The sequence below is a fragment of the Haloactinopolyspora alba genome (assembly GCF_003014555.1).
Taxonomy (GTDB): Bacteria; Actinomycetota; Actinomycetes; order Jiangellales; family Jiangellaceae; genus Haloactinopolyspora; species Haloactinopolyspora alba.
In genome coordinates, this window is record NZ_PYGE01000004.1 from 113,571 (window position 1) to 170,463 (window position 56,893).

The window sequence follows — 56,893 nt, forward strand, 5'->3', positions numbered from 1 at the left end:
GGGACGGCCGAAGTCAGCGTCGACGTCACGAACACCGGCGACGTCGACAGCGACGAGGTGGTGCAGCTCTACAGCCGGGCGCTGGACTCACCGGTCGAGCAGCCGAACCGGGAACTTCGCGCGTTCGAGCGGGTGCACGTGCCGGCCGGCGCGACGCACACCGTGACGTTCGACGTGTCCGGCGCGGACCTGCGGCACTGGGACGTGGTGTCGGACCGGCTCGTGCCCACGGCCGGGCGGCACGAACTGCTGGTGGGAAGCGCGTCCGACGACATCCGCGGCACGGCGAGCGTGCGGGTGCCGGGATCGGTGCAGCAGCCGACGCGGCACCTGGCCCGTGAGGCCGAGAACGTCGCCGACTTCGACGACTACCAGGGCGTGGAGATCGTCGACCGGTCGAAGACCGCCGGCGACTCCGTCGGCGCCCACGCGGGCGACTGGGTGGCGTTCGAGCAGGTGGCGCTCAGCCGCAGCATCCGTGAGCTGCGCCTCGAGGTCGCGCGCGAGGCGAGCGGCACGGCTCGGGTCCAGGTGCGGCTCGGCTCCGCCGACGGGCGCTTGCTCGGTTCGGCGGACGTCGCGAGCACCGGCGACCGCTACGCCTACGAGACGGTGCCGGTGCCGCTGGACGAGGTTCCCGGCGGCCGGCACGACCTGGTGCTCGTGTTCGGCGGCGAGATGCGCGCGTCGACGGTGCGGCTGTCGCGCTGAGCCGTGTTCGTCAGGGTCCTGCTGCCGCCAGAGCGACAGCAGGACCCTGACGGACGGTTCACAGACCCTCGGCGAGGCGGTAGTAGGCCTGGTTCCAGCGGATCTCGTTGGCGAAGTCCCGGGTTGTCGTGCGGTCGTCGATCACCAGCAACTCGGTGCGCAGCATCTCCGCGAGCGCATTCAGCTCGTCGACGCCCACGGCGGCCGACAGCACGGTGTGGTGCGGCCCGCCCGCGGTCAGCCAGGACTCCGCCGAGGTCGACAGGTCCGGGCGCGGCTGCCACACCGCCCGCGCCACGGGCAGGTTCGGCAGCGGCTGGTCCGGCTCGACGACGTCGATCTCGTTGGCGACCAGCCGGAACCGGTCGCCCATGTCGGCGATGCCGACGACCACCGCAGGGCCGGGTGCGGCGTCGAACACGAGCCGCACCGGGTCCTCGCGGTCGCCGATGCCGAGCGGATGGATCTCGCACGACGGGGTGCCACCGGCGATGGTGGGACAGACCTCCAGCATGTGCGCGCCCAGGATCTTCGGCTCGCCGGGACCGAAGTGGTACGTGTAGTCCTCCATGAACGACGTGCCGCCCGGCAGCCCGGCGGCCATCGCCTTGACGGTGCGCAGCATGACCGACGTCTTCCAGTCGCCCTCGCCGCCGAAGCCGTAGCCGTCGGCCATCAGCCGCTGCACGGCCAGGCCCGGCAGCTGGCGCAGCCCGCCGAGGTCCTCGAAGTTCGTGGTGAACGCCCCGTACCCGCCCTCGGTGAGGAAGCTGCGCAGCCCCGCCTCGATCCGGGCCGCGTAGCGCAGCGACTCGCGCCGGTCGCCGTCCTTGCGCAGCGCCGGCGCCAGGTCGTAGACGTCGTCGTACTCCGCCACCAGGGTGTCGACGTCGGCGTCGGGCACGGTGTCGACCACCCGGACGAGGTCGTTGACGCCGTACGTGTTCACCGACACGCCGAAGCGGCGCTGCGCGTCGACCTTGTCGCCCTCGGTCACGGCGACGCCGCGCATGTTGTCGCCGAACCGGACCACGCGCAGCGAGCCGAGCTCGGCGCGGCCGGCGGCGGCCCGCACCCACGACGCGACCCTGCCGGCCACCGCCGGATCGTCGACGTGGCCGGCCACCGTGGTGCGGGCGACACCGAGCCGCGACTGGATGTAGCCGAACTCGCGGTCGCCGTGCGCCGCCTGGTTCAGGTTCATGAAGTCCATGTCCAGCTCGGACCACGGCAGCGACATGTTGGCCTGGGTGTGCAGGTGCAGCAGCGGGGTGCGCAGCTCCTCGAGCCCGCTGATCCACATCTTCGCCGGTGAGAACGTGTGCATCCACGCGATCAGCCCGACACAGGTGTTCGCCGCGTTTGCTTCCAAACAAACGCGGCGGATGGCGTCCGCGTCCGTCAGCACCGACTTCCACACGATCCGTACCGGGATCTCCGGGCGTTGGTCGAGCGACGCGGCGATCTCGCGCGCCTGCGCGGCCACCTGCTGCAGCGTGTCGTCGCCGTAGAGCCCCTGGCTCCCGGTCAGGAACCAGATCTCGCGGTCACCGAACACGGACTCCATCGTTTCCTCCTCAGCGGGCACGGGCCGTGGCCTGGCCGTAGGCGTTCTGATAGCGGTCGTACAGGCTGTCGACGTCGGCCGGCTCGATCGGCTCGGGCTCGCCGAGCTGGCGCGCGACGTGCACGGTCTTGGCGACGTCCTCGCACATCACCGCGGCCTTCACCGCCGCGCGCGCGTCCTTGCCGATGCTGAACACGCCGTGGTTGCGCATCAGCACCGCCGGCGAGCGGTGCCCGTCGAGGGTGCCGACGATGCCGCGGCCGATGGAGTCGTCGCCGATCAGGGCGAACGGTCCCACCGGGATCTCGCCGCCGAACTCGTCGGCCATCGCGGTCAGCACGCACGGGATCGCCTCGCCGCGGGCCGCCCATGCGGTGGCGTACGTCGAGTGGGTGTGCACGACGCCGCCGACGCCGGGCATGTTCCGGTAGACGTAGGCGTGCGCGTCGGTGTCGCTGGACGGCGCGTGCCGGCCGTCCACCAGCGTGCCGTCCAGGTCGCAGACCACCATCGACTCCGGCGTCAGGTCGTCGTAGGAGACGCCGCTGGGTTTGATGACGAACAGGTCGGCGCCGGGCACCCGGCCGGACACGTTCCCCGACGTCCAGGCCACCAGGTCGTTGCGCACCAGTTCGGCATGCAGGTCACAGACCGCGCGGCGCAGCTCGTCCACGGCGTCGGTCATCGCGCTCTCCCGTCTCGTCGTCGCTGTGCTCATGCGCCACCCGCCGCGTGGCTGATGCGCCGCAGCCGGTGCATGACGTCGTTGCCGTCGGGGGTGGTGCGGGCGCGGCCGAAGTGGTCGTGCAGCGCGAGGTACTCGGCGTAGAGCGCGTCGTAGGCCTTCGACCGGTCCGGGTCCGGTACGTACACCGCACGTTCCACCCGGCCCATGGCTGCTGCGGCGGTGTGGATGTCCGGGTACGCGCCGGCGGCGACGGCCGCGTGCAGCGCGGAACCGAGCGCCGGGCCCTGCTCGGAGGTGATGGTGCTCAACGCCATCCCGGTGACGTCGGCGTAGATCTGCATGAGCAGCCGGTTCTTGAGCAGCCCTCCGGCGACGATCAGCTCGGTGACCGGGACCCCGGCGCCCGTGAACGCCTCGATGATCCTCCTGGTGCCGAACGCCGTCGCCTCGATCAGCGCGCGGTAGGTGTCCTCGGGCCTGGTGGCGAGCGTCTGGCCGACGATCACGCCGGACAGCTGGTGGTCGACGAGGACGGAACGGTTGCCGTTGTGCCAGTCGAGCGCGACCAGCCCGTGCTGACCGACCTCCTGCTCGGCGGCGAGCTCGGTGAGGTACTCGTGGATCGAGACGCCACGGCGCGCGGCCTCGTCGGTGTAGGCGGCCGGGACACTGGTGTCGGCGAACCACCCGAAGATGTCGCCGACCCCGCTCTGCCCGGCCTCGTATCCCCACAGCCCGGGGACGATGCCGCCGTCGACCACGCCGCACATCCCGGGGACGTCACGGACGACGTCGCTGCTCATGACGTGGCAGGTGGAGGTGCCCATGATCGCGACCATCTGGCCGGGGTCGACCGCGCGGGCCGCCGGCGCGGTGACGTGGGCGTCGACGTTGCCGACGGCGACGGCGATGCCCTCCGGCAGCCCGGTCCACGCGGCCGCCTCCGCGGTGAGCCCGGCGGCACGGGAGCCCAGCTCGCCGATCGGCTGCTCCACCTTGTCGGTGACGAACCCGGCGAAGTCCGGGTTCAGTGCGGCGAGGTAGTCGCGGGACGGGTACTCGCCGTCCTGCCGCAGCGCCTTGTACCCCGCGGTGCAGGCGTTGCGGACGTAGGTGCCGCTGAGCCGCCAGACGATCCAGTCGGCGGCTTCGACCCAGCGGTCCATCGCGGCGTAGAGCTCCGGGTCCTCCTCGAGGATCTGCAGCCCTTTGGCGAACTCCCACTCCGAGGAGATCAGCCCGCCGTAGCGCGGCAGCCACGTCTCGTTCCGGTCGGCGGCGAGCTGGTTGATGCGGTCGGCGTGCGGCTGTGCGGCGTGGTGCTTCCACAGCTTCACGTAGGCGTGCTTGCGACCGGCGTACTCGGGGAGGTCGCACAGCGGGGTGCCGTCGGCGAGCGTCGGCACCATCGTGCACGCGGTGAAGTCGGTGGCGACGCCGACGACCGAGCCGGGGTCCACCCCCGCGGCGGCCACGGCCTCCGGGACGGCGGTCTTCAGCACGTCGATGTAGTCCGCCGGCACCTGCAGCGCCCAGTCCGGCGGCAGCGCCTCGCCGGTGGCCGGAAGGGTGGAGTCCACCACGCCGTGCCGGAAGTCGTGCACCGCGCTGCCGAGCTCGGCGCCGTCCGAGGCGCGGACGACGACGGCACGTCCCGACAGGGTGCCGAAGTCCACGCCGACGACCACGGGTCCGTCGTTGTGATCGCTCACATTTGTCTCCTCGTTCGTTTCCGGTCTCGACTGCGAAAGTGCGTTCAGGACGCCGGTGCGGTGCTGGCGCGCCGGATCAGCTCCGGCTCGACGACGTGGCGGGCTTCGTCGGGTGCTCGCTGGCTTCCGTGTTCCACGAGGTCGAGCAGCATCCGGATGCTCGCGCGCCCGACCTCGGCGAAGTCCTGCCGCACCGTCGTCAGCGGAGGCGAGAAGAACTCCGCCTCGGGGACGTCGTCGAATCCGACCAGGCTGACGTCGTCGGGGACACGCAGGCCGGCCTCTGCCAGCGCCCGCATCAGCCCGAGCGTCATCTGGTCGTTGGCGACGAAGATCGCGTCGGGACGGTGCCGGCGGGCCAGCACGGCGCGTCCGGCCGCGTAGCCGGACCGCGGGCTCCAGTCACCGCGGATGATCTCGGGGACCGGCGCGCCGGCGTCCTCGATCGTGTCGCGCCAGCCGCGCAGCCGGCCCTCGGCCTCGAGCCATTCGGCCGGCCCGGCGACGTGCTGGACCGTCGTGTGCCCCAGTTCGAGCAGGTGCCGGGTGGCCTGTGCCGCACCGGCGGACTGGTCGACGGCGACGACCGGCGTGGTGCCGGCCTCGCCGCCCTCGACCGCGACGATCGGCAGCCCGCTCGGGAGCTCGGCCACCGCCTCGGCCGCGGTGCGCTGCGGCGCGATGGCGATGATGCCGTCGACGGACTGTTCGACCAGATACGACAGCGCCTCGCCGACGGAGCTGCGGGTGATGGTCTTCAGGCTGACGATGCTGATGAAGTAGCCCGCCTCGCGTGCCGCGTGCTCGATGCTGAACAGCGTGCTCGCCGGACCGTACAGCGTGGTGTCGAACGCGACCACGCCGAGCGTGTTGGTCCGCCGGGTGACCAGTGCCCGCGCCGACAGGTTGCGCCGGTACCCGAGCTGGCCGATGGCGTCGAGCACGCGTTCGCGGGTGGCTGGCCGGACGTTGGGGTGGTCGTTGAGGACGCGGGAGACGGTCTGGTGGGAGACCCCGGCGAGTTCGGCCACGTCGGCCATGACGGGGCTACGTGCGGCTACGTCGGACGTCATGCCACCTCGCCTCCCGTGTGTGGGCACGATTGTGAGCGCTAACAGGCACCCTCGTCAAGTACGGGCCGCCGGCGTGTCATCCGCTCAGCTGGTCCAGCTGGGCCATCTCGTCGTCGGTCAGCGAGAACCCGAACACGTCGGCGTTGGCGGTGATGCGCTCGGGGGTGGCGGACTTCGGGATCACGACGACACCGTGCTCGACGTGCCAGCGCACGACCACCTGTGCCGGCGAGACGCCGTGATCGTGCGCGATCTGCACGAGAACCGGGTCGGCCAGGTCGCCGGCCCGGAACGGGCTGTACCCCTCCGGGGTGACCCCGCGCTCGTGTAGCTGCGCCAGCCGCTGCGCGTCGTACCTGGCGGGGCTCCACCGGATCTGGTTCACCACCGGGGTCACTCCGGAGCGTTCGCTGAGCTCGTCGATCTGCGGCGTGCTGTAGTTGCTGACGCCGATGCTGCGCGCGAGCCCGTCCTCGCGGGCCGCGACGAACTCCGTCCAGGTCGCCGGCCCGGCCTGCCCGTCGGGCGGCCAGTGCACCAGCCAGAGATCGACGTAGTCGAGACCGGTCTCGCGGAGGCTGGACGTGATGGCGCGACGCTCGTGCCCGGCGTCGCGCGGCTGCAGCTTGGTCGTGACGAACACCTGCTCACGGGGCACGCCGCTGTCGCGCACCGCCCGGCCCACCTCGGCCTCGTTGCGGTACATCGTCGCCGTGTCGACGTGGCGGTAGCCGGCGTCGAGGGCGTGCCGTACGGCCCGGTACGCGGTGTCGCCGGTCATCTGCCAGGTGCCGAGCCCGACGATCGGGATCCGCCGTCCGTCCGACAGGTCGACCTCGGGAATGGTGTCACGCGACGTCATGGCACCTGTCTACCCGGTCGGCGCCGGTTTCACGCCGGATTCGGCGTGCTCGCTCGAACGCCGACGCACCCGCAACGGCGCGTCGGGGCGTCACCCCAGCTGGTCACGGCGGCGGGTCAGGTAGGCGATCTCGGCGGTGTTGCCCGCCAGCTCGATGGCCCTGTCGTACGCCGCGCGTGATTCCTGGCCGCGGCCCAGCCGGCGCAGCAGGTCGGCGCGGGTCACGTGGTAGGCGTGGTAGCCCGCCAGCGTGTCCTCCAGCCGGTCGACCGCGGCCAGGGCCACCTCCGGGCCGTCGATCTCGGCGACCGCGACGGCCCGGTTGAGGGCGACGACCGGCGAGCCGTCGAGGCGGACGAGCTGGTCGTAGAGGGCGAGAATCTGCGACCAGTCGGTGTCGCGCACGTCTCGGGCGGAAGTGTGCACGGCGTTGATCGCGGCGAGGATCTGGTAGCGACCCGGGGCCATACCGGAGGCCAGGCGCTCGCGCACCAGCCGATGGCCCTCGGCGATCAGTGCCGCGTCCCAGGCGCCGCGGTCCTGCTCGTCGAGCGAGACCAGCTCGCCACTCGCCGAGACCCGGGCGGGACGGCGGGCCTCGGTGAGCAGCATCAGTGCGAGCAGTCCGGCCACCTCGCCGTCCTCCGGCATCAGGGAACGGATCAGCCGGGTGAGCCGGATCGCCTCGGCGGTCAGGTCGTGCCGCACCGGGTCGGTGGCTGGGCCGCTCGCCAGGTAGCCCTCGTTGAAGACCAGGTACAGGACGGCGAGCACGCCGGACACGCGCGCCGGCAACTCCTCCGCGGCTGGCACACGGTACGGGATGCCGGCCGCCTTGATCTTGGTCTTCGCGCGGGTGATCCGCCGGCCCATGGTGTTCTCCTGCACCAGGAAGGCACGGGCGATCTCCGGCACCGTCAGACCGCCGACCATGCGCAGCGTCAGCGCCACGCGGGACTCCGTCGCCAGCGCCGGGTGACAGCAGGTGAAGATCAGCCGGAGCCGTTCGTCGTCGATCGCGCCGCCAGCGCCGTGGGGCTCGGACCGGTCGTACAGCATCCGGGCCTCCTGCTGCTTGTCGTCGCGCTTGTTCTCGCGCCGGATCCGGTCGATGGCCTTGCGGTTGGCGGTGGTGGTCAGCCAGGCGCCCGGGTTCGGGGGTACGCCGTCGGACGGCCACCGCTCGACCGCGGCCGCGAACGCCTCGGCAGCCGCCTCTTCGGCGATGTCGAGATCACCGAACCGCCTGGCCAGCGCGGCGACCACCCGAGCCCACTCCTCGTGGTGGGCACGGGTGATCGCTTCCCGGACGTCCGCCACGCGTCCCTCACCCTGCGTTCGGGTCGGGTACGACCTCGAACACCTGCTGCGCGCAGCGGCAGGCCGCAGCGATCTTGGCGGCCCACTCCAGGGCCGCGTCGTGCGAGGGCACGTCTACTACCACGAAACCGCCGAGGTGCTCCTTGCTCTCCGGGTAGGGGCCGTCGGTGACGGTTCCGTCGGGAGCCACCACGCTCACCACGTCGTGGTGTGCCAGCCCGGCGCTGAAGACCCAGACACCAGCTTCGTCGGCCTCCCGGACCATCGCTCGGGCGGCCTCGGCCACGTCCGACCAGTCTTCGTCGGGGATGTGGCTCATGTCGCCGTCGCCGAACGCGATCAGGTACTCCGTCTGTTCCGATGGTGGTCCGGCGCCTCCGTCACGGGGTCGCGGCCCCACTTCGAAGACCTGCTGCGCGCAGCGGCAGGCCGCGGCGATCTTGGCGGCCCACTCCAGGGCCGCGTCGTGCGAGGGCACCTCGACGACAGCGAGACCGCCGAGATGTTCCTTGGTCCGCGGGTAGGGGCCGTCGGTGACGGTTCCGTCGGGGGCCACCACGCTCACCACGTCGTGGTGTGCCAGCCCGCCGCCGAACACCCACACCCCCGCTTCCCGCGCCTCGCGGCACGCTGCCGACGCGGCCGTGCCGACCTCGGGCAGGTCCTTCTCGGGGATGTGGTTCATGTCGCCGTCGTCGAACGCGATCAGGTACTGCGTCATCTCGGATCGTCTCCTGTCTCCGTGTAACCGTCCTCCGGCCCGCCGGCCTTCCGCCTCCGTCGAGCCGCCGGGCCTCCGGGCCGCCTCTCACCCCTCCTACGAACGCCGCCGCTCCGATCCGACAGCTCACCCTCCCAGGAACGGCCGCACTTCGACTTTCCGATGACAGTGCTTCGACCCTTCGGCGGCGAGCTCGAGCGCCACGTCGAGGTCCGGCGCCTCGATGACCCAGAAGCCGGCCATGAACTCCTTCGACTCCACGAACGGCCCGTCGGTGACCAACGCCTCCGCACTCCGGTTGTCGATGACGGTGGCCGTGCCGGGCGAGGCGAGGCCGCCGGCGAAGACCCAGTGACCCGCTGCTTCGAGCCGGTCGTTGAACGCGTTGATCGCAGCCATCTCGGACGCGGTGGCCGAGCCGGTCTTGTCGTCGATCACGGAAACCAGATACTGCATCTGACGATCATCTCCTGTGGTTCCAGGGCGCGCGGTCGTCTGCGGGTTCCCGAGCGTCGCGCCGCATCGGTGTCACGCGCTTCAGTCGATTGCATACCGCGGGCGCCCGGTCGGCCGGAACACCTGGGCCGTGATGCCGTTCGGGAACGATCGCGATTCGACGAGGTCGAGTGCGATGTCCGGTCCGCGGTCGCCGAACAGCCGTGTGCCCTGGCCGACGACCACGGGAAAGGTGAGCAGGGTGATCTCGTCCACGAGCCGGTCGTCCAGCAGCCCGCGGACCAGCTCGCCACTGCCGTGCACCTGCAGCTCACCTCCCTGCCTGGCCTTCAGTTCGCCGACCGCGGCCGCGACGTCTCCGGACAGGACCGTCGTGTCCGCCCATCGGGGATTGGTGAGCGTGGTCGATGCCACGTACTTGGGCCGCGTGTTCAACGCCGTCCAGAAGGGACTGTCGCCCGGATCGGCCCACGTGCCCCAGGAGCCGGCGAAGATCTCGTAGGTCCGCCGGCCGAACAGGAACGCATCGGTGCGCTGGTAGATCCCGCCGAGGAAGGCCGCGGCCTCTTCTTCGAACAACGGCATCGCCCATCCGCCGCGCTCGAACCCGCCGCTGCGGTCCTCGTCCGGCCCGCCGAGTCCCTGCATCACTCCGTCGACGGAGACGTTCGTGACGGTCGTCAGTTTCATGGTCGCGTTTCCCTTCGTCGGGGTGCCTCTCGTCGGTGGCTTTCACCCTTGCTACGAACGCCGCCGCCCCGATCCGACAGCGCGTGCGGGACTTGTTCACGGACTTCTCTCGGCAGCGCTGGTGGGCAGCGATCCGGCAGCGCGAGATCTTGCCGCGGCTGCGCTCCACGGCCGCGTTGCTCGATGGTCCCGGTGCTGACGCTCAAGATGCGCAGCCGTACGTCGTGGGGGTGTCACTCGACCCGACATTGTCGGTGGGATCGGATATTGTCGTTCGTATGTTCGAGAACTGCGGTGGTGGTGCGGTGTCGCGGACAGCCGTGTCCGCTGGCGTCGGCCGTGGGCCGGTGGTGGGCGACGGTGTCGCGTACGGCCGGGTGGAGGTGTTGGCGCCGGGCGCGGTGGATCCGGTGTTGCTGGCCGCTTACGACGAGGGCGTGGCGCACGGATGGGTGAACCCGCACGATCCTGCCGACGCAGCGGTGTCCACGCCGCTGGATGGTGTGGATCTGCGTGCGGAGTTCCCGCGGCTGTTCGCCGACGACGGCGACCCGAATCTCGGGGCCGACAGCTGTGGTGCCGCTGCCGCCGATCCGCCTGTCGCCTCGCTACCCGCCGCCGCGCGACCCGCCGTCGATCCGCCCGGCACCCGTCCGGTTGCCGTCGATTCCCCCGCCGCCGCGCCGCTCGCCGCGGCTGAGGCGGCGGTGGTCGAGGTGCCGCGGGTGTTACCGGCCGCGGTGGCGGACATGGCGCCGGGTCCGGAGCTGGCGGGCGTCCTCGACGGTGTCGACGTCGCGGAGTTGGGGGCGTTCGAGCTGGTCGAGGCCGCCGCGGCGTGGCAGCGCCTCACCTCGTGGGCACTGGCCGCGCAGGCGGGCGTGCTGGCGGAGTTGACCCGTCGGACGGCGATGCGCCCGGCCGGCGATACCGGCTACCGGTCGGTGAACCCGGTCACGAACACCGCGATGGATGTCGCAGGGCGCACCCACACCACGACCCGGCAGGCCGAGAACGCCGTCGGGCACGCTGTGCAACTGGTCGAGGACTTTCCCGCCACCCACGCCGCGTTGGCCGCCGGCATGATCGACGAGCGCCGTGCCCGGGTGATCACGGCCGAGCTGGGCGGGCAGGACCCGGCGATCCGGCGCCGGGTCGAGGCCTCGGTCTTGCCCGAGGCCGGCGACCTCGACTCCGTCCTGCTGCGGCGGAAGGTGAAACACCTGCTGCAGCAGCTCGCCCCGGTCGAGGCCGAGCAGCGCTGCCAGCAGGCCAGGCAGCGCCGCTACGTGCGCGACAGCCCTGCCGAGGACGGCATGGCCCACCTCGAGGCGTTCATGCCCGCCGAGGACGTCGCCGCTGTCATGGCCACCCTCAACGCCGCCGCCGAGACCGCGAAACGCCGCGACCGGGAATCCAGCCGCGAGCCGCGCACGCTCGACCAGCGACGAGCCGATGCCCTGGCCGAACTCGTCTGGAACTCGCTGACCACCGGCCATCTCGGTGCTCGCCCCGACGTCAGCCACGGCAACAACGGCGACAGTGGGCATGACGGACACGACGACGGACACGACGACGGACACGGCGACGGAAGCGGCGGTGGGCGTCGCGATGCCGACGGCCACGACCGTCACGGTCATGCAGGCGGCACCGCGTCGCCGGGTGGTGCGCCGGTGGGTACGGCGCTGGCCCATGCACACGGCCGTCCGGTCACCGTGCACGTGACCATACCGCTGACCACGCTCCTCGGACTCGACGAACACCCGGCCCACCTGGACGGCTACGGCCCCGTCCCGGGCCAGATCGGCCGCCACCTCGCCGCCGGTGGCCTGTGGCAATGGGTCGGCACCCATCCCGCCACCGGGCAGGTGCTCGACCACGGCCTCACCCGCTACCGTCCACCCCAGGCCCTCATTGATCACGTCGTGCTCCGTGACCGCGAATGCCGCTCACCCGGCTGTCACCGCCCCGCTATGGCCTGCGAGATCGACCACCGCGACCCGCACAGTCGCGGTGGCCCCACCTCCGCCTGCAACTGTCTCCCGCTGTGCAAGACCCACCACCTGCTGAAACATCACGGTCGATGGCGCCTTGTCCGGCTCCAGTCCGGGGCGTACGAATGGATCTCACCCTCGGGACACCGCTACACCAAGCCCCCCGAGTCCATCGGCCCGATCACCGGAACGCACCCGGACGTCGAGCCAACCGGTGTCGGGCCGCCCCGGTTGAAACCACCACCCAGCCCTGTTGATCCGACGGTCCGGGCCGACCCGCCCGGTCCGTGCGACGACGTCCCGCCGTTCTAGGAACCCCGGGTGCCTTTTCCGCCGACGTCCTCGCCGACCAGGGCGGTGACGGCGGTGTCGATGGCCGCGAGCGCACGATCGGCGTCCTGCTCGGCCACGACCGCGTGCAGGTGCTCGGCCGACAGCGGCGCCAGCACGACATGGGCCAGGGCGTCGGCGTCGTCGCCGGGACGTGCCGCGGCGAGCAGCAGGGCCGTGTGGCGATGCCAGAAGCGATACGCGCCGATGCGGTAGCGCGCGCCGGGTGCGGCGGTCTCGGACATCCGCACCAGGTCGAGGTGGGCAAGGACGTAGTGCGCGTACGCGTCGACGAAGGCCCTCAGCCGCTCCCGCGGGTCGGGCTTATCGGTGCTGGTGACCGGGCCGAGCGGAGCCGGTCCGGACAGGATCGTCTCCTGGAGCTCGCGCTCACGTTCGTCGAGCAGGGCGACGGCGAGCCCGGCCTTGTCGCCGAACCGGCGGAACAACGTGCCTTTGCCGACTCCGGCCGCCGCGGCGATCGCGTCCATGGAGACGTGCTCGACGCCGTCCCGCGCGAACAGCTCCGCGGCGGCCGCGAGGACGGCCACGCGGTTGCGTGCCGCGTCGGAGCGCTCCTTCGGCGGTGACGAGCGCAACGTCACCAGCGACGTCTCGTGAATGGCGTAACCGGACCGTGGTCCGGTAGTGTCGAAGGACATAACCGGACTGTAGTCCAGAACGGTCCGGGTCAGGCAACTCACCGGCCGCGCACCGGTCACCGGACGCGCATCGGGGAAGGGATCTCACATGAGCACGTTGTTGCACGTCTCGGCGTCGCCACGCGGCGCGGAGTCGGAGTCGCTCGCACTGGCGGAGGCGTTCGTCACGACCTATCAGCAGACGCACCCGGGCGATCCGGTCGAGCACTGGGACCTGTGGGACGGATCGCTGCCGGAGTTCGGCCCCGCGGCCGCGACGGCGAAGATGGCGGTGTTCGGGGGGACGGGGTTCGACGAGACCCAGGCCGTCGCGTGGCGCAGTGTCGAGGCGGCGTTCGCCAGGTTCGACAGCGCGTCGCGCTACCTGTTCAGCGTCCCGATGTGGAACGCCGGCGTGCCGTACGTGCTCAAGCAGTTCATCGACGTCGTCAGCCAGCCCGGGATGATCTTCGGCTTCGACCCGCACGACGGCTACACCGGGCTGCTCGCGGACAAGAAGGCCGCCGTCATCTACACCGGCGGCGTCTACGGCCCCGACCGCGGACCCGGCTTCGGTGCCGACTTCCAGACCAGCTTCTTCGAGGACTGGCTGCGCTGGGCCGGCGTCACCGAGATCGAGCCGATACATTTCCGGCCGAACCTGGTCACGGCCGACCCCGCTGCGGGCCGCCGGGCCGCGGCGGAGCAGGCTCGCGACGTCGCGACGAAGTTCTGACCGGCCGGCTGCGGCCTACTTGAGCAGCTTCGACATCCGCCGGTCCGCCAGCGGCTTGCCGCCGGTCTGGCAGGTCGCGCAGTACTGCAGGCTGGAGTCCGCGAACGACACCTCGCGGACGGTGTCGCCGCAGACGGGGCACGCCTCGCCGGTGCGGCCGTGCACGCGCATGGACGAGCGTTTCGAGTCCTTCAGCTCGCGCGCGGCGAGACCCTCGGCGCGGCCCAGGGCACCGGACAGCTCGTCGACGATGACGGCGTGCAGCGAGGCCACCTCGTCGTCGGTCAGCGTCGAGCACGGGTGGAACGGCGAGAGCTTCGCGGCGTGCAGGACCTCGTCAGAGTAGGCGTTGCCGATGCCGGCGATGATCGACTGGTCGCGTAGCACGCCCTTGATCTGCGCGCGTTTCGCCGCGGTGAGGATCTCGTGCAGCCGCTCGACGGTGAACTCGTCGGACAGCGGGTCGACGCCGAGGCGGGCCACCCCCGGCACGTCGGCGGGGTCACGGACGACGTGGACGGCGAGCCGTTTGCGGGTGCCCGCCTCGGTCAGGTCGAACCCGGAGCCGTCGGCCAGCCGTACCCGCATCGCCAGCGGACCGCGGCCGGGCTTCGGCGGTTTCGGTGACAGCTCGTCACTCCAGCGCAGCCACCCGGCGCGCGCCAGATGCAGCACGAGGTGCAGCCCGTCGCAGTCGAGGTCGAGGAACTTGCCGTGCCGGGTCACCCCGGTGATCGTCAGCCCGCCGAGCGCGGTGACCGGCGGGTCGAACGTCTTGAGGACGCTCACGTTCGCGACGTCGACCCGTGCGATCGGCTTTCCCACGGCGCGCTCGCGCAGGAACGCCACCAGCGCCTCCACCTCCGGCAGTTCCGGCATGAGGGCATTGTGCCCCGTGCCGTGCAGGTCAGGCCAGTGCGGCCGGTAGCGGGAGTTCCAGGGCACGCCGCAGCCGGGTCAGGTACTCGGTGCGCGGGATCTCGACGACGCCCAGGCCGGTCAGGTGCGGCGTGCCCCACTGCACGTCCAGCAACCGGCCCACGCCACCATCCGCCGCGAGCATCTCGACCAGGGCGACCAGGGCGACCTTGGACGCATCGCGGCCCCAGCGCTGCCGTGCGTGGAACATCGACTCACCGGCGAACAGCCCGCCGATCGCGACGCCGTACAGGCCGCCGGCGAGCCGGTCGTCGGGGGTCCATGCCTCGACGGAGTGTGCCCAGCCGAGACGGTGCAGCCGCTGGTATGCCGACTGGACCTCGTCGCTGATCCAGGCCCCCGGGCGGTCCGGATCGGCACAGGCGGCGACGACCTGGTCGAAGCTGGTGTCGACGCGGATCTCGAACCGGCGGCACGCCTGCCGCAGCGACCGGCTGACCCGCAGCCCGTTCAGCGGCAGCACACCACGCGGATCGGGCGACCACCAGGCGAGGTCGGCGGGCCGGCCCAGCAGCCGGTCGATGGGCATGGGGAACAGGCCGTTGCGGTACGCGGCGAGCAGGGTCCCGGGCTCCAGGTCGGCGCCGAACGCGACGAGGTCGTCGTCGCCGAGCTCGGACGGCGGCAGCGCCCATCGCGTCGGCGGTGGCTCGACGGGCACCCGGACCTCCCGATGCCGGTGGACGACTGCTGCCACTGCCAGCCTAGCCCCGCCACTTCCCGTCGCGGGCGTATCGTAGGGGCCATGGGAGTTCGGCGCGCCATCGGCACCTGGGCGGGCACGACTGCGGCGCGTAGGGCGGCGCCGGTCATGGCGGCCCGCGGAGCGAATCAGTTCATCGGCCGCGCCATCGACGGGTTTCCCGGGTTCCCCGGCGCGCTCGAGATCGCGCGGCGGCACCTGGACCGCACCGGAGACGTCGATCGCGCGGTGCGCGACGTCACCGAGCAGCACATCCGGCTCGCCGGCGTGCAGGGGTTCGTCACGAACATCGGTGGTGTCGTGACCATGCCGGTCTCGGTTCCGGCGAACATCGCGGGCATCGCGGTACTGCACCTGCGCATGGCCGCGGCCATCGCCCACCTGCGCGGATACGACATCACCGATCAGCGGGTGCGTGTCGCCGCGCTGCTGACGCTGCTCGGCAAGGACGGCGTCGAGACGGCGCAGCGCGGCCGCGACATACCCGGCACCCCGTTCGACGTCGCCACCGGCATCAACGTGCCGGAGCCCGCGGTCGCCGAGCGCGCGGTCACCGCGGTGTCGACGCAGCTGGTGGCACGTATCGGTGGCAAGCACGCCACGCTGACCGTCGCGCGGCGGGTACCGGTGCTGGGCGGCGCCGTCAGCGCCGGCGTCGACGCGTTCTCCACCTACGCCATCGGCCGTTTCGCCAACCGTGAGTTCCCGCCGAACGTGACCGTCGAACGGGCCTGAGGATCATCGCGGCGACCGCGGTAGACCGGCCAGGACCATCTCGATCAGCTGCGCGTACGTGTCGTCGAGCGACTCGGCCAGGCCGAAGCCTCCGCTGGTCTCGATCGCGGTGAAGCCGTGCACGACGGAGCGGAGGTTGCGTACGGCGTGCACGGCCGGTGCGTCCCGCAGCCCGTAGCCGTGCATGACCGCGAGGAACACGTCCAGCAGTTTCGACCCCGCGTCCGCGAGTGCCGGATCCCGGAGCGGATCCGGTGGGATCGCCGCGTACCGCCCCGGATGTGCGACGACGTAGCCGCGGTACGCGTGCATGAGCGCGGTGACGGCGTCGTCACGGCTACGGCCGAGCACTGCCGCGGACAACCGGTCGGTGACCTCCTCGATGACGCGGGCGCCGACCAGGGTCCGCAGCTCACCGAGCCCGGTGACGTGCTTGTACAGCGACGGTGCCGCGACCCCGGTGTGGGCGGCGACGGCGGCCAGGGTCAGACCGCCGGGCCCGGCGTCGTCGATCACCGCGACGGCGGCGTCGACGACGGCTGCGGTGGACAGTCCGGCTCGTGGCATCGTCGTCAGCCCGCCGCGACGGCGCCGAGGTGGCCGATGACGGCCGGGGCGACGAGGTCGGGGCGCTGGGAATGCGGGTAGTGCCCGGCATCGGGCACCATCGTCACCGTCGCCGGTCCGCCGAGCGCGCCGGCGACGAACTCCGCCTCGGCGCGCGGGTCGGCGAAGTCCGGGTCCCGCTCGCCCATGACGATCAGCGCCGGCGCGGTGACCTCGCTGAGGCGGGGGGTGACCGGCTCGTGCGACGTCGCCGCGGTCCGCCGGAACGCCTGCCACGCGCCCGGCCGGCGCAGGCTCGCCTTGATGCGGGCGACGTGCTCGGCGAGATCGGGCGGGCGCGTCCCCTTGTGCAACGACGCGATGAAGGCGCCGGTCGCGGCGATGCCCCACGGCTTACGGAGCACGAGACCGGTGACCAGCCTGGCGGTCCAGCTGGCCGGCGGGTTGCGGACGTACGGCCCGAGCAGGACGGTGCCGCTGACCAGGTGTGGTTCCTCGGCGGCGGCCCACACGGCGGCGCCGGCGGCCATCGAGCTGCCGACGAGCGTCACCGGGCCGCCGCCGAGGTGGCGCACCAGGGCGATCAGGTCGCCGCCAGCGGCGACGTCGTCGTAGCTGGCGAACGTGGTGTCGCTGGCACCGTGCCCGCGCAGATCGACGGTGGCGACCCGGTAACCGGCTGCGACCAGTGCCGGTGCCAGGAACCGGTACGTGGAGCGCACGTCGCCCAAGCCCGGCATCAAGACCACGAGCGGACCCTCGCCGCTGACGTCGTACGCCAGCCGGCCGTCCGGCCGGTCCAAAAAGCTATCTCCCATAGCCACAAAGCTATGCGCATTAGCCAAGAATGTCAAGCCCGTCCATCGGGCGTCGTAGGGTCGGGCCATGAGCGGCGGATGGGAGTTCTGGATCGATCGCGGCGGTACCTTCACCGACGTCGTCGCCCACTCGCCGGACGGGCGGCTGGTCACCCACAAGCTGCTCTCCGAGGACACCGCCGACCCGCCGCGGTACCGCGACGCCGCGGTCGCGGCCATCCGGACACTGCTCGAGGTCCCGCCCGGCGAGCCCATCCCGGTCGAGTCCGTCGACGCGGTCCGGATGGGCACGACCGTCGCCACCAACGCGCTGCTCGAGCGCGCGGGCGAGCGGACCGCACTGGTGGTCACCAGGGGTTTCGCCGACGCCCTCCGCATCGGCTACCAGGACCGTCCGCGGATCTTCGACCGGCACATCGTCCTGCCGGAGCTGTTGCACGAGCGCGTGATCGACGTGGACGAGCGGGTCACCGCGGAGGGTGAGGTGCTGCGGGCCCCGGATCCGGACGCCCTGCGCGGCCCGCTCCGGCAGGCGTACGACGACGGCATCCGCGCGGTGGCCGTGGTGTGCATGCACAGCCACCTGTACCCGGAGCACGAGCGCCTCGTCGGTGCCCTGGCCGAACGGATCGGCTTCGACCAGGTCTCGCTGTCCAGCGAGGCCAGCCCGTTGATGAAGCTCGTCCCGCGGGGCGACACCACGGTCGTCGACGCGTACCTGTCGCCGATCCTGCGCCGCTACGTCGACCAGGTCACGACCGAACTGCCCGGGGTCTCGCTGATGTTCATGCAGTCCAACGGCGGTCTCGCCGAGGCACGCCACTTCCGCGGCAAGGACGCGATCCTGTCCGGGCCGGCGGGCGGCATCGTCGGGATGGCGCGGACGTCACAACTGGCCGGCTTCGACCGGGTGGTGGGCTTCGACATGGGCGGTACCTCCACCGACGTGTCCCACTACGTCGGCGCGTACGAGCGCGTGTTCGACACCACGATCGCGGGGGTGCGGCTGCGTGCGCCGATGCTCGACATCCACACCGTCGCGGCCGGCGGCGGATCGGTGCTGCACTTCGACGGTAGCCGCTACCGGGTCGGGCCCGACTCCGCGGGCGCCCGGCCCGGCCCGGCGTGCTACCGCAACGGGGGCCCGCTCACCGTCACCGACGCCAACGTCATGCTCGGGCGGATCCAGCCGTCCTCCTTCCCGTCGGTGTTCGGCCCGGACGGTGATCAGCCGCTCGACGTGACCGTGGTCCGTGAGCGTTTCGCCGCGCTGGCCGACGAGATCGCCGCCGCGACCGGCGACCGGCGCGCTCCGGAGCAGGTCGCCGAGGGGTTCCTCGCCGTCGCCGTGGCGAACATGGCGAACGCCGTCAAGAAGATCTCGGTCCTGAAGGGCCACGACATCACCCGGTACGCGCTGACGACGTTCGGCGGCGCCGGCGCTCAGCACGCCTGCGCGGTCGCCGGATCGCTCGGAATCTCGACCGTGCTCGTCCCGCCGCTGGCCGGCGTGCTGTCGGCCCTGGGCATCGGGCTCGCCGACACGACGGCGATGCGCGAACAGTCCGTCGAGGCCCGACTCGAACCGGAGATCGACGGGTGGCTGACTGGGCTCGCCGAGTCCCTGTCCGACCAGACCCGCTCCGAGCTCCTCGACCAGGGCGTCGACCCGGACCGGATCACCGTGTACCCGCGTGCCCACCTGCGTTACGACGGCACGGACACGTCGGTCTCGGTCGCCCTCGCCCCGATCGACGAGATGCGCGCCGAGTTCGAGGCAGCATACCGCCGGACCTACTCGTTCCTGATGGACCGCCCGCTGATCGTCGAAGCGCTGTCGATAGAGGCGGTCGGCGGTCAAGGCGATGGTGTGGGTGGGGGTCTCGTCCATGGTGCGGACGGGCATCGGCGAGCGAGGAACGAGCGAGCCGCGGGCGAGGACGAGATCCCCACCCACACCACGAACTCAGCCGCCACCGTCCGCCTCTATTCGGGTGCGAAGGGCTGGCGGGACGCCCCGCTGTACCGGCGGGAACAGCTGGCCGTCGGTGCCGACGTGGTGGGCCCGGCGATCATCGCGGAGGACGATGCGACGACTGTGGTGGACGACGGCTGGCGGGCGTCGGTCACCGAGCACGGGCACCTCCTGCTGGAGCGGGTCCGCGCCGAGACCGACGTGGAACGGATCTCCACGGCGGCCGACCCGGTGATGCTGGAGATCTTCAACAACCTGTTCATGTCGATCGCCGAGCAGATGGGCGCCCGGCTGGAATCGACGGCCCAGTCGGTGAACATCAAGGAGCGGCTGGACTTCTCGTGCGCCCTGTTCGACCCCGACGGGAACCTGATCGCGAACGCGCCGCACATGCCGGTGCATCTCGGGTCCATGGGCGCCAGCGTCCAGGAGGTGATCCGGCGCCGTGGCGCGCGGATGGCCAAGGGCGACGTCTACGCGGTGAACGATCCGTACCACGGCGGCACCCACCTGCCGGACGTCACCGTCGTCACCCCCGTGTACGACCACGCCGGCGAGCAGGTGCTGTTCTACGTGGCCTCACGCGGGCACCACGCCGAGATCGGCGGCCTCACCCCGGGGTCCATGCCCGCGTTCAGCAGGGAGATGCACGAGGAGGGGGTGCTGTTCGACAACTGGCTGCTGGTGGAGAACGGACGCTTCCGCGACGAGGAGACGCGGCGACTGCTCACCGAGGCGCCGTACCCGTCGCGGAACCCGGACACCAACCTCGCCGACCTGCGGGCGCAGATCGCGGCGAACCAGAAGGGCGTCGACGAGGTCGACCGGATGATCGCGCACTTCGGCCTCGACGTCGTGCAGGCCTACATGGGCCACGTGCAGGACAACGCCGAAGAGGCGGTGCGCAGGGTCGTCGACGCGATCGGCGACGGCGAGTACGTCTACGAGACGGACGACGGCGCACGCATCGCCGTGGCGGTGACGGTCGACCGCGCCGGCCGCCGCGCGACCGTGGATTTCACCGGCACGTCCGCGCAGCTCGAGACGAACTTCAACGCCCCGGCGTCGGTGGCGAAGGCGGCCGTGCTGTACGTGTTCCGCACCCTGGTGGCCGACGACATCCCGCTCAACGACGGCTGCCTGCGTCCGCTGTCGATCGTGGTCCCGGAACCGTCGATGCTGGCACCCGTGTACCCGGCGGCGGTGGTGGCGGGCAACGTCGAGACGTCCCAGGCCGTCACCGGTGCGCTGTACGCCGCGCTGGGCGTGCAGGCCGAGGGTTCGGGAACGATGAACAACGTGACGTTCGGCAACGACCGGTACCAGTACTACGAGACGGTGGCGTCGGGCTCCGGTGCCGGTGACGGGTTCGACGGCGCGCCGGGCGTGCAGACCCACATGACGAACTCCCGGCTGACCGACCCGGAGGTGCTCGAGTGGCGCTTCCCGGTTCTGGTCGACGACTTCCGGCTGCGCCGGGGCAGCGGCGGAGCGGGCCGCTGGCGTGGAGGCGACGGCGTCGTCCGGCGGCTGCGCTTCCGTGAAGCGATGACGGTCAGCACGTTGTCCGGGCACCGGCGTGTGCCCCCGTACGGCATGGCCGGCGGTGCGCCGGGAGCGTTGGGCGCCAACTCCGTCGAGCGCGCGGACGGCACCGCGGAGCAGATGGCCGGCAGCGACTCCGTCGACCTCGGGCCCGACGACGTGCTGGTGATCGAGACGCCCGGAGGCGGCGGCTACGGCGTTCCCGAAACGTAGCGACCGCCGGGGTTCACGCCGGTGACTGGCAGGCCGGGCACCAGTACACGACCCGCTCGTGGGGTGCCCGGCCGAGTTCGCCCGAACGGACGGTGTTGCCGCAGCGCCCGCACGGCCGGCCGGCGCGACCGTAGACCCAGTGGTTCCGGCCCGGCCGCGAGTCCTGCGTGGTCACCTGGGTCCCGGCACGGGCGTTGCGGTTCATCAGTTCGTGTGCGCGCCCGAGCAGGCCGGGCACGTCGTCGGCGTCCTCGACCGTCGTCCACGGGGAGGTGCCGGCCAGGAAACACACCTCGCTCAGGTAGATGGTGCCGATGCCGGCCACGTTGCGCTGATCGAGCAACGCGACACCGACCTCGCGGCCGGGTTCGGCTCTGATGCGCCGGGCCGCCTCGTCCGGGTCCCAGTCGTCACCGAGCAGGTCCGGGCCGAGATGCCCGACGATCTCGCCCTCGGCTTCGGTCCGGACCAACTCGACGACCGGCAACCGGTAGCCCACTGCGTCGACCGACGCCGTGCACAGCACGACCCGGATCTGGAACGCCGGGCCGCCGCGCCACCGTTCGCCGCGCTCGAAGACGCGCCAGCTCCCGTCCATGCGCAGATGTGTGTGCAGGGTGAGGCCGCCGGACACCCGCACGAGCAGGTGCTTGCCACGGGCGCGAACCTCGTCGACCACACGTCCGCGCAGGTCGACCGTGGCCAGCCGGGGGACGCGGAAGTCGCTGCGGGTCAGCTCCTGCCCGGCGAGCGACGCGTGCAGCTGGCGGGCGGTACGCCAGACCATGTCGCCTTCGGGCATGGTTCAGCCTCGCACGAGCCCGCTGAGCCGAGCGGACAGCATGTCCACGACGTCTGGTCGCTCGCCGTAGCGGTTGCGGCGTTGCAGCAGGTCATCGTCGATATCGTAGAGTTCCCCCGGGAAGTCGTGCGGCTGGTATCCGCGTGCCCGGGCGAAGTCTGCCGGTTCACCGTTCTCGTCACCGGTCGGTGCGTCGATGAACACCCAGCGGCCATGACGGATAGCGAACGTCCCCGTCTCGCTGTGATGGATGACGTCGTCGCGCGTGGGCTCGTCGACCCGGCCCCGCAGCAGCGGAAGCATCGACACGCTGTCTTCGGCGGTGTCGTGCGTGGCGCCGACGATGTCTGCGCAGGTGGCCATCAGATCGCTAAGGCAGACGATCTGATCGCAGCTCGTCGAAGCCGGAACAATGCGGGGCCATCTGGCGAGCATGGGCACACGGTGTCCGCCCTCCCACGCGTCACGCTTTATCCCGCGTAGCGGGCCCATGCTCGCGTGTCCGGTGGCGCGGATCCGTTGGTAGGCGCCTTCGTCGTCCTTGGTGTGATCCTCGGGCCCGTTGTCGCTGGCGAAGATCAGCAATGTGTTGTCGGAGGCGCCGGCGCGCTCGAGCGCATCCATCACCTCACCCACGACCCAGTCCACTTCGCAGACGAAGTCACCGTAGGCACCGATTCCGCTCTTTCCCCGGAACTGAGCGTTCGGCACGATCGGTGAGTGCGGCGACGTCAGCGGGAGGTAGAGGAACAACGGGCGCTGCTCCGGATCGGTGTCTGGCGTCGCGTGCGCCTCGATCAGCTCGGCCGCGCGCCGTGTGAACTCCGGCACCATCTCTTCGAGCGACCAGCCGGGGACCGCCGGGCCGTTGCGCCCGTACATCTCCGGCGGCTTCTGTTCGGTGGGCTGCTGGGTCAATCGATCGTCGGCGAACCAGGCGTAGGGCGGGAAGTTGGGAACGTCGACGCCAAAATAGGTGTCGAATCCGTGATCCACCGGACCGCCACGGATCCGTCCGGCGAAGTCGACATTCTCGGCGAACGCCTCCCGCTTCGCGTTCTCCTCGGTTGTGAGCACCCCGTACCGAAGTGTGTCGTTGGGATGGCGTCCGTCGTGCGTCGGCCAGTCCCAGCCCAGGTGCCATTTGCCGATACAGGCGGTGCGGTACCCGGAATCACGCAATAGACTCGCGACCGTTGGTCGACCCGGCTCGATCAACGAGCCGTCCCATGGCCACACGATGCCGCTCTTCAGCCGTGAACGCCAGGCATAGCACCCGGTGAGGAGGCTGTATCTGCTGGGCGTGCAGACGCTGGATCCGGCATGGGCGTCGGTAAAGCGCATGCCTTGGCGGGCGAGCCGGTCGAGATTCGGCGTGGGAATCTTGCCGTCGGCGTTGTTGCGCCGCATATCTCCGTAGCCCATGTCATCGGCGAGGATGTAAACGATATTGGGTTTGCCGGTCGCATCCGCGACCGTTCCGGATCCGTCGGTCATCCGGTCAACCGTGATTTTCGCGTCTCGTGAGGTCCTCGAAGAGGCTGAGCATCGGGACTCCATCCTCATGATCGTGGTTTCCGGGTCTTGACACTGCCCAACATAAGGTTGGACTATAGGCAGGGTCAAGCAGACCATTCAGGATCTAATGATCCGATCTGATCGGACGTGATGCCCGGGCCGCGACAGTTCTTTCCGGCTGTGCCCGCTGTGCGGGCCGCGCGACGCGTGGTGCAGCGGAAGATCCGAGCAGACCTTTCGCGAGCAATGATCCACCACTATGAGTTCTGCTCGGCCCGCAGGTGGCCGGCGCGTCGTTAGGAGCTCGGTTCAGTCGATTTCGAAGCCGCGACCAAATAGAGAGGATGCGAGGTGGCCTCGCCATGGCACCAACACTCACGCGCCGGTCCTTTTTGTCCAGCACGGCCAAGACCGGGATCTCGTTCACAGCATTGAGCGCATACCTTGCGGCGTGCTCGTCAGGAACCGGGGCCGGGACCGCCGCCGGTGACGGCTCGTCTGCCGCACCGATCACGGCCGTGCTTCCCGAAGCTCCGTGGCTGGACAGTTTCCGCCAGGTGGTCAGCGTCTACGAGGACGAGACGGGTAACACCGTCGACGTTCGGGTCTTTCCCTTCGACGCCGTGCCGACCCAGGCGTTCAACGCCGTGTCCCAGCGCAGCAAGGAGTTCGACATCTTCACGCTGGCCGAGGGATTCGTCGGACAGTTCTACTCCTCAGAAGTGCTCGCGCCGATGACCGAGATCGACCCCTCGTTCACGTGGCCGGAGGGCGTCATCACCTACGACAACCTCGGTCGCTGGGACCGCGAGCGTGGGTGGTTCGATCCCGAAGGGACCATCTACGGGTTGCCTGTGAATGGCAACATCCAACTCTTCCTCTACCGACGCGATCTGTACGACGAGTTCGGGTTGGAGGTGCCGGAAACCTGGGAGGACGTGCTGAACATAGCCAAGGAACACGACAGTGATCAGCTGCAGGGTTACGTGATGCGTCCGCGTTTGTTCGACTTCATGGCGATTCTTCATGGTTACGGCGGAGATCTGTTCGCGAATCCCCCTGACGATTACACGGTCACGATCGACGACGCTGCCGGCCAGGCTGCCCTGGAAACGACGATCCAGTTGGTCTCGCACGGACCCCGTGATCCGCAGACCATCGAACAACCGGAGTTGACGGCGCTGTTCCAGACGGGCGAGGTCCTTCAAGGACACGCGGTGTCGGCGACCCACGCGCTTCTCGACGATCCCGCCCGCTCGAAGGTGGCCGGCAAGATCGACTACGCCGTCGTGCCGCGTCCCGCCGACGGTGAGCATGCGTCGATGACGGGGGCGCTCGTCCAGGCGATCCCCGCGCATCTGGCGGACGAGCAGAAGGAGGCGGCGTTGGCTTTCCTGCGCTGGCTCATGACCAAGGACGCGCAGATGCGTTATGCGGAGGCCGGTGGCGTGGTCACCCATCAGGAGGTGTACGAGTCCGATCTCGCCGACGAGTCCGAGTACCGGTACATGAAAGCTGTCTCGGACAGTACCGAATATCTGCACGGATTTGCGCGGTACACCTTTGGTGCCAAGATTCGTGAGGCTCTCGATCGGCGTTTCCAAGAGTTGTTCACCGGATCGCTCGGCGTCGACGACGGCTTGACCAAGATGCGTACCGACCTCGAGGAGATCGTGAAGGCCGAGGGCGTCGCGTCATGAGCGAGCCGTCGACGTTCCGGGAGCCGGCGTGACGCAGACGCTCCCGCCTCGTGAAGCCACGGTCGACTCCCATGCCAGGCGCAGGCGCCGGCCGATGGATTTCCGCGTTCTCGCTCTTCTTCCGCTGGCGTCGCTGTTGCTCCTGCTGGTGCTGTTCCCGCTGATCGAGCTGTTCCGTCTGGCACTGTCCACAGTTCAGCTCGAAGCCGGCGGGTTGCGGCAGACCTACACCGGTATGGACAACCTCCGCACCGCGCTCGGGGACCAGGTGTTCGGGGTCGCGTTACGCAACACGTTGATCTTCGTCGGCCTCACGACCCTGGCCCAGATTCTGCTCGGCACCGCGCTTGCCGTGTTCGTGCAGCGCGCCGGCCGCATCCGCCGGCTGGCGCAGAGCCTGCTCCTCTGGCCCATCGTCGTGGCCCCGGTCGTCGTCAGCGTCGTGTGGTGGCTGATCCTCAACTCCCGTATCGGTGCCCTGAACGCCGCACTCGATGCGGTTGGTCTGCCGGAGCAGGGGTGGCTCTCGTCGACGTTGAGCCTGTTTGCGGTCATGGTCGTCGATGTCTGGCACTGGACGCCGGTCGTCTTCCTGATCGTGTTCGCGGCGGTGCAGGGAGCCGACCCCGAGCTCCGCGAGGCGGCGCTGGTGGACGGGGCGAACGAACGACAGGTGTTCCGGTACATCACACTGCCGCAGATTCTGCCGGCGATCGGCGCTGCTGCCCTGATCAGGGCGATCGGCGGTGTCAAGACGTTCGACGAGGTCTTCATCCTCACCGGAGGAGGGCCCGGGATCAGCTCCGAGATCGTCAGTACGTTCGTGCACCGGTTGTATTCCGATCAGCTGGAAGTCGGCTACGCCAGCATGGTGTCGGTGTTCACGATTCTGATCGTGGTGGTGTTCGCGGTGGGCATCTGGGCTCTACGCCGCTTTTTCCAAGCCATCGGGGGTGCGGCATGAGAAATACCAAGGCCGTGACCTGGGAGAACAACAAACCCGCTGTCGTGATCGTGATCTTCGCGGTGATCGTTTCCACCGCCCCCGTCGTCTGGCTGTGGTACAACTCGCTGCGTCCGCCGATCGATCTGATTTCCGAGCCTTTCGGTTCTCCGCGATGGACTTTGGACAACTATACGTCGGTGATCCAGGGTCACACGCCGCTGGGGCGTCAACTTCTGAACAGCGTGCAAGTCGTCGCTGGCAGCGTTCTGTTGTGCCTGTCGGTCGGGTCGCTGGCCGCGTACAGCTTGAGCAAGTATCCGTGGACACTACGTTTCAAGACGATCCTGTTGGTGCTCATTCTCTTCATTCAGATCGTCCCTCCGGTCGTGCTTGTTCCACCGTTCTACACGTGGCTCGGGCGACTTGAAATGGTGAACACTATTCTCGGTCTCATTCTTATCAACGCAGCGATTCAGGTCCCCTTCGCCACACTGCTCCTGAAGATATACTTCGACGCGGTTCCCAGCAGTCTCCGCGAGGCGGCACGAGTCGACGGCGCGCGGGAGTTCACGATCTTCTGGCGCATCATGCTTCCGCTGACCAAACCCGGTATGGCTACGGCATGCCTGTTCGTCGGTATCCTCGTGTGGAATGAGTTCCTTTTCGCCGTCAGTCTGACCTCAGGGCCGTCGGCGCAGACGGCGACGGTGGGAATCGCCGGCTACCTGCAGGAGCACAATATCCGCTTCGGCGAGATGGCGGCGGCGGCAACGGTGGTCAGCCTGCCAGCCGTTCTCCTTGTGATTTTCGCGCAGAAATACGTCGTCGCGGGAATAACCCGAGGTGCGGTGAGGGGATGAAAAGGGGAGTTGTCAATGCCCGGCAGTGGTCGGCGGTCGAGATCGTCGCGGACCCCACAACACGAGACAACGGTCGGAGCCGATCAAGGTGGCGTCTGTGACACATGAGAAGAGCCAGTCCCCGTTGGCCGGTTACCTGGCGGGTGAGCAGCTGGTCCGCGGGCGCTTGGTCCCGGCGGCCGGCGCAGCGGGGGCGCGAGAGCCCGGCCGGTTCGGGGTGTGGCTCACCGGTACCGGTACCCCCGCCGTCCTACCGGACCGAAACGGGCCATCGACACTCGTCCAGGCGGGGACCGACCTGATGCTGGTGGACTGCGGCAACGGATGTGCCTATCAGATGGCCCGGCTCGGTTTCCGCCCCAGCGACCTCACCCACGTCTTCATCACCCATCATCACGCCGATCACAACGTCGACCTGCCGTTCATCTTGATGAGTGGCTGGATCTCCTACCGTGACGACTATCGCCCGCCGCTCATCGTCGGTCCGCCGGGGACGCTGGAGTTCGTCAACCGCATGCTCGCCCTGCACGAGTACGACATCCGTGCCCGGCTCGATCACGCGTACGACGTGGAACGGTTGGCGCCCGAGGTGATCGAGGTCGACGACGGCACGGAAGTCTTCGGACGGACATGGAGAACGACATCGTTCCGGGTCGATCATCATCCGGTGTGCGAGGCATTTGGGTATCGGATCGACACGCACGACACGTCGGTCGTGATCTCCGGCGACACTCGTCCCTGCGACAACCTGATCGACCACGCAAGCGATGCCGACGTGCTCATACACGAAGCGATCTACCCAGGATACGGCTATCCCGCCTACCACACGCTGTCATCCGACGTCGGCAGGGTGGCGGCGAAGGCCAACGCTCGTCATCTGGTGCTGACCCATCTACTGCCGGGACATCTACCGGACGAGCGCTGGCTCGATGACGTGCGGTTGCACTACACGGGCCGAGCGACCGTCGGGCGAGACCTCATGCGAGTGGTGTGACATGGCACAACAGTCCGAAGCGGTGCGACAGACACGTGTCGACGAAGCGGAGTCCATGCTGCGGTCGCTGATCGCCGAATACCGTCGATCGGGCTCGCACCGGCTCCCACCGGAAAAAGAGTTGAGTGATCAGCTCGGCCTCTCGCGGACGAGTCTGCGTGCTGCGCTGGCCCGGCTGCAGTCCGAGGGCGAGATCGTGCGGCGTCGACGGGTCGGTACGTTGATCAACCGCCCCGGACAGCGCTGGGAGGGCCGCTCGTGGCTGGCCTATCCGGTCGACATGATCCTCTCCCTTTCCGAATACCTCAACGCCGTCGGAGTCGACTACACGGTGCAGGCCGTTGGTATCCGCAGAGACCCGGCGAGCGAGGATACCGCGATCGCTCTGGGACTCTCACCAGGAAGCCCGGTATTCAGTGCGTCCCGGTTGTACGAGGTTGAGGGCGAGCCGGCGGCGTTCGTGGAGCACAGTCTCCCCACCGTGCTCCACGGCCGCGACGTGCACATCGAGTCGCTGACCGAGGGTGTGACGACCTTTCTCCGGGACACCGAGCACATCCGGGTCACCCGGGCCGAGAGCATGTTCACCGCGGAGGCGGCATCCGGGGACCTGTCCCGCGAACTCCAGGTTGCCGAGGGGGCGCCGCTGCTGGTCATGCAGGCGCGGCTGTATTCGGAGGGATCGTCACCGGTCACCATCGGCCGCCTTGTCTTCCGTCCGGATGTGCTGTGCCTGGTCACCACCGTGAGTGAGGACGCTTCGCCGGACGCGGCCACCGGACTCGGTGCGATGCCCCTGGTCAAGCCATTGAAGGATGCCACCACAACGGCCGATGAGGAGGCTCGATGATCCGGCTGCAGATCTTCTTCGCCGTCGACGACGGTGACGGTGCGGCGTTCGAGCGGATGTACCACGACGTCTACGTTCCCGCTCTGCGCCGACAGCAGGGATATCTCGGTTCCAGCCTTCTGCGCAGGTATCCCGCTCACGTGCTCGAGGAGTTCGGCGGCACGGTGGTGCCGTACACGTACCAACTCGAACTCGATTTCGACTCCGAGGAGAACCGCAGGCTCTGGGCGCAGAGCCGTGATCACGCGGACGCGTGGCCGGACGTTCTGGCACTGGCGACGTCGGTGCAGTCGTGCGGATACGACGTGGCCGCGATCGACGCCGCGCACGATGCCGCGTGATTCGCACGTGGCCGACAGCGCCCGACCGGAGGAGCTGCACATGGGTGAGACGCTGCGCGTCGCGCTGATCGGGGCCGGGTTCGTCGCCCGTGACCATGCGGCCGCGTGGCACGCGCAGCCGGGCGCCGAAGTCCGGTGCGTGGTCGACGCGGACCCGGACCGGGCCAGGAGCCTTGCCGCCGAGTTCGGCGTCGAGCATCGGGACACCGACTTCGGATCGCTGGTCGGACATCCCGGGATCGACGCCGTGGACATCTGCCTGCCGCCACGCCTGCATCTGGAGTCGACGTGCGCCTTCCTCGCCGCCGGTCAACACGTCCTGCTCGAGAAGCCGTTCGTGACCGGGCTCGAGGACGCCGCGCGGATGCTGGAAGCAGAGCAGCACAGCGCCGCGACGTTGATGGTGGCGGAGAACTGGCCGTTCGCGTCGGCGACCCGGCGGGTACGGCGCCTGGTCGACGACGGCGCCCTGGGCGAGCTGTTCATGCTGCGTGCGCAGAACGAGAGCGCCCTCTATGTCGAGCACGACGGCGAGGTGGCAGCTGCGCTGCGGTTGTCCGCGGCGGGTGGTGGGTTCACGATGACCGCCGGGGTCCACAACATCACCCTGGCGTCGCTGCTCATGGGCGGTATCGAGTCGGTTTTCGCGTACTCCACGGAACGGCCGGCGTCGCCGGAGCCGTTCCTCGACCGTGACGTCGTGATCAGCGCCCGGTTCGGCAACGGCGGCATCGGCGGCATGTTCTTCACCGGACGCTCACTGCACGTCGGCGGGCGCCGGCTCGCGTTCGGCCTGACCGGGACCCGGGGGACGGCGGAGTTCGACATCCTCAGTGGATCGGTGACGTACACGGTCGACGGCGAGCGGACGTCCATCGAGCAGGACCAGCCGTCGATGGGGTTCGCGGAGGAGATCGCCCACTTCTGCGAGTGCATCGTCGACGGCAGGACACCACTGACGGCGGCCCGTCGTCAGCTCGAGTCGCTGGCCGCCGTGCTGGCCGTCTACCGGTCCCTGTACGACGGGCGTGAGGTCCGTCCGGCCGATCTGCTCGCGCAGGCCGATCTGGCGACGGCCGTGGCTGGAGCCGGAGGTGGCGTCGATGGCTGAGCCGGTTCTGCGGGTCGCGCAGCTGAGCTTCTGGTTCATCCATGCCGACGAGATGTGCCGCCGTGCCCTGGCCGCCCCCGGGGTCGAACTGGCGGCGGTGTGGGACAGCGACACGGCACGTGGTGAACGTAAGGCCGCGCAGTTCGGCGTCGACTTCGAGCCCGTCCTGGCGCGTCTTCTCGACCGGGACGACATCGACGCGGTGAGCATGTGCGCCGAACCGGGACGGCATCCGGAACTGGTCGAGGCCGCTGCGGCCGCGGGCAAGCACGTGCTGATCGAGAAGCCCATCGCGGGCGACGTCGAAGGCGCTCGCAGAATCGTGGACGCCGCCCGCACATACGGCGTGCAGATCATGCCGGCGTACAACCTGCGGCACCATCCGCTGGCGGCGCGGGTCAAGCAGCTGGTGGACGACGGCGCCGTCGGCGACCTCGTGCGGGTCCGTAAGCTGCACGGACACTACCTGGAGTACGAGGCCGCGGACTACCGGGCTGATCGCATCGTCACGTCGTGGAACGACCCGGTGTACGAACGGCGTGATTCGCTCTTCTTCGCGGGCACGCACGTGAGCCTGTGGTTCGAGTGGATGTTCGGCCTGCCCGACAGCGCCCTGTGTGTCCGGCAGACCGTCGTGCCGGGCCTGCCGGTGGAGGACAACTCGACGGTGCTGTTCCGCTATCCGCGGTTCACCGGGGTCAGCGAGCTCAGCGAGTCGCTTCCGGCCCAGCAGGTGGCCACCGAGATCTACGGGACCGACGGCGCGATCGTCCAGCTGCGCGGGAACCTGCCGTCCACGCGCGTGTTCAACCAGGCGCGGACGCCGTTGATGATCTTCGACCGCCGGAAGGACTCCTGGTGGGTGCCCGATCTTCCGCCGCACTTCCTGCGGCACGAGGACCGGTACCACAGCGCCGGGGTCTTCTTCGAGGCGCTCCGCCGAGGCGATCCGGTTCCGACATCGCCCGAAGCGGGCCTGCGATCCATCGCCATGCTCGTGGCGGCCGAGCGGGCCGCGGCGAGCGGCCGGGAGGTGCACATGGCCGAGATCCTGACCGCGGCGGAGGTGACGGCCGCATGAGCGGCGTGCCGAGCATCCGCCTGATGGTCGACGACGAGCGGCGGCACCGGTATCCCGCGAGGATGTGGGCAGGGGACACGATCGTCGAGCTGACGCCGGACGTGACCGTCGGCCGGAGTGTGGCCACGGTCGTCGACGGCTCCGGCCCACCCGCGACGGCGCCGGAAGCGGACCGGGCCCTGGTGTCGCTGGACGTGCTGGCGGGGTTGCCGCCCGGCGACGGGTTCCCGTTCGCGGCGGGTCGCTGGGTGCCGTTGCTGCCCGTCGACGTCAGCGCCGACCTCGAAACCGCTCGGCAGTACGTTGCCGAAGGCGCGATCGGGACGCCGCACGTGGTCGACCTCACCGTGCCGGTGGGGCTGCCGCCCTCGGGGGAATGGGACGTCGACCACGTCACCGCGGTCTCGCCGCTGGAAGCGATGGTCTTCGGGATACGGATCGCGGAATTCGTGGCGAACGCGGTGGTCGTGACGAGTTCCTGGCTGTCACGCGAGCCTTCGGTGTCCACCGCGGTGCACACGCTCGACTCGGGTGTCCAGGTGGTTCACCACATCGTCCCGGCGCACAGCACGCCGGCGACCATGTTCGACGGTGTCGTGCTGGGCGGGTCCGGCCGGTTGGCGCTGCGGCAACCGTTCGCTCCAGGCTCGGTGGGCGTCTGGAGCCCGGGGCCGCCCGGCTACACGTTCCCGGCGGTCCGTGAAGCGAAGCACGACGTGCAGGCGCCGGACAGCGTCGTCGGCGGATGGGAGCTGGCGGCTCTGCTGAGCGAGCTCGTCGCGCCGGGCGCGCGTGCCGTCCGGTTGGGCGAGGATGCCACGCGCCTCGTCCGTCATGCGGTCCGGCAGTTCCCAGGAGGTAACGATGACCATTGAGGTACGTGATTCACGGCTGGCCGGCATCGTGGATGCCGACGACGAGTTGGAGCTGGTCGCGGGTGGATTCCAGTTCCTCGAGGGGCCGCTGTGGCATCCGGAGGATCACTTCCTGCTGTTCAGCGACATGCCAGGCGACACCATGCGCCGGTGGACTCCGAGCGACGGCGTCACGGTGTTCCGCTCGCCCAGCGGCATGGCCAACGGTAACGCGTACGACGCGCAGGGCAGGCTCGTGACGTGCGAGCACGCGACCAGCCGGGTGTCGCGCACCGAGCCCGACGGCACCGTGGTGACGCTCGCCGATCGCTACGACGGCCGCCGTCTGAACAGTCCGAACGACGTCGTCGTCGCCGGTGGCGGCATCTACTTCACCGACCCCACCTACGGCCGGCAGGACTTCGTGGGTGTCCCGCGTGAGCCGGAACTTCCGTTCCAGGGCGTGTACCGGATCCGCGCCGACGGCACGCTCGACCTGCTGGTGGACGACTTCGTGCAGCCGAACGGGCTGTGCTTCGCCCTGGACGAGAAGCGGCTGTTCGTCAACGACTCCGAGCGGATGCACATCCGGGTGTTCGACCTGCTGGCCGACGGCACGCTCGGCGAGGGTTCGGTCTGGGCCGTCACCGAGGGCGACGGCGACGGCGCACCGGACGGGCTGAAGCTCGACAGCGCCGGCAACCTGTACTGCTGCGGACCCGGCGGCGTGCACGTCTTCGACGTCGACGGAGCGAGCCTGGGCGTCATCCGCACACCCGAACCCGCTGCCAACTTCACCTGGGGAGACCCGGACCTGCGGACGCTGTACGTGTGCGCGTCCACCGGGCTGTACCGCATTCGGGTGCGCCGGCCGGGCCTGCCGAGCGTGCGCACGGCACTGATGTAGCGCGCCGCAAACGGCGGGCCCGTGCGCGCCGCTGCGGTGTTAGGCTGCCCAGCGGGGGCGCGCTGATGAACTCTCATTTCGCCCAGCTGACCCGGGCCCTGCTGCGACGCCGGCAGGCGGGCCACGACGAGTCACGCCCTGCCACCGACCCGTTCCGGACGCTGATGGTGCAGCTGCAGCTCAGCCGGATGTCCGCCGAGATCCACAGGCTCGAGCACGACCAGGGGCGCTGGGCACGAGCCCACCACCTCGCTGCCGCCACCGCCGCTTACGACGACCTGCTGCTGGAGGCGGCGCGCCTGAGTGACGTGCCGGTCCCCGACGCGGCCGTCCCGGTCCGCCGGCTGATGATCGAGAGCGCCCTACGCCACCACGGCTGGAGCTGGTGAGACACCTCGCCCGGACATCTCCAGGTCCAGCAGCGCGCGCTTGCGGTCCAGCCCGCCGCCGTAGCCGGTCAGCGCGCCGGAAGCGCCGATCACGCGGTGGCAGGGAACGATCACCGAGATCGGGTTGCGGCCGTTGGCAGCGCCCGCGGCCCGGGACGCGGTGGGCCGGCCGATCGCGTCGGCGATCTCGCCGTAGCTGCGCACTTCACCGTACGGGATCGCGCGCAGCGCCTCCCACACCTGCCGCTGGAACGGCGTGCCCGCCGGGTTGAGCGGCAGGTCGAACGTGCGCAGCCGGCCGTCGAAGTAGGCGTCGAGTTGCCGCCGCGCCTCGCCGAACAGGTCGTCGTCACGGATCCAGCGCTCGTCGATGCCGTCGGGTGCGTGCCGTTGACGATCCATGTACAAGCCGGTCAGCCCGTCCTGGTCGGCGGTCAGCCGGACCGCGCCGAGGGGTGTGTCGAAGCTGGTCCAGTATGTCTCGCTCATCGGAGTCTCCTTCGAAGTATCAGGGTGTGTGCGCAGGGGGCCGGTGTCCGCCGTGCGTCCGGCGCTCAGATCGACGACCAGACGTGCATGAGGGCGTACGAGCGCCACGGTCGCCAGCGTTCGGCCAGCGACGCCGCCGCATCCGGGTCGCCCGGCACGCCGAGCGCCTCGAGCCCGTGCCGGACGCCGAGGTCCGTCGGCAGGAACACGTCCGGGTCCGTCAGCCCGCGCATCCGCACGTAGCCGGCCGTCCAGGGGCCGATGCCGGGCACCTCCATCAGCAGCTGCTCGGCCTCGTCTCGGTCCACGCCCGGATCGAGGCGGATACGTCCGTCCGCCAGCCGGATGGCGAGCTCGGCGAGGGTGCGCTGCCGGGTGCCGGGCATCGGGAACGTCGACGGATCCGCCGTGGCCAGCGCCGTCGCCGACGGGAACGTGTGCGTGACGCCGCCGACCGGAGCGTCCAGCGGTTTGCCGTAGGCGGCCGTGAGCCGCGCCGCGAGCGTCCGTGCGGCGGCCACAGACACCTGCTGTCCCAGAACGCCGCGTACGGCCAGCTCGTCGCCGTCGACCGCGCCGGGCTGCCGTCGCCCGGGCGTGGCGGCGACCGCCTGGGCCAGCACGGCGTCCGCACCGAGGACGTCGTCGACCGCCTGCGGGTCCGCGTCCAGATCGAAGATCCGCCGGCACCGCGCCACGGCCGCGGTCAGGTCGCGAGGGTCGGCCAGACGCAGCCGCGCGTGCACCCAGCCGGTATCCGGCGTCAGTTCGACCACGCCGGCGCCGTGCGGCAGCGTCATGCTGCGGCGATACGTCGTTCCCTCGACCTCCTCGACGCCGGGGATCGCGCGGGCGGCGAGGAAGTCCAGGACGCCGTCGAAGTCGGCCGGAGAACGGTGGGCCAGCCGCAGGTCGATGGCGCCGGCGATGCGTCCGCGATCCTGACGCCTGGCGGTGCTGCGCAGCTCGCTCGGGGTCGCGGCGTAGGTCTCACGGACGGTGTCGTTGAACTGGCGGATGCTGGCGAATCCCGCCGCGAACGCGGCCTCCGTCACCGGCATGTCCGTCGTTTCGAGCAGCGTCCGCGCGGTGTGCGCCCGCTGCGACCTCGCCAGCCGTAGCGGGCCGGCGCCGACCTCGTCGACCAGCGTCCGGTGCACCTGGCGCTCGCTGTAGTTGAGCCGCCGTGCCAGCCCGGTGACGCCGTCCCGGTCGACCACGCCGTCGGTGATCAGCCGCATCGCGCGGCCCACGACGTCGGCGCGCACGTTCCACTCCGCCGATCCCGGCGTCGCGTCCGGGCGGCAGCGCCGGCATGCTCGGAAACCCGCGGCCTGGGCCTCCGCGGCCGCGCGGTAGAAGCGGATGTTCGCCCGCTTCGGCGTCATCGCCGGACAGCTCGGCCGGCAGTAGATGCCGGTCGACGTGACGCCCAGGTAGAACACGCCGTCGAACCGCGCGTCCCTGCCGCGTACGGCCCGGTAATAGGCTTCCTCGTCCACCATGCCGTCCAGTGTCCCCGCCGGGCGGAGCGGTGACTAGCGGGAATCGGACGCTGCGGCCGACGTGCTGGTCAGACGTCCTGGAACGCTTCGATCCGGGCGCCGAGGACGGACAGCCTGGCGGCCAGGTCCTCGTAGCCGCGGTTGATGACGTAGACGTTGCGCAGCACGGACGTCCCCTTGGCGGCTAGCATCGCCAGCAGGACCACCACCGCCGGGCGCAGCGCCGGCGGGCAGATGATCTCCGTGCCGGACCAGCGCGTCGGCCCCTCGACCAGGACGCGGTGCGGATCCAGCAGCTTGACGTCGCCGCCCAGCTTCGTCAGTTCGGTGAGATAGATCGCCCGGTTCTCGTAGACCCAGTCGTGGATCATCGTCTGCCCGGTCGCGGTCGCGGCGATCAGCGCGAAGAACGGCAGGTTGTCGATGTTCAGTCCCGGGAACGGCATCGGGTGGATCTTGTCGTGCGGCGCGTGCAGCAGCGACGGGCGCACCGTGAGGTCGACCAGCCGGGTCTCGCCGTTGCCCGACACGTACTCGGCGCTGCGGTCGTAGTCCAGCCCCATCTCGTCCAGCAGCGCCAGCTCGATCTCGAGGAACTCGATGGGCGCGCGGCGGACGGTGATCTCCGACGACGTGACGATCGCGGCCGCCAGCAGGCTCATCGCCTCGATCGGGTCCTCCGACGGCGCGTAGTCCACGTCGCAGTCGATCTCGGGAACGCCGTGGACCGTCAGCGTGGTCGTGCCGATGCCGTCGATGCGCACGCCCAGGCGGGTGAGGAAGTAACACAGGTCCTGGACCATGTAGTTGGAGCTGGCGTTGCGGATCACCGTGACGCCGTCGCCCAGCGCCGCGGCCATCAGCGCGTTCTCGGTGACGGTGTCGCCGCGCTCGATCAGCACGATCGGCCGGACCGGCCCGGCGTCACGATCGACCTCCGCGTGGTAATAGCCGCCGGTGGCCTTGAGCTCCAGGCCGAACGGGCGCAGTGCGGACATGTGCGGCTCGACGGTGCGGGTGCCGAGGTTGCAGCCCCCGGCGTACGGCAGCTTGAAGCGGTCCTCACGGTGCAGCAGCGGGCCGAGGAACATGATCACGCTCCGGGTGCGCCGCGCCGCCTCGACGTCCATGCTGTCCAGGTCGAGACGCTCCGGCGGGATGATCTCGAGGTCGCGGCGCTCGCCGAGCCAGCGGGTCCGGATCCCGATGCTCTCGAGCACCTCGATGATCCGGTTGACCTCCTCGATCCGGGCGATGCCGCGCAGCACGGTGCGTCCCTTGTTGAGCAGGCTGGCGCACAACAGCGCGACGCTGGCGTTCTTGCTGGAGCGCACGTCGATGCCCCCGGAGAGGCGCCGGCCGCCGGTGACGCGCAGGTGCATCGGTCCCGGCTGGCCGAGCGAGACGATCTCCTTGTCCAGCGCCTCCCCGATCCGGGCGATCATCTCGAGGCTCAGGTTCTGCTGCCCGTGCTCGATCCGGGTCACCGCGCTCTGGCTGCTTCCCAGCGCATCGGCCAGTTGGCTCTGGGTCCACCCGCGGTGCTGACGGGAGTCGCGGATGAGGCGGCCGATACGGCTCCGGTAGTCTTCTGCCACGGACGGTCACCTTAGCTCAGATATGAGTTAACTGTTGCCACATCCGTCACTATCGTCACAGTCACACAGTCCGTGCGGCACACTTATGCAGCACGTGACGTTGATGACTCTCCGGATTCGGCTACGTCACACGTCGTGACCGCCGCGGCGGCGTGGTGAGTGTAGCCCACGTCCGCCCGCCACGCGCGGCGTGCACCGGCCGTGCGCCGGATCAGCGGTCGAAGGCGAGGCGGCAGAACTCGCGGCGCACCTCGTTGATCGCGGCACTGTCGCGGGTGTAGTAGAGCTTGTTCGTCAGCAGCACGGCCCACCTGCCGCTGCGTGCGGAGACCCACATCCCGGTGCCGGTGAAGCCGAAGTGCGCCCACACGTCGGCCGTCGTGCCCGACGCCGGGTGCCACGACAGGCCGCGTGCCGGCGCGAGGTCGCCGGTCTGGATCCGCAGCGACTCCTTCACCCAGGCGGGGCCGAAGCCGGGACGCCGCGGCGCCTGGTCCGGGGCGACCAGATAACGCAGGAAGGCCGCGAGGTCCGCGACCACCGAGAACGCCCCGGCGCTACCGCAGACGTCGAGCAGCCGGGCGGAGTAGTCGTGCGGCGTCCCCTTGAGGTGCTCACCGGACTCGTCGTCCCGTTCGGTCGGAGCGCACCGCCCGGCGAGGTCGGGCGGCAGCGGTCCGAACCGGGTGGACATCAGGTGCAGCGCGTCCCAGGCACAGCTGCGGCTCAGCGCGTCGAGCCGGAGCCCACTGATGCGCTCGAGCACGATGCCGAGGATCAGCGCGGCGCGATCGGTGTACTCGACGGCCTCGCCCGGCTGCCGGCGCAGTGGCTCGTGCAGCAGGCCGTGTTCGACCGACGAGCGATCGGTGCCGTACGACTCGCGCAGATTGGCGCGCAGCGGGAGGCCCGCGGTGTGGTTGAGCAGGTGCTGCGGGGTGACCCGGGCGAGCGGGGAGTGCCGCAGGTCCGGCAGGTGCTCGGCCAGCGGCGCGTCGAGGTCGAGGTCACCGGCCTCCCACAGGGCGCCCGAGCACGCCCATACGGTGATGATCTTCGTGAGGCTGGCCAGGTCGAAGACGGTGTCGGCGACCATGGGTGCCTCGGGCGTCCGGGGATCCAGCAGGCCGCAGGCGCCCCAGGCGCGGGTGCCGTCCGCGCCGCCGAGTGCCCAGACAGCTCCGGGAAAGGTGTGGTTCTCGACGCCGCGAGCCAGCAAGCGATCGATCGGATCTCGTGTTGCTCTCGTCATCGTGGTCCTATTCGATTGTCGGTGCCGGCGGGTGTGGCATCCGCGCGAGCGACGGGTGGATCGCATCCGCCGCTCATGTTCATGATCTGCTCGGTCGGGCCCGATCGGGGAGACCCTTGTCACATTATGGGCAAAGGTGACGTATTACCCCGGTGTGCACCCGGAAGGCGGCCATCGGCAGACTGGGGTCGTGTCCACGGATCCGCCAGCCCATGATGGGTCGCAGGTGCGTGACCTGCCAATCGACGAGTTCCTGCACCAGCTCGCCGCGCGCGTGCCGGCTCCCGGCGGCGGCGCGGTCGCGGCGCTGCACGCGGCACAGGCGGCCGCGCTGCTGGCGATGGTCGCCCGGTACAGCGTCGACTCCGGCGACGACGGCGGTTCCGAGGTCGTGGAGCGTTCGCTCGTCCAGGCCGACGCGCTGCGCCGGGACGCACTCGAGCTCGCCGACGACGACGCCGAGGCGTTCGAGGCCGTGGTGGCCGCGTACGGAATGCCGCACGAGACCGACGACGAGCAGGCGGCCCGCTCGGCTGCCGTGTCGTCCGCGCTGGCCGAGGCGGCCGAGCCGCCCGCCGCGGTCATCGTCGCCGCGACGCACCTGGTCGCGATGGCCGAAGGGCTGCTGCCGGTGGGGAACCGTCACGTCGTGACCGACATCGGAGCCGCCGCGGATGCCGCCCGTGCGGCGGCCACGACGGCACGGCTGAACATCGAGGTCAACGCGGCCGGCCTCGCCGACGACGAGATGCGCACCCGGCTGACGGAGACGGCGGCCGGTGTCGACCAGCTCGTGGACCGCGCCGACGAGGTCGTCGCCGCGGTGCGCCGGCAGGTGTCGGGATGACGGCACGGCCGCTGCCGGGAACGGACTGTGCCGCCGGCATCCGCGCACGGGTGGCCGACCGTGCCGGCCGCATCGGCACGGACGGCCGCCGCCCGGTGCTCGCCGTGGTCACGGCGACCGACGACGCGGCCGCCGCCTGGTACGTGCGGTCGATCGCCAGTGCCGCCGAGACCGCCGGCGTGGACTGCCGGGTCGTCGACCTGGGCGCACAGGCTTCGCCCGGCGAGATCGGCGCGTGCCTGCAGGACCTCAGCGCCGACCGCGACGTCCGGGGCATCGTCCTGCAGACGCCGTTGCCGGCCGGAGCGGAGCCGGCGGTACTGGCCGGTGCCATCGTCCCGGACAAGGACGTCGACGGCGCGAACCCGCTGTCGCTCGGATATCTCGCGGCCGGCCGTCGCGCGTTCGCCCCGGCGACGGCCGAGGCGGTGGTGACGCTGCTGGACCAGCACGACGTGGACGTCGCGGGCTGCCACGTCGTCGTCGTCGGCCGTTCGACGGTGGTCGGCAAGCCCCTCGCCCAGCTCCTGCTGGACCGGGACGCGACCGTCAGCCTGTGCCACTCCGGCACCCGCGACCTGGCCGCGATCGCGTCGTCGGCCGACATCGTCGTCGCGGCTGTCGGCCACGCGCACCTGATCACGGCCGAGCACGTCGGCCCGGGCGCCACGGTCGTGGACGTGGGAACGAACCCCACCGACGACGGAGGCCTCGCCGGCGACGTCGACCCGGCCGTGGTCGGGAAGGCTGCTGCGCTGACGCCCGTACCCGGCGGCGTCGGCCCGGTGACCACCGCACTGCTGCTCCAGCACACCGTCTTCGGCCCCGGCGGGTGACCCGTCCGGTCAGCTGAGCTCGAGGCGCCAGTTCTGCCCGACCAGCTCCTGGCCGAAGCTGTGGTGGGCCTCCTCGTCGACCAGCCGGAAGCCCGCCCGCTCGTAGATGCGCCGGGCGGCGGTGAGGACGTCGTTGGTCCACAGCACCAGCGACGAGTACCCGGCCGAGCGTGCGAACCGGATGCACTCGTCCACCAGCCGTGACCCCACGCCGAGGCCCCGCGCCGACGGCTCGACGAGCAGCAGCCGCAGCTTGGCGGTCGTCTCGTCCGCGCGCATGCAGAAGACCGAGCCGGCCGGGCGTCCGTCGATCTCGGCGATCCAGGCGTCCTCGTGCCGCGGGTCGTGCTCGGCGCCGTAGTCGGCCACGATGCGCGCCACCAGCGCTTCGTACGTCTGGTCCCAGCCGTACTCCTGGGCGTAGAGCGCGCCGTTGCGCTGCACCACCCAGCCCAGGTCGCCCGGGTGCAGCCCGCGGATCACGTAGCCCGACGGCGTCGCGGAGTCGTCGAGCAACTCGCGGACGGTGCCGAGCGCGGCGACGAGGCGTCGCTGGTCCTCGTCGCTCAGCCGGCCCAGCAGCTCGCCCGCCTGGCGGTTCGAGCGCGCGTCCAAGCCGGCGAAGACGTCCCGCCCGGCCGCGGTGAGCGCCGCTCGGTGGCGGCGGCCGTCGGTGCTTGAGCGGGACCGCTCGACGAGGCCGGCGCCGTCCAGCCTGGCGAGGATGCGGCTGAGCTGTCCGGCGTCGATGTCGAGCGTGGTGCGCAGTTCGGTGACGTCGCGCTCGGGCTGCTGCGCCAGCTCGAAGACGACCCGCGCCTCGGTCAGCGAGTAGTCGGACTGGAGCAGGCCCTGGTCGAGGAAGCCCATGACGGTGGTGAAGAACCGGTTGAACGACCGCACCGCGGCGATGCAGTCCAGATCGGTGTCAGTCATCCATTGACTGTAACAACGCTATGGTTGACTCAGTCAATGGTTCTGCCGTGGCCGCCCTATGCCACGGCGAGCCAGGGGTCCTCGAGGACGGCGGTGAGATCACGGACGAACTCCGCCGCCTGCGCGCCGTCGACGGCACGGTGGTCGGCCGACAGCGTCATCGTCATCCGCTGCACCACCGCGACCTGACCGTCGCGCACGCCGGGTTCGGAGCGCACCGCCCCGACCGCGAGGATCGCCGCCTCGGGCGGGTTGATCACGGCGGTGAAGTGGTCGATGCCGTACATGCCGAGGTTGCTGACCGTGAACGTGCTTCCGGTCATCTCGTCCGGGCCGAGCTTGCGGTCGCGGGCACGCCCGGCGAGCTCACGGCTCTCGGTCGCGATGGCCGTGAGGCTCTTGCCGTGGGCGTCGCGCACCACCGGCACGACGAGCCCGGACTCGGTCGCGACGGCCACGCCGACGTGGACCCGCCCGTGCCGCACGATGGCGTCGCCGGTGAACGAGGAGTTCACGTCCGGGTGCTCGCCCAGCACCACCGCGGCCGCCCGGACGACGATGTCGTTCACGCTGACCTTCGACCGCCCGGCGGCGACGAGCCGCTCGTTCAGCTCGGCGCGCATCGTCATCAGCGGGTCGGCGTCGACGGTCTTGGTGACGTAGAAGTGCGGGGCGGCCTGCTTGCTCTCGGTGAGCCGGCGCGCGATGGTGCGCCGGATCGAGCTGAGCGGGACCACCTCGTCGGTGTCCTCGACCGCCGGAGCGGGCGCTGTGCCCGCGGTCGCCGCTGCGGGTGTGGTGTCGACCGCCGCCTGCGGTGTCGGGCTGCCGGCGTCGCCCGGCGCCTGCTCGTCGCGTGCTCGCGTGATGTCGGCGCGGATGATCCGGCCACCGGGTCCGGTGCCGGTGACCGTCGACAGGTCGATGCCGTGCTCGCGTGCGTCGCGCCGTGCCAGCGGGGACGACAGCACCCGCTCAGGACCGCTACCCGACGCGACCGGTTGCCGCGCCGGCTGTGGCGTTGGTCGTGCTGCCGACTGTCCAGCCGGTTGACCAGCCGGTTCACCGGCCGGTTGCTGCGTCGGAGTCGATGCGGGCTCGTCCGGTTCGTCCGCGGTGCGCAGCTTCGCGATGGGCGAGCCGATGGGCGCGGTGCCGCCCTCGGCGACCACGATCTCGGCCAGTACGCCGTCGTCGTAGGACTCGTGCTCCATGACGGCCTTGTCGGTCTCGATCTCGACCAGCGTGTCGCCGGTCTTGACCTCGTCGCCGACCTGTTTGCGCCAGGCGTTGACCACGCCCTCCTCCATCGTGTCGGAGAGGCGGGGCATCAGGATGTCGACCATCTGTGTCTCCTCGTGGGCGCGCGTCAGCGAGCGCCGACCCGGTCCGATCGACGCCCCACGGCGTCGAGAGTCTGGTGGATGACGGTGACGACGTCGTCGGCCGACGGCAGGGCCGCGGACTCGAGCGGCTTCGCGTACGGCAGCGGCACCTCGGCCATCGCGACCCGGCGCACCGGGGCGTCCAGCCAGTCGAAGGCGCCGTCGGAGATCGAGGCGGCGAGCTCCGCGCCGATGCCGTAGGTCAGCCAGTCGTCCTCGAGGACGACGGCGCAGTTCGTCTTCTTCACCGAGTCGACGACCGTCTGCCGGTCCAGCGGGCGGAGGCTGCGCAGGTCGACGACCTCGGCCTCGATGCCCTCGTCGGCGGCCAGCCGCTCCGCGACCTGCAGCGCGACGTGCGCCATGCGGGAGTAGCCCACCAGCGTGATGTCGCTGCCGGTCCGGGTGACGGCCGCACGCCCGATCTCGCCGGGCTCGTCGGTGTCGGGCACCTCGCCCTTGGTGTTGTACAGCGCCAGGTTCTCGAGGAACAGCACCGGGTCGTCGTCGCGGATCGACGCGAGCAGCAGCGCCTTCGCGTCGGCCGGCGACGACGGCGCCACGACCTTGAGTCCCGGGGTGAACGCGTAGAACAGCTCGACGTTCTGCGAGTGGGTGGCCGCCAGCTGCTGCCCGCCGCCCCCCGGCGTGCGGATGACCATCGGCACGCTGCACTGGCCGCCGAACATGCCGTAGATCTTCGCGGCGTGGTTCATGATCTGGTCCAGCGCCAGCAGCGAGAAGTTGATCGTCATGATCTCGACGACCGGGCGCAGCCCCAGCATCGCCGCACCGACCGCGGCGCCGGTGAAGCCTTCCTCGGCGATCGGTGTGTCGCGCACACGCTTCGGGCCGAACTCGTCGAGCATGCCCGCCGTGATCTTGTAAGAGCCCTCGAACCGGCCGATCTCCTCGCCCATGAGCAGGACGTTCTCGTCGCGCTGCAGTTCCGAGCGCAGCGTGTCGTGCAGCGCCTGGCGGTAGCTGATGTGAGCCATGGTCACGCTCCGGCGGTCGGGTCGAGAGGAAAGAGCGGGTCGGCGGGCAGCCGGCGCGAGTCGTTCGGGACCGGCGTGGCGTAGGTGTGGTCGAACAGCGACGTCGGGTCCGGCGACGGGCTGTTCTCGGCGAACTCGACGGCGGCCTTGACGATGCCGCCGATCTCGGCGTCCAGCTCGGCGAGCGTGTCGGCGTCGGCCACCTCGGTGCCGACCAGATGGTCGTGCAGCGCGGTCACCGGGTCCTGGCTGCGCACCTCCTCGACCTCGGCGGGGTCGCGGTAGGTCGCGGGATCGACGACCGAGTGCCCGCGCAGCCGGCCGCTGACGGTCTCGAGCAGGTACGGCTTCTGTTCGGTGCGTGCGCGCTCCACGGCCTTCGTCGCGGCCTCGCGGACGGCGAGGACGTCGTTGCCGTCGACCCTGGCGGACTCCATCCGGTACGCGCCGGCGCGCTTGGACAGCTCCGGCTCGGCGGAGGCCATCTCGACGGTGGTGCCCATGCCCAGCTGGTTGTTCACGACCACGAACACGACCGGGAGATCCCACAGCGCGGCCAGGTTGAGCGACTCGTGGAACGCGCCGATGTTCGTGGTGCCGTCGCCCATCTGGCACAGCACGACCTCGTCGCCGCCACGGTACGAGATCGCCAGGCCGGCGCCGGCGGCCAGCGGGAGCTGCCCGCCCACGATGCCGTAGCCGCCGAGCTGGCGGACCTCGGTGTCGAACAGGTGCATCGAGCCGCCCCAGCCGCGGGACACCCCGTCGGAGCGCCCGTACAGCTCGGCCATGACCCGGCCCGGATCCATCCCGCGCACCAGCGCGTAACCGTGGTCGCGGTAGTTGGTGAACAGGTAGTCGCGCTCGGTGACGGCCGCCATCAGGCCGACGACGGTGGCCTCCTCGCCGAGGTTCAGGTGGCAGTAGCCGCCGATCTTCGCCTCGGTGTAGGCCTGCGCGGTCCGTTCCTCGAACCGGCGGACGAGCAGCATCTGCCGGTAGTGCCCCAGGAGCTCGGCACCCGTGTCGGCATCCGTGCCCGACCGGCCCTTGGGCCGCGTCCGCCGGGCGCCTGTGGCCTGCTGAGACTCCGGACGCTTGCGCGTACGACTCGTGGTCGCCACTTTCGCTCGCCCCTCTTTCGTGTGTCCCGAAACGATCAGGTGTGCCGGTGGGTACACCGGGCAAACAATGAAACGCTACCGTTTCATTGTTCTCAAGGGTAGGTCCGGGCCAGGATGGAGTGCATGAATCCGCGACGGGCGGCTCCCCGGCGAGGCAGGCCGCGGGACGAGGACCGTGCTGCCCGGCGCGATGCCCTGCTCGAGGCCGCGATGCGGCAGTTCCTGGCGCACGGCTACGGCGCCACCACGATCGAGGAGGTCGCCGCCACCGCGCGGGTGGCCAAGCGCACCATCTACACGACCATCGGCGACAAGTCCGACCTGTTCGTCGCGGTCGTCCGGCGACTGGGTGACCGTGCCGTCGACCCCACCACGGCCGACGGCCGCGACGCCGCGGACAGCCTGCACGCCTTCGGCGTCCGCCTCGTCCGGCTGATGCTGTCGGACGAGGCGGTCGGGCTGCACCGGCTCGTCATCGCCGAGGCGACGAACTTCCCCGACCTGGCGGCGCGGCTCTACACGAACGGGGCGCAGCGCTACATCGGCGTGCTGCGTGACCTGCTGGCGGAGTTGCCCGACGACCAGCTGTTGCTGCCGGCCCGGGCGACGCCCGACGAGCACGGCCGGCAGGCCGAGGCGTTGTTCACCCAGCTGCTGGGTGAGTGGCACCGGCGCCGGCTGTTCGGCCTCGACCCGGCGCCGGGCGACCAGGAGATCGACGCCCACGTCTCGCGCACGGTGCGCCGGTTCGTGCGGTAACCGGACGGAATTCCGGCACTCTTCTCGGCTCGGTCACGGACGTGACCGGTCGTCTCCGCCGCTGTGACAACAACGCCGATGCGATGTCGTGGCTGGGGTAGCGTGGTGGCCGTGCACACGGACGGAGGGGCGATCGGTGGGCGCACCGGACGTTGAGGTCGCCTTGCTCGGGCCGCCGGAGGTCCGTCGTGACGGCGTCGCCGTCACGCTGCCACCCGGCCGCCCCACGGTGATTCTCGCCGCGCTGGCCCTGCGCGGCGGTGTCACGGCCGCCGTCGACGAACTGGTGCAGGTCCTGTGGCCGGACGCCGAGCCGCGGCGGCCGCGGGCGACCATCCAGACGCACGTGACGCGGTTGCGTGCGGTCCTCGGCCGCGAAGTCGTCCGGGCCGCCGGTGACGGGTATCGCCTGGACCTGCCGGCGTCGTCCATCGACCTGGTCAGGTTCCGCGAACTCGTCGGCCGCGGGCCGGACACCTCCGACCCCGCGGCCGAGCTGCGCCGCATCGAGCAGGCGCTGGCACTGTGGCGCGGCGAGCCGCTGTCCGGCCTCACGCCGGACGCGCTGACCCGCGAGGTGGCGCCACTGCTCGTCGAGGAGCTTCTGGCGGCGACCGAGCGCCGCAACGCGCTGGTGCTGCAGCTGGGACACGTCGACGAGGAGTTCGTGCCGTCGGTGCGCCGGCTGCTGGCCGTGCACCCCTGGCGGGAGCGGCTGTGGGGACAGCTGATGCTGGCGCTGTACCGGCAGGGCCGTCGCGGTGACGCGTTGGCCGCCTACCACGAGCTCGCCGGCGTCCTGCGTGAAGAGCTCGGCATCGATCCGAGCGCGGAACTCGCCGACCTGCACGGCCGCATCCTCGCGTCCGACCAGGAGCTGCTGGTCGAGCAGGTGCCCGCGACACCCGCGGCCGGCGCCGTGCCGTCCCAGCTCCCGCGGCCGGTGGCCGACTTCGTGGGCCGTGAGGACGAGACGAAGCTGCTGCTCGACGGGTTGACGCCGGGGCCGTCGTGGGTGCGCGTCGGTGTGATCTCCGGCCCGGGAGGCTCGGGCAAGACGTCTCTGGCCCTGCGGGTGGCGCATCTGCTCCGCGAGACCCACCCGGACGGTCAGCTGTTCGCCGAGCTGCACGGTTCCGGCGACGCCGTCGAGCCGGGTGACGTCCTGGCCGACTTCCTGCGCGCCCTGGGGTTCTCCGCGGCCGAGGTGCCCGCGACCGTCGACGAGCGGTCCGCGATGTTCCGGTCGGCGTGTGCCGGGAGGCAGCTCGTCGTCGTGCTGGACGACGCGCGCGACCCGGCGCAGATCGGTCCGCTGCTACCGGCCGCGGACGGCTGCGCCGTCCTGGTGACCAGCCGCCCGCAACTCGGGGTGGTCCCTGCCGACGTGCGCATCGACCTGGAACTGTTGCCGGATCACGCGGCACACGACCTGCTCACCGGCATCGTCGGCGCCGAGCGTCTCGCCGCGGAACCCGACGCGACCGGCGTGGTGGTCGGGTCGTGCCAGGGTTCGCCGCTGGCGCTGCGGATCGCCGGCGGCAGGCTGGCGTCTCGCCCGTCCTGGCCCATCGGCCATCTCGCCGACCAGCTCAGCGGCAGTGGCCGGCTGGACGCGCTCGAGATCGGCGATCTGAGCGTGCGGGCGACGCTGGCCGCATCCGTCCAGGCGCTGCGCCCGGACGACGCGGCCCGGCTGCGGCTGCTGGCCGCGCAGCCCGGGGGTGAGGTCGACGTCGAGTCGGCCGCCGTCGTCTGGGACGTCACCCAGCCCGAGGCGCGCGCGTGTCTCGAGCGTCTGGTGGACGTGCGCCTGATCGACTCCGGCGCGCCGGACCAGTACCGCTGGCACGATCTCGTCGACGACTATCTGCGCGCGGAGTCCGCGCCGGACGAGATCGCTCCGGCGCGGCGCCGGCTGATCCGGTACTTCCTGCGGTCGGTCCACAACACCTGGCCGCTGGTCCGGCAGGGCGGCGAGCCGGCCGAGTCCGCGTCGTGGTTCCCGCACGACGTCACCGGACGCGACTTCGCCGACCGGGACGAGGTGCACGCCTGGCTGAACGCGCGGTGGGTGACGGTGACCGCGCTGGGCCGGCTGGGACTGCGTGCGCAGGGCCGGGCCGAGGTGGACGAGGCGGCCGCGCTGCTTCTGGCCATGGGGCGCAGCGGCTACGAGTGCTGCCGTGACACCCGCATCGAGGGCACCGCGCGGGCGGTGCTCGAAGGGCCGGCGCCGTCCGACCGCACGCTGGTGGCACGGGCGTGGCACGGCCTCGCGCTGGCGCTCGGTGACCAGCGCCGCCACCGCGAGGCGCTGGAAGCCGGCACACAGGGCCTGGCGGTCCGGCGTGAGCTGGGCGACCGCTACGGCGAGGTCATCATGCTGCACAACATGGCGGTCTGGCACGAGCTCGACCGCCGTTACGACGAGGCCGCGGAGCTGTTCGAGCAGTGCGCCGCCGCCGACGACGTGCTGTCCCCGCAGCTGCGTTCCCGCTGCCGGCGGAACCTGGCGCACGTGCAGATCAGCACCGGGCGCATCGACGAGGCCCGGCGCAACATCGAGCGTGCCTGGGCCGAGTCCGACGAGCACCTGGACGTGGACCACTACGACCACGCGATCGTCCTGGGGCAGCTGTGCCGCGAGGCCGGCCGGGTGGAGGAGGCCGTCGAGCACTACGACCGCGCCGTTGAGCAGGCCGGGCGGATCGGGTCGGCGTCGCTGCGAGCGGCGTCGCTGACGCAGGCCGCACGGGCACGCCGGCTCGCCGGACGCGACGGCGCCGAGCAGGTCGCGCAGGCGCTGGCGTTCGCGCGTGAGGCTCGTTCGTCGGACGCCGAGGCCGAGGCGCTGGTCGAGCACGGCCACGCCCGTGCGGCGCGGGGCGCGGTCACCGACGCCGCGGAGGACTGGCGGCGGGCGTTACGGCTCTACGAGTCGCTGCGCTCCGTCGAGGTGGACCACGTGCGCGAGCTGCTGTCGACCACCGAGGCGGCGGAACGGACATGAGCCGGTCCGTCCGCCGGAATTCCGTGATTCTCCGCTTCGATCCGCCATTGAGCGCGAATTGCTGGATGACGCTCTAATAGGTCGGATACGGACACACGGGTCATTTATCGACGAACGTCAGTGCTGCTGGGCAGCGATTCCGTGAACTTCTCGTGACTCGGCGGGCATTCCGCGTCCGGCCTCGTCACCACGTGTAACGTTGCCCGAGTTCCGGAACACACCGCACGGTGGCACGGACACGATCCGTTTCTTCCGGGCAATGCCATGTCACTAAGACATTTTTGGAGTATCTGTGAGCACAATGTTGCCGCGCCGGCGAGGTGTGGTACGTGCTACCGGGGTTCTCGTGGCTTCGGCCGTCGCCGGTGGAGGTGCCATCGCCTCGTCCACGGCGGCGCATGCCGACGAGAACGACCTCTCGGTAGCCGTGCAGGAGTTCGCCGCGGCCGACTTCACCGAGCTGGCGTCCGATCTGCCGGGCGCGCTGCGCGAGGCCATCGAGCGCGACCTCGGGCTCGAGCCCGCGCAGTACCTGGCGAACGCGGAGGCCGCGCGGAACGCGGCCGACGTCGCCACGGCGCTGCGCGAGAACGGCGTGGACGTCCTCGGCACGTCCATCGACGGCCAGGACGTCACCATCAACGTCGAGTCCGAGGACGACGTCGCCGCGGCCGAGGCCACCGGCGCGAACGTCGTGGTGGGGCTGCTGGGGCTGCTCGAGAGCGAGCGCGAGGTCCAGCCCGCTGCCGACCACAAGGGTGGCTACGGGTACGCCTACCAGACCGGCGAGCCGAACGATCAGGGCCAGGTCCCGCTCGGCCGTTGCTCCGTGGCGTTCAGCGGCTACGACCCCGAGGGCAACGACCGGTTCCTGACGGCCGGGCACTGCGGCACCGACTCGACCACCGGTGAGCAGTACACGTACCCCGTGCACCATCTGGATCTGAACGAGCCGATCTGGGGCACCGAGGCCTGGACCGAGTCGTTCCCCGGACCGGAGCTGGGCGAGTTCGTCCCCGGTTCCATGAACTACGGCGGACAGCACGACGGCGGTCTCGTCGACATCACCGCGCCGGACTGGACGGGTGTGCCCCAGGTCGCCGGCTGGGCGGGCGGCTCGGGCGCCCCCGACGAGGGGTCCGTCGACGTGCTCGGAACGATCGCGCCGGTCGCGGGTGCGCAGGCGTGCAAGTCCGGAGCAACCTCCGGCTGGACCTGCGGCGAGATCCTCGTCCCCGAGCAGAGCGTCCCGGTCGGCGAGCAGGACGTGACCGGCTTCGTCTTCAACGCCTGCATGCTCGGCGGCGACAGCGGCGGGTCGATCGTCGTCGGTAGCTACGCCCTCGGCGTCAACAGCGGTTCGACGCACGAGCAGCGGACCGAGTGCGACACCTGGGACCCGGCCACCGGCCCGGACGACACCACCGGCGACTACAGCATCGGTTACGCCGTCGCGGGCGGCCAGTACAACGCCAACGACCTGTTCGCCGACCAGTGGGAGCTCGCGGTCTCGATCAACACGCCCGAGGTCACCAGCCCGGGCGAGGGCGCCGAGACCGGCCCGACGCCGACGTTCACCGGAACCGTCCAGGGCGGGCGCACGACCCACCTGGCCCGGCTGGTCATCGACGGCGAGAAGAGCTACCAGGCCAAGGTGACCAACGACGGCACGTTCGCGGTCAAGGTCCCGGACGCGCTCCAGCCGGGTGAGCACACCTACGAGCTGCGCGTCACCTACCGGCAGTACTCGACATCGGAGACGGTCACGGGGACGTTCACGTCCACCGAGGCGCAGATCGAGCAGCTCGCGGTGTCGTCGCCGACCGACGGTCAGGTCACGGGCACGGCGCGTCCCGACTTCACCGGCACCGGCCACCCGGGCGCGACCGTCGTGCTCTCCGCCGGCGGGAACGAGCTGGGCGAGGCGACCGTCGGTGACGACGGGAGCTGGACCATCACCCCCAGCGCGGACCTTCCGGTCGGCGAGCGCTTCGACGCGGTCGTGACCCAGCGTTTCGAGGGCGACAGCCAGCAGGTCACCGTCGCCGACCTGGGCATCCGCGAGCCCGCGGTGACCATCACCGCGCCGGAGGACGGGGCCACCGTCGCCGGCGACGTGGTGTTCACCGGGACCGCACATCCGGGCGCCACGGTCGAGCTGCAGATCGAGGGCACCGTCACCGAGTCCGCCGGTGCCGAGACGGCCGCCGAGCAGTGGAAGGGCGACCTGCAGATCGACGAGGACGGCGCGTGGACGTTCACGCCCGCCGAGCCGCTCGAGGACGGCGAGTACACGCTGACCGCGTCGGCCACCCGCGAGGGCGGCGACCCCGAGCTCGTCGAGTCCGAGGACACCGCGTCGTTCACGGTGGCCTCCGACGACGGCGGCGCGGCCGGTGGTGACGAGGACGGCGAGGAGCTGCCGGACACCGGCTCGTCCAACACCTGGATGATCTTCGTCGGCATCGGCCTGCTCGTGGCCGGCGGCGCCGCCGTCGCCATCCGGGCGCGGCGGAACAGCACCACCACCAGCGCCTGACGGCTACCGGCCACGAGCCGGGAGCACCACCGCCCCGGGCCCGCTCACGCGGGTCCGGGGCGGTTTCGTCTGTCTCGGCATATGCGCTCTGCGCTGCGACGACGTGCCGTGAAAGTGATGTGAAAGTGCGGACCCCTAGCATCGTGTGTGCGCAGCGGACGCCGTCGGTGCGGGCCAGGACGTCCCTGCGCTTCGCAGCGCACCGCCACGGGGGCGGTGCAGCGACACAGACCGGCCCCGCAGGTCCGTGCCCGGCCTGCGGGGCCGCCTCGTCAGGCGGACTTCTTCGCGATCTTCCGCGCCTGCTTGAGCGGCACGTCGTTCGCCTCTTCCGGCATACGCCACACGTCGGTGCCGCCCATCAGGTTGTAGGCGAGGACCCTGATGCGCGGGGCACCGCGTCGCGGCGCCCGGGTGCTGCCGTGCTCGCCGGTGCCGCCCATGACGGAGAACCCGCCTACATGCAGGTCGATGGTGTCGGGCACGTAGATGTCCGTGCCGCCCATCCAGTTGACGGCGACGATGGTGGTGTCGTCGGCGCTGAGCTCGGCGTTGCGCAGATCGATGGTGTGCCCGCCCATGACGGCCACCGCGGTGACGCGCCGGCCGACACCCCAGCGGCCGCGCTTGTCGCTGCCGCCCATGACGGCCAGGATCCACCGCGTGAGTTTGCGCCGGGAAGGCTCGGGCGCCGGCGCCGAACGGTCGGATGCGGGGAGGTCGGTCACGAGCTGGTCGATCTCGTCCCGCGTCGTTGCCCGGTAGGCGAGCGTGATCCGCTCCTCCAGCTCGGCCAGCGTCAGCCGGCCCGTGGTGGCGTGCTCGGACAGCGCCTCGACGACCTGTTCGCGCTCGGCGTCCGACGCGCGCAGGCCTGAGGGCGTCGCCCGCTGCGGCGGCGGGTGGACGCCGTCGTTGTCGGCGGGTGACGGCTCGGTCGTCATGCGGTCAGAATAGTCGGCGATCCGGTCGTCGTGGTCCACCTGTCAGTGGACGTCCGACGCGGGCCGCGCCCGGGCCTGCAACGCGGTCACGACGTCCACGTCGGCCGGCAGCCACGCCACGTCGTGCCACCGGCCCGGATCCAGCAGGCTCACGCGGTCGTGGTCTTCCAGCGGTGCCGGCTCGCCCGCGGTGACCACGGCCCACCACACCCGCATCCGCAGCGACCGCGTCAGCGGCCAGCATCCGTGGACCGGCCCGGGCACCTCGGCGCCGAGCTCGACGGTCACCCCGAGTTCCTCGCGCAGTTCACGGTGGAGGGCGAGCACCGGCTCCTCACCCGGGTCGACCTTGCCTCCGGGAAGTTCCCAGCCGCCGGCGAGTTCCGGCGGAGCGCTCCGGCGCGCCGCCAGCAGCCTGCGCGGACGCGTCAGGTCGTCGACGATGGCCGCGGCGACGACGAGGGTGTCCGGCACGGGCACTGATTCGGTCATGAATCGACATCCTGTGTCAGAAGGGTTTATCGGGGCGGAACGGCCGGAAGCGTCTATATGATCTTGACACGTACAGTAAGGTCACTCGTCGTCGAAAGGACGAAGCGTGACGTTGCGGCAACCTCGGCACCGACGGCCGAGGAGACTCCCCCTGTACATGCGCCTGAGCGCGTTGACACTCGCCCCGGTCGTGGCGGCCGGCGCCTACGTCGTGCTGACCGACGAGACGCCGACATCCGCGGGCATCGTGTATGCCGGGGTCGACAGTACGACCAGCGGCACCGACCCTGCGACACCGGACCCCACGATGAACGGCACGCCGAGTGCGCCCACCCCTGGCACGTCGCCGACGGGTGAGGCCTCCCGGACGCCCGGGCCCGGCGGAGGTGGCGGGTCCGAGTCGGATGCGCCGTCCAGCGATCCGGCCGGCGAGGACGGTGAGCCGGACTCGCCGCCCGACGACCCGGCCACGCCCGAGGTGCCCCCGACACCGTCGACTCCCGGCACGCCCCCGGTGAGCCGGCCGCCGTCGCCCGACGATCCGGTGACGAGTGATCCGGAGAATCCGCCGTCGGACCCGACGCAGCCTTCGGAACCACCGGACCCGACCCGACCGCCGGATCCGACGCAGCCACCGGACGAGACGCCCGACGATCCGATCGAGCCGCCGGAGCCGGATCCGACGGTGTCGCTGCCGCCCGACCTCACCGGTGCCGAGCGTGAGCTGGTCGAGGCCACCAACGCCGAGCGCGCGAGCGCAGGCTGCCCCGACCTGCGGGTCGACGGCGCCCTGACGAGTGCCGCGCGCAAGCACAGCACCGACATGCGCAACCGCCTGTACGTCTCGCACGTCTCGCCGGACGGCAGCACACCGGCCGACCGGGCCACCGAGGCCGGATTCGACGGTGCGGTGGGCGAGACGATCCGCTACGGCGCGTGGGACGCGGAGCGCGTCGTCGACCGGTGGATGTCCCACCCGGACGACCGGTCGAAACTCCTGGACTGCTCGTACACGTCGATCGGCGTCGGCCGGGAGTCCGGGCTGCTGGGGACGTGGTGGACGCAGGTGCTGGGCCGCGCGTGAGGCCGATGCCCGGTGAGCCGGGTGAAAATCCGGTCGCCGGGAACGGACCGGTGCCCATACCGTGAGTGCCGTGCAGACCGCGACACTCGAGCCGCTGGCCGAGCGGGCCGTCGCGCCCGAACGGATGCCGGAGCTACCCGACGACGCCGGCCTGACATGGCGGGCCGTCACGGCCTCCGACGTCCCGGAGTGGTACCGGCTGACCAGCGTCGTCGACGACGCGGACGAGGCGCTGGAACGGCGGACGCAGGCCGAGCTGGCGCAGATGTTCGAGGGCGGGTGGCGCGACGCCCGCAGCGACTCGGTGGCCGGTTTCGACGTGGAGGGGCGGATGCGCGCCTACGCGTGGTCGGAGTTCCGGCCCGCCACCGAGGGCACGCACACCCCGGTCGGGTTCGGCGCCGTCCATCCGGACGACCGGGGCCGCGGACTCGGCCGTGCGCTGATCGCCTGGACCGAGGCGAGGGCACGTCGACAGCTGGCCGGGGCCGACGTCAACCTGCCGGCCCGCATCTGCTTCTACGTCGACGAGCACAACGCCGGAGCCCGCCGGCTCGTCGAACGGGCAGGCTTCGAGCCGCGCCGGTGGTACGTCGGGATGCGGCGCGACCTGTCCGCGACGCTGCCGGCGGTCCAGGTGCCGGACGGTCTCGCCGTCGTGCCGTACACGCGGGAGCGCGACGAGCAGGTCCGCGAGACCCACAACGAAGCGTTCGCCCGGGACCACTGGGGCTCCAGTCCGCTGGACGCGGAGGCGTGGGCGCTGAACGTGATCGGTGGTGAGGCGTTCCGGCCGGACTGGAGTTTCGTGGCGCTGGACACCGCCGGCACCGTCGTCGGATACCTGGTGTCGGGTGCGTACCGGCAGGACTGGGAACCTCAGGGCTACACCGAGGGGTGGACCGACCTGGTGGCCGTCCGGCGCCCGTGGCGGCGCCACGGTGTCGCGGCGTCGTTGCTGACCGTCGCGATGCGCGCCTACGCCGCCGACGGCATGCAGTACGCCGGCCTCGACGTCGACACCGACAACCCGACCGGAGCGCTCGGCCTGTACACCCGGCTGGGCTACGAGCGCCAGCCGGGTGCCGTCCTGCTCACCAAGGAGATCTGAAGGCGTCACCGCAGGTCGCGGCGGCGGAACATGGCCACACCCGCCGCGACGGTCAGCACGGCCAGGCCCGTCAGCAGGACCAGCGGAGCGGCCTGCACGGACTCGCCCGGCAGCCGAGGCGTGTGCGCGAACGGCGACAGCTCCAGCACCCAGTCCGGCAGCCGTATCAGGGAGCCGAGCAGCGCGGCGACGACGCAGCCGCCGAACACCGCCCACACCAGCGCCACCGCGCGTGGGACGGCGCCGATCAGCAGCACCGCCAGGCCGGTCAGCGCCCAGACGGCAGGCACGTGCGCGAGGGCCGCGCCGAGCATCCGCGGCACCTGCGCCGGGTCCTGTGTCAGCGTCGCGTAGGCGACCCCCACGCCCAGGCCGCCGGCGAGCGGGACCACGACGCCGGCCAGCAACGGCGCCACCAGATGGCTGAGCATCCAGCGCGGCCGGCTCACCGGCGTGGCCAGCAGCGGCTCGACCCGGCCGGCGGACTCTTCCGTGGACAGGCGAAGTGCCGAGGTCAACGTGCATCCTGCGGCGCCCAGCGCCAGCATCAGCAGGGTGAGAGCCAGGAACGCGTCGGTCGGGTTGCCGCCGTACGCGCCGATCCAGTCCTGGAGACCGTCGCTGTCGGCGACGATGTCGTCCATCTCGTCACCCACCGAGCCGAACGCCGCGCCACCGGCGAACACGCCGACGGTCCAGCCGAGCAGCGCACCTCGCTGAAGCCGCAGCGAGAACCCGACCTGGCGCAGCAGGCCCGGTGCCGCCCGGGCGGGGCCGGGCCGTTGCGGCACGAGGCCGGCGCCGACGTCGCGGCGGCGCTGCAGGACGACCGCGGTCGTCAGCAACAGTCCCGAGGCCGCGACCACCAGGAGCAGCGGCCACCACCGCTCCGACGCGAACGGCCGAGTGGCCTGGGCCCAGCCGAACGGCGACAGCCATGACAGCCCGGACTCACCGACGTCACCGGCGGCACGCACCACGTAGGCGACGCCGACGACGGCGCCGGCCATCGCGTTCGCGGTGCGGGCGTGCTCGGTCAGCTGAACGGTGACGCTCGCGACCCCGGCGAAGACGACGCCGACGGCGCACAGCGAGGCTCCGAAGGTCAGTGACCCGGCCGTCGGCAGGCCGAGGGCGACGAATCCGCCGGCCACGACGGCGCCGATCAGCAGGTTCGCGCCGACGGCGACCACGACCGCCGCTGCCAGGCCGGCGTGGCGGCCGAGGATCCCGGCCCGGAGCAGTTCGGTGCGGCCGGACTCCTCCTCGGCCCGCGTGCTGCGGCCGACCAGCAGGATGCTCATGAGCGCGACGGCCACGGCGGCGTATCCGCCGACCTCGAAGACCGCTGCGCCGCCGGTCGTGTCGACGGCGTGCGCGGGGCCGTTCAGCGCGATGGCCGCGGGGCTGGATCCGGCGGTTTCGGCGTAGGCCTGCAGGTCCGCCCGCGTGGGGTACAGCTCCTTGATCCCGGATGCCGTGGCAAGCACGAGTCCTGCCAGGCCTGCGACCCACAACGCCAGGCGCACCCGGTCGCGGCGGACGTTCAGGCGCAGGATCGTCGTCGTCCCGGTGAGTTGGCTCATCGTGTGGCATCCGCGGTCGTGTCGGCGGTGGGCGTGTCAGCGGTGTGATCGATGGCGCTGTCGGTGGTGTCGTCGCCGGGCGCGGCGTCGTAGTGGCGCATGAACAGCTCTTCGAGTGACGGCGGGGCGCTGGTCAGCGTCTGGACGCCGTAGCTGGTGAGCTGCCGCAGCGCCTCGTCGAGATGTTCCCCGTCCACGTCGAAACGCACCGACGTGCCGTCGGCGGTGAGGTCGTGCACCCCGGGGACCGTGCCGAGCCCGGCGGGCGGGCGATGCGTGCTGGCCTCGATGGTGACCCTGGTCAGGTGCCGCAGTTCGGTCAGCGAGCCGGACTGCACGGTTCGGCCGTCGCGGACGATGCTGACCCGGTCGCACAGCTTCTCGACCTCGGCGAGGATGTGGCTGGACAGCAGGACGGTCCGTCCCTGCGCCGCGGCCTCGGCGACACAGTCGGTGAACACCGCCTCCATCAGCGGGTCCAGCCCGGACGTGGGCTCGTCCAGGATCAGCAGCTCCGAGTCCGAGGCGAGCGCGGCCACCAGGGCGACCTTCTGCCGGTTGCCCTTGGAGTACGTGCGGCCGCGTTTGGTGGGGTCGAGCGCGAAGCGCTTCAGCAGCTCGGCACGGCGCCGCGAGTCGATTCCACCGCGGAGACCGCCGAGGAGGTCGATCACCTCGCCGCCGGTGAGGTTGGGCCACAGGTTGACGTCGCCCGGTACGTACGCGAAGCGACGGTGCAGGTCGACGGCGTCGGCCCACGGGTCCCGGCCGAAGACGGTGACGGCGCCCGCATCGGCCTTCAGCAGACCGAGCAGGATCCGGATGGTCGTGGACTTGCCGGCGCCGTTGGGACCGAGCAGCCCGTGGACCTCGCCGGTGTCCACGTGCAGATCGAGCCCGTCGAGTGCCCGGGTGCGGCCGAACCGTTTCCCGAGGCCCGTCGCATCGATGACGGTGGGCATGCGCTCCTCCGCTTCGAGAGTTACTATCACTTGGGAGTAACTGTCTCACGACCGCGGAAGGAGTTGCAAGTGACTGTCAGTTTT

Annotated in this window: 51 protein-coding genes and 1 pseudogene (1 of these 52 running past the window's edge); 23 read left to right on the forward strand and 29 right to left on the reverse strand. The window is 70.8% G+C overall.

Features of this window, described 5'->3' with window-relative positions; all coding sequences use genetic code 11:
- Positions 1-711, forward strand: the final stretch of a protein-coding gene (locus CLV30_RS07070) for a glycoside hydrolase family 3 protein (protein WP_205740525.1). It extends 2,214 nt beyond the left edge of the window; 711 of the gene's 2,925 nt are visible here — the last part of the coding sequence; the start codon falls outside the window, past its left edge; the stop codon is at positions 709-711.
- Between the two features lie 58 nt (positions 712-769).
- On the opposite strand, the gene araA is transcribed toward CLV30_RS07070, so the two are convergent.
- The 10 genes and pseudogenes from araA to CLV30_RS07120 all read right to left on the reverse strand — a co-directional run bounded on the left by araA (position 770) and on the right by CLV30_RS07120 (position 9,800).
- Positions 770-2,278, reverse strand: coding sequence for an L-arabinose isomerase (gene araA, locus CLV30_RS07075; protein WP_106536501.1), 1,509 nt, complete (start codon positions 2,276-2,278; stop codon positions 770-772).
- A gap of 10 nt (positions 2,279-2,288) precedes the next feature.
- Positions 2,289-2,963 (reverse strand): L-ribulose-5-phosphate 4-epimerase, encoded by a 675-nt coding sequence (locus CLV30_RS07080; RefSeq protein WP_106536502.1) that lies wholly within the window; start codon positions 2,961-2,963, stop codon positions 2,289-2,291.
- A gap of 29 nt (positions 2,964-2,992) precedes the next feature.
- Positions 2,993-4,678, reverse strand: coding sequence for a ribulokinase (gene araB, locus CLV30_RS07085; RefSeq protein ID WP_106536503.1), 1,686 nt, complete (start codon positions 4,676-4,678; stop codon positions 2,993-2,995).
- Positions 4,679-4,722: 44 nt separating this feature from the next.
- Complete coding sequence (locus CLV30_RS07090) at positions 4,723-5,751, reverse strand: LacI family DNA-binding transcriptional regulator (protein ID WP_205740524.1); 1,029 nt, start codon at positions 5,749-5,751, stop codon at positions 4,723-4,725.
- A 76-nt stretch (positions 5,752-5,827) separates the two neighbouring features.
- Positions 5,828-6,613: an aldo/keto reductase gene (locus tag CLV30_RS07095; RefSeq protein WP_106536505.1), complete on the reverse strand. Its 786-nt coding sequence runs from the start codon at positions 6,611-6,613 to the stop codon at positions 5,828-5,830.
- A 90-nt stretch (positions 6,614-6,703) separates the two neighbouring features.
- Positions 6,704-7,933, reverse strand: coding sequence for an RNA polymerase sigma factor (locus CLV30_RS07100; RefSeq protein ID WP_106536506.1), 1,230 nt, complete (start codon positions 7,931-7,933; stop codon positions 6,704-6,706).
- A 7-nt stretch (positions 7,934-7,940) separates the two neighbouring features.
- Positions 7,941-8,252 (reverse strand): YciI family protein, encoded by a 312-nt coding sequence (locus CLV30_RS27780; protein WP_106536726.1) that lies wholly within the window; start codon positions 8,250-8,252, stop codon positions 7,941-7,943.
- A gap of 126 nt (positions 8,253-8,378) precedes the next feature.
- Positions 8,379-8,654, reverse strand: a pseudogene (locus tag CLV30_RS27785) (YciI family protein); the annotation flags it as partial.
- Positions 8,655-8,780: 126 nt separating this feature from the next.
- On the reverse strand, positions 8,781-9,110 hold the full coding sequence (locus tag CLV30_RS07115) for a YciI family protein (RefSeq protein ID WP_106536507.1): 330 nt from the start codon (positions 9,108-9,110) through the stop codon (positions 8,781-8,783).
- Between the two features lie 81 nt (positions 9,111-9,191).
- Positions 9,192-9,800, reverse strand: coding sequence for a dihydrofolate reductase family protein (locus tag CLV30_RS07120; protein WP_106536508.1), 609 nt, complete (start codon positions 9,798-9,800; stop codon positions 9,192-9,194).
- Between the two features lie 278 nt (positions 9,801-10,078).
- Here CLV30_RS07120 and CLV30_RS07125 point away from each other — a divergent pair, with 278 nt between their 5' ends.
- Complete coding sequence (locus CLV30_RS07125) at positions 10,079-12,106, forward strand: HNH endonuclease signature motif containing protein (RefSeq protein ID WP_106536509.1); 2,028 nt, start codon at positions 10,079-10,081, stop codon at positions 12,104-12,106.
- Here CLV30_RS07125 and CLV30_RS07130 read toward each other — a convergent pair.
- A complete protein-coding gene (locus tag CLV30_RS07130; RefSeq protein ID WP_205740522.1) occupies positions 12,103-12,786 on the reverse strand; it encodes a TetR/AcrR family transcriptional regulator in 684 nt (227 codons plus the stop codon). The two genes, CLV30_RS07125 and CLV30_RS07130, sit on opposite strands and share 4 nt — an antisense overlap.
- Positions 12,787-12,874: 88 nt before the next feature.
- Here CLV30_RS07130 and CLV30_RS07135 point away from each other — a divergent pair, with 88 nt between their 5' ends.
- A complete protein-coding gene (locus CLV30_RS07135) occupies positions 12,875-13,501 on the forward strand; it encodes an FMN-dependent NADH-azoreductase (RefSeq protein ID WP_106536510.1) in 627 nt (208 codons plus the stop codon).
- A gap of 15 nt (positions 13,502-13,516) precedes the next feature.
- Here CLV30_RS07135 and CLV30_RS07140 read toward each other — a convergent pair whose 3' ends face one another.
- Both CLV30_RS07140 and aat read right to left on the reverse strand, forming a co-directional pair.
- Positions 13,517-14,380, reverse strand: coding sequence for an Fpg/Nei family DNA glycosylase (locus tag CLV30_RS07140; RefSeq protein WP_106536728.1), 864 nt, complete (start codon positions 14,378-14,380; stop codon positions 13,517-13,519).
- A gap of 28 nt (positions 14,381-14,408) precedes the next feature.
- Positions 14,409-15,101 carry a leucyl/phenylalanyl-tRNA--protein transferase gene (aat, locus tag CLV30_RS07145; protein ID WP_106536511.1) on the reverse strand — a complete coding sequence of 231 codons (693 nt, stop codon included), beginning with the start codon at positions 15,099-15,101 and terminating at the stop codon, positions 14,409-14,411.
- Between the two features lie 84 nt (positions 15,102-15,185).
- On the opposite strand from aat, the gene CLV30_RS07150 reads away from it, so the two are divergent.
- A complete protein-coding gene (locus CLV30_RS07150; RefSeq protein ID WP_106536512.1) occupies positions 15,186-15,878 on the forward strand; it encodes an EcsC family protein in 693 nt (230 codons plus the stop codon).
- A gap of 3 nt (positions 15,879-15,881) precedes the next feature.
- Here CLV30_RS07150 and CLV30_RS07155 read toward each other — a convergent pair whose 3' ends face one another.
- A complete protein-coding gene (locus CLV30_RS07155) occupies positions 15,882-16,445 on the reverse strand; it encodes a TetR-like C-terminal domain-containing protein (RefSeq protein ID WP_106536513.1) in 564 nt (187 codons plus the stop codon).
- A 5-nt stretch (positions 16,446-16,450) separates the two neighbouring features.
- Positions 16,451-17,263, reverse strand: a complete 813-nt coding sequence (locus tag CLV30_RS07160; RefSeq protein WP_106536514.1) for an alpha/beta fold hydrolase — start codon at positions 17,261-17,263, stop codon at positions 16,451-16,453.
- Between the two features lie 67 nt (positions 17,264-17,330).
- On the opposite strand from CLV30_RS07160, the gene CLV30_RS07165 reads away from it, so the two are divergent.
- A complete protein-coding gene (locus CLV30_RS07165) occupies positions 17,331-20,996 on the forward strand; it encodes a hydantoinase B/oxoprolinase family protein (protein ID WP_205740521.1) in 3,666 nt (1,221 codons plus the stop codon).
- Positions 20,997-21,009: 13 nt separating this feature from the next.
- Here the strand turns inward: CLV30_RS07165 and CLV30_RS07170 are convergent, their stop codons facing one another.
- On the reverse strand, positions 21,010-21,798 hold the full coding sequence (locus CLV30_RS07170) for an Fpg/Nei family DNA glycosylase (RefSeq protein ID WP_106536515.1): 789 nt from the start codon (positions 21,796-21,798) through the stop codon (positions 21,010-21,012).
- A gap of 3 nt (positions 21,799-21,801) precedes the next feature.
- On the reverse strand, positions 21,802-23,295 hold the full coding sequence (locus CLV30_RS07175) for a sulfatase family protein (protein ID WP_165358469.1): 1,494 nt from the start codon (positions 23,293-23,295) through the stop codon (positions 21,802-21,804).
- Positions 23,296-23,678: 383 nt separating this feature from the next.
- On the opposite strand from CLV30_RS07175, the gene CLV30_RS07180 reads away from it, so the two are divergent.
- The 11 genes from CLV30_RS07180 (at position 23,679) to CLV30_RS07230 (ending at position 33,349) form a co-directional block, all read left to right on the forward strand.
- Positions 23,679-25,016: an ABC transporter substrate-binding protein gene (locus CLV30_RS07180; RefSeq protein WP_165358468.1), complete on the forward strand. Its 1,338-nt coding sequence runs from the start codon at positions 23,679-23,681 to the stop codon at positions 25,014-25,016.
- Positions 25,017-25,044: 28 nt separating this feature from the next.
- A complete protein-coding gene (locus CLV30_RS07185; protein ID WP_129710871.1) occupies positions 25,045-25,980 on the forward strand; it encodes a carbohydrate ABC transporter permease in 936 nt (311 codons plus the stop codon).
- Positions 25,977-26,822: a carbohydrate ABC transporter permease gene (locus CLV30_RS07190; protein ID WP_106536519.1), complete on the forward strand. Its 846-nt coding sequence runs from the start codon at positions 25,977-25,979 to the stop codon at positions 26,820-26,822. Before CLV30_RS07185 ends, CLV30_RS07190 begins: the two co-directional genes overlap by 4 nt.
- Positions 26,823-26,919: 97 nt before the next feature.
- Positions 26,920-27,816 (forward strand): MBL fold metallo-hydrolase, encoded by an 897-nt coding sequence (locus CLV30_RS07195; RefSeq protein ID WP_129710870.1) that lies wholly within the window; start codon positions 26,920-26,922, stop codon positions 27,814-27,816.
- 55 nt (positions 27,817-27,871) lie between these two features.
- On the forward strand, positions 27,872-28,666 hold the full coding sequence (locus CLV30_RS07200; RefSeq protein WP_165358467.1) for a GntR family transcriptional regulator: 795 nt from the start codon (positions 27,872-27,874) through the stop codon (positions 28,664-28,666).
- Complete coding sequence (locus CLV30_RS07205) at positions 28,663-29,007, forward strand: antibiotic biosynthesis monooxygenase family protein (protein WP_106536522.1); 345 nt, start codon at positions 28,663-28,665, stop codon at positions 29,005-29,007. The genes CLV30_RS07200 and CLV30_RS07205 overlap by 4 nt, the downstream gene beginning before the upstream one ends.
- 40 nt (positions 29,008-29,047) lie before the next feature.
- Positions 29,048-30,118, forward strand: coding sequence for a Gfo/Idh/MocA family protein (locus CLV30_RS07210; RefSeq protein WP_165358466.1), 1,071 nt, complete (start codon positions 29,048-29,050; stop codon positions 30,116-30,118).
- Positions 30,111-31,199 carry a Gfo/Idh/MocA family protein gene (locus tag CLV30_RS07215; RefSeq protein ID WP_129710869.1) on the forward strand — a complete coding sequence of 363 codons (1,089 nt, stop codon included), beginning with the start codon at positions 30,111-30,113 and terminating at the stop codon, positions 31,197-31,199. Before CLV30_RS07210 ends, CLV30_RS07215 begins: the two co-directional genes overlap by 8 nt.
- Complete coding sequence (locus tag CLV30_RS07220; protein ID WP_106536525.1) at positions 31,196-32,074, forward strand: hypothetical protein; 879 nt, start codon at positions 31,196-31,198, stop codon at positions 32,072-32,074. Before CLV30_RS07215 ends, CLV30_RS07220 begins: the two co-directional genes overlap by 4 nt.
- The gene (locus tag CLV30_RS07225; protein WP_106536526.1) at positions 32,064-32,960 is read left to right on the forward strand and encodes an SMP-30/gluconolactonase/LRE family protein; all 897 of its coding nucleotides are present in this window, start codon (positions 32,064-32,066) and stop codon (positions 32,958-32,960) included. The genes CLV30_RS07220 and CLV30_RS07225 overlap by 11 nt, the downstream gene beginning before the upstream one ends.
- 65 nt (positions 32,961-33,025) lie before the next feature.
- Entirely contained in the window at positions 33,026-33,349 is a 324-nt protein-coding gene (locus tag CLV30_RS07230) for a hypothetical protein (protein ID WP_106536527.1), read from the forward strand.
- Here CLV30_RS07230 and CLV30_RS07235 read toward each other — a convergent pair.
- From CLV30_RS07235 to CLV30_RS07250, 4 genes are all read right to left on the reverse strand, one after another.
- A complete protein-coding gene (locus tag CLV30_RS07235) occupies positions 33,323-33,838 on the reverse strand; it encodes a methylated-DNA--[protein]-cysteine S-methyltransferase (RefSeq protein ID WP_106536528.1) in 516 nt (171 codons plus the stop codon). The two genes, CLV30_RS07230 and CLV30_RS07235, sit on opposite strands and share 27 nt — an antisense overlap.
- Positions 33,839-33,903: 65 nt before the next feature.
- On the reverse strand, positions 33,904-35,343 hold the full coding sequence (locus CLV30_RS07240; protein WP_106536529.1) for a DNA-3-methyladenine glycosylase 2 family protein: 1,440 nt from the start codon (positions 35,341-35,343) through the stop codon (positions 33,904-33,906).
- A 68-nt stretch (positions 35,344-35,411) separates the two neighbouring features.
- Entirely contained in the window at positions 35,412-36,941 is a 1,530-nt protein-coding gene (locus tag CLV30_RS07245; protein WP_106536530.1) for a helix-turn-helix domain-containing protein, read from the reverse strand.
- A gap of 211 nt (positions 36,942-37,152) precedes the next feature.
- Positions 37,153-38,160: a serine hydrolase domain-containing protein gene (locus CLV30_RS07250; RefSeq protein ID WP_205740520.1), complete on the reverse strand. Its 1,008-nt coding sequence runs from the start codon at positions 38,158-38,160 to the stop codon at positions 37,153-37,155.
- A gap of 259 nt (positions 38,161-38,419) precedes the next feature.
- Here CLV30_RS07250 and CLV30_RS07255 point away from each other — a divergent pair, with 259 nt between their 5' ends.
- Positions 38,420-39,040 (forward strand): cyclodeaminase/cyclohydrolase family protein, encoded by a 621-nt coding sequence (locus tag CLV30_RS07255; RefSeq protein WP_106536532.1) that lies wholly within the window; start codon positions 38,420-38,422, stop codon positions 39,038-39,040.
- Positions 39,037-39,876 carry a bifunctional 5,10-methylenetetrahydrofolate dehydrogenase/5,10-methenyltetrahydrofolate cyclohydrolase gene (locus CLV30_RS07260; protein ID WP_106536533.1) on the forward strand — a complete coding sequence of 280 codons (840 nt, stop codon included), beginning with the start codon at positions 39,037-39,039 and terminating at the stop codon, positions 39,874-39,876. Before CLV30_RS07255 ends, CLV30_RS07260 begins: the two co-directional genes overlap by 4 nt.
- Before the next feature lie 9 nt (positions 39,877-39,885).
- Here the strand turns inward: CLV30_RS07260 and CLV30_RS07265 are convergent, their stop codons facing one another.
- The 4 genes from CLV30_RS07265 to pdhA are packed head-to-tail and all read right to left on the reverse strand — an operon-like array spanning position 39,886 to position 44,319.
- Complete coding sequence (locus tag CLV30_RS07265; protein ID WP_106536534.1) at positions 39,886-40,812, reverse strand: bifunctional helix-turn-helix transcriptional regulator/GNAT family N-acetyltransferase; 927 nt, start codon at positions 40,810-40,812, stop codon at positions 39,886-39,888.
- Between the two features lie 56 nt (positions 40,813-40,868).
- Positions 40,869-42,158: a dihydrolipoamide acetyltransferase family protein gene (locus CLV30_RS07270; protein WP_205740519.1), complete on the reverse strand. Its 1,290-nt coding sequence runs from the start codon at positions 42,156-42,158 to the stop codon at positions 40,869-40,871.
- A 23-nt stretch (positions 42,159-42,181) separates the two neighbouring features.
- The gene (locus CLV30_RS07275; RefSeq protein ID WP_106536535.1) at positions 42,182-43,195 is read right to left on the reverse strand and encodes an alpha-ketoacid dehydrogenase subunit beta; all 1,014 of its coding nucleotides are present in this window, start codon (positions 43,193-43,195) and stop codon (positions 42,182-42,184) included.
- A gap of 2 nt (positions 43,196-43,197) precedes the next feature.
- A complete protein-coding gene (gene pdhA / locus CLV30_RS07280; protein WP_106536536.1) occupies positions 43,198-44,319 on the reverse strand; it encodes a pyruvate dehydrogenase (acetyl-transferring) E1 component subunit alpha in 1,122 nt (373 codons plus the stop codon).
- A gap of 123 nt (positions 44,320-44,442) precedes the next feature.
- Between pdhA and CLV30_RS07285 the strand changes: the two genes are divergently transcribed.
- The 3 genes from CLV30_RS07285 (at position 44,443) to CLV30_RS26330 (ending at position 50,630) form a co-directional block, all read left to right on the forward strand.
- The gene (locus CLV30_RS07285; RefSeq protein ID WP_165358465.1) at positions 44,443-45,078 is read left to right on the forward strand and encodes a TetR/AcrR family transcriptional regulator; all 636 of its coding nucleotides are present in this window, start codon (positions 44,443-44,445) and stop codon (positions 45,076-45,078) included.
- Between the two features lie 136 nt (positions 45,079-45,214).
- Positions 45,215-48,091 carry an AfsR/SARP family transcriptional regulator gene (locus CLV30_RS07290; protein ID WP_165358464.1) on the forward strand — a complete coding sequence of 959 codons (2,877 nt, stop codon included), beginning with the start codon at positions 45,215-45,217 and terminating at the stop codon, positions 48,089-48,091.
- 346 nt (positions 48,092-48,437) lie between these two features.
- Entirely contained in the window at positions 48,438-50,630 is a 2,193-nt protein-coding gene (locus CLV30_RS26330; RefSeq protein WP_106536539.1) for an Ig-like domain-containing protein, read from the forward strand.
- 272 nt (positions 50,631-50,902) lie between these two features.
- On the opposite strand, the gene CLV30_RS07300 is transcribed toward CLV30_RS26330, so the two are convergent.
- A complete protein-coding gene (locus CLV30_RS07300) occupies positions 50,903-51,574 on the reverse strand; it encodes a DUF1707 SHOCT-like domain-containing protein (RefSeq protein WP_129710868.1) in 672 nt (223 codons plus the stop codon).
- Between the two features lie 42 nt (positions 51,575-51,616).
- Complete coding sequence (locus CLV30_RS07305) at positions 51,617-52,066, reverse strand: NUDIX domain-containing protein (RefSeq protein WP_106536541.1); 450 nt, start codon at positions 52,064-52,066, stop codon at positions 51,617-51,619.
- A gap of 157 nt (positions 52,067-52,223) precedes the next feature.
- Between CLV30_RS07305 and CLV30_RS07310 the strand changes: the two genes are divergently transcribed.
- Both CLV30_RS07310 and CLV30_RS07315 read left to right on the forward strand, forming a co-directional pair.
- On the forward strand, positions 52,224-53,150 hold the full coding sequence (locus tag CLV30_RS07310) for a CAP domain-containing protein (protein WP_106536542.1): 927 nt from the start codon (positions 52,224-52,226) through the stop codon (positions 53,148-53,150).
- A gap of 70 nt (positions 53,151-53,220) precedes the next feature.
- The gene (locus CLV30_RS07315; RefSeq protein ID WP_205740518.1) at positions 53,221-54,261 is read left to right on the forward strand and encodes a GNAT family N-acetyltransferase; all 1,041 of its coding nucleotides are present in this window, start codon (positions 53,221-53,223) and stop codon (positions 54,259-54,261) included.
- Between the two features lie 5 nt (positions 54,262-54,266).
- On the opposite strand, the gene CLV30_RS07320 is transcribed toward CLV30_RS07315, so the two are convergent.
- A complete protein-coding gene (locus CLV30_RS07320; protein WP_106536543.1) occupies positions 54,267-55,847 on the reverse strand; it encodes an ABC transporter permease in 1,581 nt (526 codons plus the stop codon).
- Positions 55,844-56,809, reverse strand: a complete 966-nt coding sequence (locus CLV30_RS07325) for an ABC transporter ATP-binding protein (RefSeq protein ID WP_106536544.1) — start codon at positions 56,807-56,809, stop codon at positions 55,844-55,846. The genes CLV30_RS07320 and CLV30_RS07325 overlap by 4 nt, the downstream gene beginning before the upstream one ends.
- Positions 56,810-56,893 lie beyond the last annotated feature (84 nt).

Coding starts and splice junctions, on each gene's coding strand:
- araA (WP_106536501.1), bottom strand. CDS start 2,278: ATGGAGTCCGTGTTCGGTGACCGCGAGATCTGGTTCCTGACCGGGAGC.
- CLV30_RS07080 (WP_106536502.1), bottom strand. CDS start 2,963: ATGACCGACGCCGTGGACGAGCTGCGCCGCGCGGTCTGTGACCTGCAT.
- CLV30_RS07090 (WP_205740524.1), bottom strand. CDS start 5,751: ATGACGTCCGACGTAGCCGCACGTAGCCCCGTCATGGCCGACGTGGCC.
- CLV30_RS07095 (WP_106536505.1), bottom strand. CDS start 6,613: ATGACGTCGCGTGACACCATTCCCGAGGTCGACCTGTCGGACGGACGG.
- CLV30_RS27780 (WP_106536726.1), bottom strand. CDS start 8,252: ATGAGCCACATCCCCGACGAAGACTGGTCGGACGTGGCCGAGGCCGCC.
- CLV30_RS07115 (WP_106536507.1), bottom strand. CDS start 9,110: ATGCAGTATCTGGTTTCCGTGATCGACGACAAGACCGGCTCGGCCACC.
- CLV30_RS07120 (WP_106536508.1), bottom strand. CDS start 9,800: ATGAAACTGACGACCGTCACGAACGTCTCCGTCGACGGAGTGATGCAG.
- CLV30_RS07125 (WP_106536509.1), top strand. CDS start 10,079: ATGTTCGAGAACTGCGGTGGTGGTGCGGTGTCGCGGACAGCCGTGTCC.
- CLV30_RS07130 (WP_205740522.1), bottom strand. CDS start 12,786: ATGTCCTTCGACACTACCGGACCACGGTCCGGTTACGCCATTCACGAG.
- CLV30_RS07135 (WP_106536510.1), top strand. CDS start 12,875: ATGAGCACGTTGTTGCACGTCTCGGCGTCGCCACGCGGCGCGGAGTCG.
- CLV30_RS07140 (WP_106536728.1), bottom strand. CDS start 14,380: ATGCCGGAACTGCCGGAGGTGGAGGCGCTGGTGGCGTTCCTGCGCGAG.
- CLV30_RS07150 (WP_106536512.1), top strand. CDS start 15,186: ATGGGAGTTCGGCGCGCCATCGGCACCTGGGCGGGCACGACTGCGGCG.
- CLV30_RS07155 (WP_106536513.1), bottom strand. CDS start 16,445: ATGCCACGAGCCGGACTGTCCACCGCAGCCGTCGTCGACGCCGCCGTC.
- CLV30_RS07160 (WP_106536514.1), bottom strand. CDS start 17,263: ATGGGAGATAGCTTTTTGGACCGGCCGGACGGCCGGCTGGCGTACGAC.
- CLV30_RS07165 (WP_205740521.1), top strand. CDS start 17,331: ATGAGCGGCGGATGGGAGTTCTGGATCGATCGCGGCGGTACCTTCACC.
- CLV30_RS07170 (WP_106536515.1), bottom strand. CDS start 21,798: ATGCCCGAAGGCGACATGGTCTGGCGTACCGCCCGCCAGCTGCACGCG.
- CLV30_RS07175 (WP_165358469.1), bottom strand. CDS start 23,295: ATGACCGACGGATCCGGAACGGTCGCGGATGCGACCGGCAAACCCAAT.
- CLV30_RS07180 (WP_165358468.1), top strand. CDS start 23,679: ATGGCACCAACACTCACGCGCCGGTCCTTTTTGTCCAGCACGGCCAAG.
- CLV30_RS07190 (WP_106536519.1), top strand. CDS start 25,977: ATGAGAAATACCAAGGCCGTGACCTGGGAGAACAACAAACCCGCTGTC.
- CLV30_RS07200 (WP_165358467.1), top strand. CDS start 27,872: ATGCTGCGGTCGCTGATCGCCGAATACCGTCGATCGGGCTCGCACCGG.
- CLV30_RS07205 (WP_106536522.1), top strand. CDS start 28,663: ATGATCCGGCTGCAGATCTTCTTCGCCGTCGACGACGGTGACGGTGCG.
- CLV30_RS07210 (WP_165358466.1), top strand. CDS start 29,048: ATGGGTGAGACGCTGCGCGTCGCGCTGATCGGGGCCGGGTTCGTCGCC.
- CLV30_RS07215 (WP_129710869.1), top strand. CDS start 30,111: ATGGCTGAGCCGGTTCTGCGGGTCGCGCAGCTGAGCTTCTGGTTCATC.
- CLV30_RS07220 (WP_106536525.1), top strand. CDS start 31,196: ATGAGCGGCGTGCCGAGCATCCGCCTGATGGTCGACGACGAGCGGCGG.
- CLV30_RS07225 (WP_106536526.1), top strand. CDS start 32,064: ATGACCATTGAGGTACGTGATTCACGGCTGGCCGGCATCGTGGATGCC.
- CLV30_RS07230 (WP_106536527.1), top strand. CDS start 33,026: ATGAACTCTCATTTCGCCCAGCTGACCCGGGCCCTGCTGCGACGCCGG.
- CLV30_RS07235 (WP_106536528.1), bottom strand. CDS start 33,838: ATGAGCGAGACATACTGGACCAGCTTCGACACACCCCTCGGCGCGGTC.
- CLV30_RS07240 (WP_106536529.1), bottom strand. CDS start 35,343: ATGGTGGACGAGGAAGCCTATTACCGGGCCGTACGCGGCAGGGACGCG.
- CLV30_RS07260 (WP_106536533.1), top strand. CDS start 39,037: ATGACGGCACGGCCGCTGCCGGGAACGGACTGTGCCGCCGGCATCCGC.
- CLV30_RS07265 (WP_106536534.1), bottom strand. CDS start 40,812: ATGACTGACACCGATCTGGACTGCATCGCCGCGGTGCGGTCGTTCAAC.
- CLV30_RS07270 (WP_205740519.1), bottom strand. CDS start 42,158: ATGGTCGACATCCTGATGCCCCGCCTCTCCGACACGATGGAGGAGGGC.
- CLV30_RS07275 (WP_106536535.1), bottom strand. CDS start 43,195: ATGGCTCACATCAGCTACCGCCAGGCGCTGCACGACACGCTGCGCTCG.
- CLV30_RS07285 (WP_165358465.1), top strand. CDS start 44,443: ATGAATCCGCGACGGGCGGCTCCCCGGCGAGGCAGGCCGCGGGACGAG.
- CLV30_RS07300 (WP_129710868.1), bottom strand. CDS start 51,574: ATGACGACCGAGCCGTCACCCGCCGACAACGACGGCGTCCACCCGCCG.
- CLV30_RS07305 (WP_106536541.1), bottom strand. CDS start 52,066: ATGACCGAATCAGTGCCCGTGCCGGACACCCTCGTCGTCGCCGCGGCC.
- CLV30_RS07310 (WP_106536542.1), top strand. CDS start 52,224: ATGCGCCTGAGCGCGTTGACACTCGCCCCGGTCGTGGCGGCCGGCGCC.
- CLV30_RS07320 (WP_106536543.1), bottom strand. CDS start 55,847: ATGAGCCAACTCACCGGGACGACGACGATCCTGCGCCTGAACGTCCGC.
- CLV30_RS07325 (WP_106536544.1), bottom strand. CDS start 56,809: ATGCCCACCGTCATCGATGCGACGGGCCTCGGGAAACGGTTCGGCCGC.